The organism is Planococcus sp. RAB007_Raresut, assembly GCF_057369535.1.
The window spans coordinates 285009-341372 of the sequence record NZ_JBXYIF010000005.1 but is presented as its reverse complement, the minus strand read 5'-3'; the positions used below and the strand labels follow the sequence as shown (position 1 = coordinate 341372).

Annotated in this window: 64 protein-coding genes and 2 riboswitches (2 of these 66 running past the window's edge); of the genes, 51 read left to right on the top strand and 13 right to left on the bottom strand. The window is 46.7% G+C overall.

The annotated features are described in order from the left end of the window. Positions 1–511: the 5' portion of a flagellar hook-basal body protein gene (locus AC2Q9J_RS12465; RefSeq protein WP_499040353.1), read on the bottom strand. It extends 329 nt beyond the left edge of the window; 511 of the gene's 840 nt are visible here — the first part of the coding sequence; it begins with the start codon at positions 509–511; the stop codon falls past the left edge of the window. A 16-nt stretch (positions 512–527) separates the two neighbouring features. Beyond that, positions 528–1379, bottom strand: coding sequence for a flagellar hook-basal body protein (locus AC2Q9J_RS12460; protein ID WP_499040351.1), 852 nt, complete (start codon positions 1377–1379; stop codon positions 528–530). Positions 1380–1591: 212 nt separating this feature from the next. Continuing rightward, a riboswitch (cyclic di-GMP riboswitch) is annotated at positions 1592–1676 on the top strand. Between the two features lie 89 nt (positions 1677–1765). Here AC2Q9J_RS12460 and flgB point away from each other — a divergent pair. The 30 genes from flgB to AC2Q9J_RS12310 all read left to right on the top strand — a co-directional run bounded on the left by flgB (position 1766) and on the right by AC2Q9J_RS12310 (position 26676). Further along, positions 1766–2167: a flagellar basal body rod protein FlgB gene (gene flgB / locus AC2Q9J_RS12455; protein ID WP_499040349.1), complete on the top strand. Its 402-nt coding sequence runs from the start codon at positions 1766–1768 to the stop codon at positions 2165–2167. Between the two features lie 5 nt (positions 2168–2172). Further along, positions 2173–2628: a flagellar basal body rod protein FlgC gene (gene flgC, locus AC2Q9J_RS12450; RefSeq protein ID WP_499040347.1), complete on the top strand. Its 456-nt coding sequence runs from the start codon at positions 2173–2175 to the stop codon at positions 2626–2628. Positions 2629–3010: 382 nt separating this feature from the next. Then, on the top strand, positions 3011–3307 hold the full coding sequence (fliE, locus tag AC2Q9J_RS12445) for a flagellar hook-basal body complex protein FliE (RefSeq protein WP_084243338.1): 297 nt from the start codon (positions 3011–3013) through the stop codon (positions 3305–3307). Between the two features lie 25 nt (positions 3308–3332). Next, positions 3333–4970: a flagellar basal-body MS-ring/collar protein FliF gene (gene fliF, locus AC2Q9J_RS12440; RefSeq protein ID WP_499040345.1), complete on the top strand. Its 1638-nt coding sequence runs from the start codon at positions 3333–3335 to the stop codon at positions 4968–4970. Positions 4971–4981: 11 nt separating this feature from the next. Next, positions 4982–5995: a flagellar motor switch protein FliG gene (gene fliG, locus AC2Q9J_RS12435; RefSeq protein ID WP_499040343.1), complete on the top strand. Its 1014-nt coding sequence runs from the start codon at positions 4982–4984 to the stop codon at positions 5993–5995. After that, the gene (locus tag AC2Q9J_RS12430; protein WP_499040341.1) at positions 5988–6785 is read left to right on the top strand and encodes a FliH/SctL family protein; all 798 of its coding nucleotides are present in this window, start codon (positions 5988–5990) and stop codon (positions 6783–6785) included. Before fliG ends, AC2Q9J_RS12430 begins: the two co-directional genes overlap by 8 nt. Then, on the top strand, positions 6766–8088 hold the full coding sequence (fliI, locus tag AC2Q9J_RS12425; RefSeq protein WP_281863859.1) for a flagellar protein export ATPase FliI: 1323 nt from the start codon (positions 6766–6768) through the stop codon (positions 8086–8088). The genes AC2Q9J_RS12430 and fliI overlap by 20 nt, the downstream gene beginning before the upstream one ends. Next, complete coding sequence (fliJ, locus tag AC2Q9J_RS12420) at positions 8085–8552, top strand: flagellar export protein FliJ (RefSeq protein ID WP_499040339.1); 468 nt, start codon at positions 8085–8087, stop codon at positions 8550–8552. The genes fliI and fliJ overlap by 4 nt, the downstream gene beginning before the upstream one ends. A gap of 32 nt (positions 8553–8584) precedes the next feature. After that, positions 8585–9940 (top strand): flagellar hook-length control protein FliK, encoded by a 1356-nt coding sequence (locus tag AC2Q9J_RS12415; RefSeq protein WP_499040337.1) that lies wholly within the window; start codon positions 8585–8587, stop codon positions 9938–9940. A 19-nt stretch (positions 9941–9959) separates the two neighbouring features. Continuing rightward, positions 9960–10430 carry a flagellar hook capping FlgD N-terminal domain-containing protein gene (locus AC2Q9J_RS12410; RefSeq protein ID WP_499040336.1) on the top strand — a complete coding sequence of 157 codons (471 nt, stop codon included), beginning with the start codon at positions 9960–9962 and terminating at the stop codon, positions 10428–10430. Between the two features lie 42 nt (positions 10431–10472). Next, complete coding sequence (locus AC2Q9J_RS12405) at positions 10473–11276, top strand: flagellar basal-body rod protein FlgG (protein ID WP_499040334.1); 804 nt, start codon at positions 10473–10475, stop codon at positions 11274–11276. 52 nt (positions 11277–11328) lie between these two features. Then, positions 11329–11544, top strand: a complete 216-nt coding sequence (locus AC2Q9J_RS12400) for a flagellar FlbD family protein (protein WP_101802435.1) — start codon at positions 11329–11331, stop codon at positions 11542–11544. A 13-nt stretch (positions 11545–11557) separates the two neighbouring features. Then, on the top strand, positions 11558–12550 hold the full coding sequence (fliM, locus tag AC2Q9J_RS12395; protein ID WP_499040331.1) for a flagellar motor switch protein FliM: 993 nt from the start codon (positions 11558–11560) through the stop codon (positions 12548–12550). Next, positions 12537–13604, top strand: a complete 1068-nt coding sequence (gene fliY, locus AC2Q9J_RS12390) for a flagellar motor switch phosphatase FliY (protein ID WP_499040329.1) — start codon at positions 12537–12539, stop codon at positions 13602–13604. Before fliM ends, fliY begins: the two co-directional genes overlap by 14 nt. Before the next feature lie 26 nt (positions 13605–13630). Further along, a complete protein-coding gene (locus tag AC2Q9J_RS12385; RefSeq protein WP_499040327.1) occupies positions 13631–14293 on the top strand; it encodes a flagellar biosynthetic protein FliO in 663 nt (220 codons plus the stop codon). Next, entirely contained in the window at positions 14290–14979 is a 690-nt protein-coding gene (fliP, locus tag AC2Q9J_RS12380) for a flagellar type III secretion system pore protein FliP (protein ID WP_112224317.1), read from the top strand. The genes AC2Q9J_RS12385 and fliP overlap by 4 nt, the downstream gene beginning before the upstream one ends. Positions 14980–15309: 330 nt before the next feature. After that, positions 15310–15579 (top strand): flagellar biosynthesis protein FliQ, encoded by a 270-nt coding sequence (gene fliQ, locus AC2Q9J_RS12375; RefSeq protein WP_033541469.1) that lies wholly within the window; start codon positions 15310–15312, stop codon positions 15577–15579. A gap of 10 nt (positions 15580–15589) precedes the next feature. After that, positions 15590–16369 carry a flagellar biosynthetic protein FliR gene (fliR, locus tag AC2Q9J_RS12370; protein WP_499040325.1) on the top strand — a complete coding sequence of 260 codons (780 nt, stop codon included), beginning with the start codon at positions 15590–15592 and terminating at the stop codon, positions 16367–16369. Further along, a complete protein-coding gene (flhB, locus tag AC2Q9J_RS12365) occupies positions 16370–17458 on the top strand; it encodes a flagellar biosynthesis protein FlhB (RefSeq protein ID WP_499040323.1) in 1089 nt (362 codons plus the stop codon). Positions 17459–17602: 144 nt separating this feature from the next. Next, on the top strand, positions 17603–19660 hold the full coding sequence (gene flhA, locus AC2Q9J_RS12360; protein WP_499040321.1) for a flagellar biosynthesis protein FlhA: 2058 nt from the start codon (positions 17603–17605) through the stop codon (positions 19658–19660). After that, a complete protein-coding gene (gene flhF / locus AC2Q9J_RS12355; RefSeq protein WP_499040319.1) occupies positions 19660–20811 on the top strand; it encodes a flagellar biosynthesis GTPase FlhF in 1152 nt (383 codons plus the stop codon). Before flhA ends, flhF begins: the two co-directional genes overlap by 1 nt. Beyond that, the gene (locus AC2Q9J_RS12350; RefSeq protein ID WP_499040317.1) at positions 20804–21661 is read left to right on the top strand and encodes a MinD/ParA family protein; all 858 of its coding nucleotides are present in this window, start codon (positions 20804–20806) and stop codon (positions 21659–21661) included. The genes flhF and AC2Q9J_RS12350 overlap by 8 nt, the downstream gene beginning before the upstream one ends. A 36-nt stretch (positions 21662–21697) precedes the next feature. Beyond that, positions 21698–22474 carry a FliA/WhiG family RNA polymerase sigma factor gene (locus tag AC2Q9J_RS12345; RefSeq protein WP_499040315.1) on the top strand — a complete coding sequence of 259 codons (777 nt, stop codon included), beginning with the start codon at positions 21698–21700 and terminating at the stop codon, positions 22472–22474. Positions 22475–22507: 33 nt separating this feature from the next. Continuing rightward, on the top strand, positions 22508–23011 hold the full coding sequence (locus tag AC2Q9J_RS12340; protein WP_499040313.1) for a DUF6115 domain-containing protein: 504 nt from the start codon (positions 22508–22510) through the stop codon (positions 23009–23011). A gap of 15 nt (positions 23012–23026) precedes the next feature. Further along, positions 23027–23464, top strand: coding sequence for a YaaR family protein (locus AC2Q9J_RS12335; RefSeq protein ID WP_499040311.1), 438 nt, complete (start codon positions 23027–23029; stop codon positions 23462–23464). An 89-nt stretch (positions 23465–23553) separates the two neighbouring features. After that, positions 23554–23904 carry a PilZ domain-containing protein gene (locus AC2Q9J_RS12330; protein ID WP_499040310.1) on the top strand — a complete coding sequence of 117 codons (351 nt, stop codon included), beginning with the start codon at positions 23554–23556 and terminating at the stop codon, positions 23902–23904. A gap of 135 nt (positions 23905–24039) precedes the next feature. Further along, positions 24040–24543 (top strand): SRPBCC family protein, encoded by a 504-nt coding sequence (locus tag AC2Q9J_RS12325; protein ID WP_499040308.1) that lies wholly within the window; start codon positions 24040–24042, stop codon positions 24541–24543. A 124-nt stretch (positions 24544–24667) separates the two neighbouring features. Next, a complete protein-coding gene (locus AC2Q9J_RS12320) occupies positions 24668–25237 on the top strand; it encodes a hypothetical protein (protein ID WP_499040306.1) in 570 nt (189 codons plus the stop codon). Then, positions 25234–25911 carry a hypothetical protein gene (locus AC2Q9J_RS12315; RefSeq protein WP_499040305.1) on the top strand — a complete coding sequence of 226 codons (678 nt, stop codon included), beginning with the start codon at positions 25234–25236 and terminating at the stop codon, positions 25909–25911. Before AC2Q9J_RS12320 ends, AC2Q9J_RS12315 begins: the two co-directional genes overlap by 4 nt. 135 nt (positions 25912–26046) lie before the next feature. Next, positions 26047–26676, top strand: a complete 630-nt coding sequence (locus AC2Q9J_RS12310) for an NUDIX hydrolase (protein ID WP_499040303.1) — start codon at positions 26047–26049, stop codon at positions 26674–26676. Between the two features lie 70 nt (positions 26677–26746). Here the strand turns inward: AC2Q9J_RS12310 and AC2Q9J_RS12305 are convergent, their stop codons facing one another. Genes AC2Q9J_RS12305 through pxpB form a run of 3 tightly spaced genes read right to left on the bottom strand, consistent with a single transcriptional unit; the run spans position 26747 to position 29161 of the window. Further along, the gene (locus tag AC2Q9J_RS12305) at positions 26747–27517 is read right to left on the bottom strand and encodes a LamB/YcsF family protein (RefSeq protein WP_499040302.1); all 771 of its coding nucleotides are present in this window, start codon (positions 27515–27517) and stop codon (positions 26747–26749) included. Beyond that, positions 27514–28479 (bottom strand): 5-oxoprolinase subunit C family protein, encoded by a 966-nt coding sequence (locus tag AC2Q9J_RS12300; RefSeq protein ID WP_499040301.1) that lies wholly within the window; start codon positions 28477–28479, stop codon positions 27514–27516. The genes AC2Q9J_RS12305 and AC2Q9J_RS12300 overlap by 4 nt, the downstream gene beginning before the upstream one ends. Then, entirely contained in the window at positions 28463–29161 is a 699-nt protein-coding gene (gene pxpB, locus AC2Q9J_RS12295) for a 5-oxoprolinase subunit PxpB (protein WP_499040299.1), read from the bottom strand. The genes AC2Q9J_RS12300 and pxpB overlap by 17 nt, the downstream gene beginning before the upstream one ends. 479 nt (positions 29162–29640) lie before the next feature. On the opposite strand from pxpB, the gene AC2Q9J_RS12290 reads away from it, so the two are divergent. The 4 genes from AC2Q9J_RS12290 (at position 29641) to brnQ (AC2Q9J_RS12275) (ending at position 34442) form a co-directional block, all read left to right on the top strand. Next, on the top strand, positions 29641–30279 hold the full coding sequence (locus AC2Q9J_RS12290) for a TetR/AcrR family transcriptional regulator (protein ID WP_499040297.1): 639 nt from the start codon (positions 29641–29643) through the stop codon (positions 30277–30279). Next, positions 30276–31175, top strand: coding sequence for an ABC transporter ATP-binding protein (locus AC2Q9J_RS12285; protein ID WP_499040295.1), 900 nt, complete (start codon positions 30276–30278; stop codon positions 31173–31175). Before AC2Q9J_RS12290 ends, AC2Q9J_RS12285 begins: the two co-directional genes overlap by 4 nt. Next, complete coding sequence (locus AC2Q9J_RS12280; RefSeq protein WP_499040293.1) at positions 31175–32779, top strand: ABC transporter permease; 1605 nt, start codon at positions 31175–31177, stop codon at positions 32777–32779. Before AC2Q9J_RS12285 ends, AC2Q9J_RS12280 begins: the two co-directional genes overlap by 1 nt. A gap of 298 nt (positions 32780–33077) precedes the next feature. After that, positions 33078–34442, top strand: coding sequence for a branched-chain amino acid transport system II carrier protein (gene brnQ / locus AC2Q9J_RS12275; protein WP_499040291.1), 1365 nt, complete (start codon positions 33078–33080; stop codon positions 34440–34442). 66 nt (positions 34443–34508) lie between these two features. Here brnQ (AC2Q9J_RS12275) and AC2Q9J_RS12270 read toward each other — a convergent pair whose 3' ends face one another. The 3 genes from AC2Q9J_RS12270 to AC2Q9J_RS12260 all read right to left on the bottom strand — a co-directional run bounded on the left by AC2Q9J_RS12270 (position 34509) and on the right by AC2Q9J_RS12260 (position 36336). Next, the gene (locus AC2Q9J_RS12270; RefSeq protein ID WP_499040289.1) at positions 34509–35162 is read right to left on the bottom strand and encodes a GntR family transcriptional regulator; all 654 of its coding nucleotides are present in this window, start codon (positions 35160–35162) and stop codon (positions 34509–34511) included. A 107-nt stretch (positions 35163–35269) separates the two neighbouring features. Next, complete coding sequence (locus AC2Q9J_RS12265; protein WP_499040288.1) at positions 35270–35962, bottom strand: LrgB family protein; 693 nt, start codon at positions 35960–35962, stop codon at positions 35270–35272. Then, a complete protein-coding gene (locus AC2Q9J_RS12260; RefSeq protein ID WP_499040286.1) occupies positions 35962–36336 on the bottom strand; it encodes a CidA/LrgA family protein in 375 nt (124 codons plus the stop codon). Before AC2Q9J_RS12260 ends, AC2Q9J_RS12265 begins: the two co-directional genes overlap by 1 nt. 178 nt (positions 36337–36514) lie before the next feature. Here AC2Q9J_RS12260 and AC2Q9J_RS12255 point away from each other — a divergent pair, with 178 nt between their 5' ends. From AC2Q9J_RS12255 to AC2Q9J_RS12245, 3 genes are all read left to right on the top strand, one after another. After that, the gene (locus AC2Q9J_RS12255; RefSeq protein ID WP_499040285.1) at positions 36515–37213 is read left to right on the top strand and encodes an AIM24 family protein; all 699 of its coding nucleotides are present in this window, start codon (positions 36515–36517) and stop codon (positions 37211–37213) included. A gap of 267 nt (positions 37214–37480) precedes the next feature. Next, positions 37481–38851, top strand: a complete 1371-nt coding sequence (brnQ, locus tag AC2Q9J_RS12250; RefSeq protein ID WP_499040284.1) for a branched-chain amino acid transport system II carrier protein — start codon at positions 37481–37483, stop codon at positions 38849–38851. 152 nt (positions 38852–39003) lie between these two features. Continuing rightward, positions 39004–39360, top strand: a complete 357-nt coding sequence (locus tag AC2Q9J_RS12245) for a SpoIIAA family protein (RefSeq protein WP_499040282.1) — start codon at positions 39004–39006, stop codon at positions 39358–39360. A 332-nt stretch (positions 39361–39692) separates the two neighbouring features. Here the strand turns inward: AC2Q9J_RS12245 and AC2Q9J_RS12240 are convergent, their stop codons facing one another. Continuing rightward, positions 39693–39902: a hypothetical protein gene (locus AC2Q9J_RS12240; protein WP_499040280.1), complete on the bottom strand. Its 210-nt coding sequence runs from the start codon at positions 39900–39902 to the stop codon at positions 39693–39695. Between the two features lie 233 nt (positions 39903–40135). Here AC2Q9J_RS12240 and AC2Q9J_RS12235 point away from each other — a divergent pair, with 233 nt between their 5' ends. The 9 genes from AC2Q9J_RS12235 (at position 40136) to AC2Q9J_RS12195 (ending at position 48797) form a co-directional block, all read left to right on the top strand. Then, positions 40136–41329 carry a class I SAM-dependent rRNA methyltransferase gene (locus tag AC2Q9J_RS12235; protein ID WP_499040278.1) on the top strand — a complete coding sequence of 398 codons (1194 nt, stop codon included), beginning with the start codon at positions 40136–40138 and terminating at the stop codon, positions 41327–41329. 13 nt (positions 41330–41342) lie between these two features. Then, positions 41343–41834: a DUF1648 domain-containing protein gene (locus AC2Q9J_RS12230; protein ID WP_499040276.1), complete on the top strand. Its 492-nt coding sequence runs from the start codon at positions 41343–41345 to the stop codon at positions 41832–41834. 126 nt (positions 41835–41960) lie between these two features. Then, positions 41961–42263, top strand: coding sequence for a DUF3817 domain-containing protein (locus AC2Q9J_RS12225; RefSeq protein ID WP_499040274.1), 303 nt, complete (start codon positions 41961–41963; stop codon positions 42261–42263). A gap of 131 nt (positions 42264–42394) precedes the next feature. Then, positions 42395–43609 (top strand): MFS transporter, encoded by a 1215-nt coding sequence (locus AC2Q9J_RS12220; protein ID WP_499040272.1) that lies wholly within the window; start codon positions 42395–42397, stop codon positions 43607–43609. A gap of 16 nt (positions 43610–43625) precedes the next feature. Continuing rightward, positions 43626–44192 (top strand): GNAT family N-acetyltransferase, encoded by a 567-nt coding sequence (locus tag AC2Q9J_RS12215; RefSeq protein ID WP_499040270.1) that lies wholly within the window; start codon positions 43626–43628, stop codon positions 44190–44192. Positions 44193–44346: 154 nt separating this feature from the next. After that, complete coding sequence (locus tag AC2Q9J_RS12210; protein WP_499040268.1) at positions 44347–46086, top strand: ABC transporter ATP-binding protein; 1740 nt, start codon at positions 44347–44349, stop codon at positions 46084–46086. A gap of 62 nt (positions 46087–46148) precedes the next feature. Further along, positions 46149–46913 (top strand): MerR family transcriptional regulator, encoded by a 765-nt coding sequence (locus AC2Q9J_RS12205; protein ID WP_499040266.1) that lies wholly within the window; start codon positions 46149–46151, stop codon positions 46911–46913. A gap of 170 nt (positions 46914–47083) precedes the next feature. Continuing rightward, on the top strand, positions 47084–47839 hold the full coding sequence (locus AC2Q9J_RS12200) for an endonuclease/exonuclease/phosphatase family protein (protein WP_499040264.1): 756 nt from the start codon (positions 47084–47086) through the stop codon (positions 47837–47839). Between the two features lie 124 nt (positions 47840–47963). Further along, positions 47964–48797 (top strand): endonuclease/exonuclease/phosphatase family protein, encoded by an 834-nt coding sequence (locus AC2Q9J_RS12195; protein ID WP_499040262.1) that lies wholly within the window; start codon positions 47964–47966, stop codon positions 48795–48797. A 324-nt stretch (positions 48798–49121) separates the two neighbouring features. Here the strand turns inward: AC2Q9J_RS12195 and AC2Q9J_RS12190 are convergent, their stop codons facing one another. The 3 genes from AC2Q9J_RS12190 to AC2Q9J_RS12180 all read right to left on the bottom strand — a co-directional run bounded on the left by AC2Q9J_RS12190 (position 49122) and on the right by AC2Q9J_RS12180 (position 51894). Next, a complete protein-coding gene (locus AC2Q9J_RS12190; RefSeq protein ID WP_499040260.1) occupies positions 49122–49751 on the bottom strand; it encodes a queuosine precursor transporter in 630 nt (209 codons plus the stop codon). 12 nt (positions 49752–49763) lie between these two features. Further along, positions 49764–50258, bottom strand: a complete 495-nt coding sequence (queF, locus tag AC2Q9J_RS12185; protein ID WP_112224277.1) for a preQ(1) synthase — start codon at positions 50256–50258, stop codon at positions 49764–49766. A 92-nt stretch (positions 50259–50350) separates the two neighbouring features. After that, positions 50351–50398: riboswitch (PreQ1 riboswitch) on the bottom strand. 188 nt (positions 50399–50586) lie between these two features. Next, entirely contained in the window at positions 50587–51894 is a 1308-nt protein-coding gene (locus AC2Q9J_RS12180; protein ID WP_499040258.1) for a cytochrome P450, read from the bottom strand. 199 nt (positions 51895–52093) lie between these two features. Here AC2Q9J_RS12180 and AC2Q9J_RS12175 point away from each other — a divergent pair, with 199 nt between their 5' ends. The 4 genes from AC2Q9J_RS12175 to AC2Q9J_RS12160 all read left to right on the top strand — a co-directional run bounded on the left by AC2Q9J_RS12175 (position 52094) and on the right by AC2Q9J_RS12160 (position 54579). Then, positions 52094–53035, top strand: a complete 942-nt coding sequence (locus AC2Q9J_RS12175; RefSeq protein WP_499040256.1) for a phosphotransferase family protein — start codon at positions 52094–52096, stop codon at positions 53033–53035. Positions 53036–53102: 67 nt separating this feature from the next. Then, positions 53103–53651 carry a TraR/DksA C4-type zinc finger protein gene (locus AC2Q9J_RS12170; RefSeq protein WP_499040254.1) on the top strand — a complete coding sequence of 183 codons (549 nt, stop codon included), beginning with the start codon at positions 53103–53105 and terminating at the stop codon, positions 53649–53651. A 114-nt stretch (positions 53652–53765) separates the two neighbouring features. After that, entirely contained in the window at positions 53766–54116 is a 351-nt protein-coding gene (locus AC2Q9J_RS12165; protein WP_499040252.1) for a nuclear transport factor 2 family protein, read from the top strand. 64 nt (positions 54117–54180) lie between these two features. Next, positions 54181–54579, top strand: coding sequence for a thiol-disulfide oxidoreductase DCC family protein (locus AC2Q9J_RS12160; protein ID WP_499040250.1), 399 nt, complete (start codon positions 54181–54183; stop codon positions 54577–54579). Between the two features lie 299 nt (positions 54580–54878). Here AC2Q9J_RS12160 and AC2Q9J_RS12155 read toward each other — a convergent pair whose 3' ends face one another. Continuing rightward, positions 54879–56081: a DUF3238 domain-containing protein gene (locus AC2Q9J_RS12155; protein ID WP_499040248.1), complete on the bottom strand. Its 1203-nt coding sequence runs from the start codon at positions 56079–56081 to the stop codon at positions 54879–54881. 159 nt (positions 56082–56240) lie between these two features. Between AC2Q9J_RS12155 and AC2Q9J_RS12150 the strand changes: the two genes are divergently transcribed. Continuing rightward, positions 56241–56364, top strand: the beginning of a protein-coding gene (locus tag AC2Q9J_RS12150; protein WP_499040246.1) for a hypothetical protein. The gene runs 269 nt beyond the window's last position; the window shows 124 of its 393 coding nt (coding positions 1–124); its start codon is at positions 56241–56243; its stop codon lies off the right edge, out of view.

Genomic DNA, 56364 nt, shown 5'->3' with positions numbered 1-56364 from the left:
TGTATGTTACTTCGAGTGTGCCGTTTTCATTCACAGTGATTTTATCGTAATCGTTGTCGATCGTGATTGGCTGGTTGTTCGCGCCGAGGACAGCGTCGCCGCCCGAAGTAACCAGGTTCAGCTGGTTGCCGGCTGCATCCGGTGTTAATTGGAACGAACCGTTTTTGGTGTAGTACGTATTTCCTTCAGACTCGACGCGGAAGTATCCGTTTTCGCCAGTAATCATGAAATCGAGTTCGCGGCCGGTTTGGACAGCTGAACCCTGGTTTGTGCGAAGGGCAATCTGTGAAACGGTTGCGCCAGCGCCGATGCGGATGCCGTTTGGTGTTTGGCGTCCAGCTTCAAGCGGACCGGCTTGTTTTTCGAACGATTGCACAAGGGCGTCTGCAAAATTCGCTTCCTGCCTTTTATAGCCGGTGGTATTGACGTTCGAAATATTATTGGCGATCGTGTCGATTTTCTTCTGCAATTCGCGCATAGAGGAAGCCGCGGAATTCATCTGGATATTCATTTAGCTGTTCCTCCTATTATACGCGGCCGATTTCATTGACCGCTTTTTCCATACTGCGGTCGTAGGCCTGGATTATTTTCTGGTTTGATTCGAATCCACGGTAAGTTTTCATCATATCGGTCATGGTCTGTGTCAAATCGACATTCGATTGTTCGATATATCCTTGCTGAACAAGCGGGCCGGTATTGCCGAGACCGGCAAGGTCAATCGATACGGGAGCCATAGCGGGATCGCCGGCCCAACGCAGAAGGTTCTGGCCTTCTTTGATAAATTGTTGCGGGTTTTCAGTGTAAGATAAAAATAGGGAATTATTTACATTTCCGTCGGCCAATGTGACTTGCCCATCTTCACCTATTGTAAATTCATTGGAACCGACCTGGATAGGCTGTAAGTCTCGATTCAAAACATTGAATCCTTCAGCCGTTGTCAGGAAGCCGGCCTCGTTGACCGTGAATTGTCCGTTTTGGGTATAGCGGATTTCGTTGTTCGGCAGCGACACGGCGAAGCTTACAGCCCCTTGCTGTCCGGTCTCCGGATTGATTGGCAGCGACGAACTGAGCAAAGCCAAGTCCGTAGAATTTCCTGTATTTTTTAAAGCGCCTTGTGCAAAAGAAGGAATTCCTTCCTGTGTATAAACTCCTGTATGAAGTGAACCGATGTGTGTTTGTGATGCTGGAAGTTTTGTTCCTCCAACCGTCGTTCCACCAGATTCCATCGCTTTGATCAATTGGGCTGGAAATGCGCGCATGACGGATTGGTCTTTTTTGAAACCGGGGGTCATGGCATTTGCCAGGTTGTTTGTCAGCACTTGCTGCTGTCTGTTATTCGCCATCATCCCTGATGTGGCGGTGTATAAACCACGAAACATTGTTCGATCTCTTCCTCTCGAGAAAATAAGATTAATATGCGTAAGCATAACATTTTATTGACAATATTGACAAGCTTATTGGAAAATAAAACCATAAAAAATTTTTTAATCAAAAATATACAATTTTTTATTTATGTGATACTATATCTTGGAACTAAATTTTGAAAATAAGATAAAAGTATGAGTTTAAAAGAAGAAAGTAATAAAACCAATCCTGAAAAAGGCAAACTTTTCGAAAGAAAAGGACGCAAAGCCACGGGCCTAAGTATTCATTTATAGGGCAGCCGGGTCACCGGAAGATGGAAGCTGAAAAGCTTGTCCACCTTTATTGAGGGTGGATTTTTATTTGCATCAATGAATACATATTTATAGTAGGAGGAAGGAAATTGAATCTCATTTCACCCACAATCCAGTCGCTGGAAAGGGCTTTATCAACTTCAGCTCTGAAACAGCAGACACATACGGCGAATATCGCGAATGTGGATACACCGGGTTACAAAGCAAAACAAGTCGATTTTGAAACAGCGTTGAAAAATGCTTCCAGCAAGCAGGCGATGTCGAGTTACAAGACTGATGCGAAACATATCGCATTCAGCAATGAATCCTCACAATTTGATCCGAGGGTCACAGTCAATGAAAATTCCGAGTATAAAATTAACGGCAATAATGTCGACATGGACGTCGAAATGGCGGAGTTGGCGAAAAACCAGCTTCTATATAATGCAGTAACCGACAGAATCAGCGGGAAATTCCGCAGCTTGAGCACTGTCATCAGCGGAGGGAGATAATTCAGATGAGCTTATTCAACAGTTTTAATATCAGTGCATCCGGCCTGACAGCGAACCGTCTCCGCATGGATGTGGTATCGGCAAATATTGCAAACGCGGAAACGACGCGGTCGCAGATGGTCAACGGCGAATGGACACCGTACCGCCGGAAAACAGTGGAATTGACGCAAAGCGGCGTTTCACCGTTTGAGCAGAAATTGCAGTCGATGATGGGCAACGGAAACAATGCTGTATCGGGCGTATCGGTTTCACGAATTAAAGAAGATGATGCGCCTTTCACATTGAATTACGACCCAAACCATCCGGATGCTGATGAAAACGGTTATGTGCAGCTGCCGAATGTCGATCCGATCAAAGAAATGGTCGATTTGATGTCGGCAACCCGTTCATATGAAGCGAACGTAACTGCGCTGAATGCATCAAAAAGCATGTTCATGAAAGCCTTGGAAATCGGGAAGTAATTTTGAAAGGTAAGTAGGTGGATGAATTCGCTTCAGGAGGACGCTTTCCGCGGGGAGTGGCCTGAGCCTCCTCATCGCTTTGCTCTTGTGGGGTCTCAGGACTCACTCTGTTTCCCGCAGGAGTCGCCTCCTTCCGCTCATTCATCAGAATTTTTACTTACTTATAAAAATTTGAATTTTCATGACAAATGAGTAGGAACAAAACATTGAGATATGAAGCAAAACAGCGAAGACTCCCAGGTGACTAAGCGAAGTGCTGAGATCCACTCGGACGAAGTGAAACGAGTCCGAGTTAGCTCAGCGCAAGCCACCAGGAAAGCGGAGCTGTTTTGCGGAATATCGTTTACCTACTATAAGAAGAAACAAACCTGGGGGAAATATAATGAATCCAATCAATCAGATACAGACACCATTCATACAAGGTTTGACTAATCCAATCGCAAAACCTGAGAACAAAGTAGAAGGTTTTGGTGAGATTTTCAAACAAGCGATACAGAATGTCAATCAGACACAAAAAGCTTCCGATAAGCTGACGAGTGACCTGGCGACAGGGCAGGTTGAGAATATCCACGAAGTGATGATCGCTTCGGAGAAAGCGAGTCTTTCACTCGAGCTGACGATGCAAGTGCGCAATAAAGTAGTGGAAGCTTACCAAGAAGTAATGAGAATGCAAGTATGATTCTGGCAAATAGGATGAGTGATCGATGAAAGAGAAGTTTAGTGCTTATAGAACAAAAGTCAGTGAGACCTGGGGAAATATTTCTCCGAAGATAAGATGGACGATAATCGGATCGTTTTTTATTACTTTCCTGCTATTGCTTGTTTTCATATTTCTTGGTTCCAAATCGGATATGACGCCGTTGTATTCGAATTTGTCGCCGGCTGAAACCGGTGAAATCCAAGCGGCGATTGAAGCACAGGGAATTTTGACGGAAGTTTCATCAGACGGCAAGACGATCAGTGTGCCTCCCGAAGAAGTGGCGAACTTGAAAGTCAGTTTGGCTGCTGAAGGAATTCCAAAGAACGGCAATGTGAATTACAGCATTTTCAGTGACAATATGGGGCTGGGCATGACTGACCGCCACTTTGATGTTGTTGAACGTGACGCGATGCAAAACGAATTGGCCATGCTGATCCGCCAGATTGACGGCGTGACAGATGCCAATGTCATGATTACGCTGCCGAAGGAAAACGTTTGGCTGACGGATGATGAGCAAGTGGCGACAGCTTCTGTGGTCATCAAAGGCGAGCCGTCATTCCAATTGGATCAAAAACAAGTAAATGGCTTGTATCATTTGATCAGCAAGAGTGTTCCGAGTCTGCCGTCAGATCAGATAGTCATCATGGATCAGAACGGACAGACGTTCACAATGGAAGACGAAAAGGCTGCTGATACGACTTTGTCAGTGTATCAGCAACAGCGCGATATCAAACAGGACATCGAAAAAGATATTCAAAAAGAATTACAGCAAATGCTCGGTTTATTGCTTGGGCGCGATAAAGTCGTCGTGTCGGTGATGGCGAGTGTGGATTTTACGAAAGAAAAACGTGAAGAACAATTGGTTGAGCCGGTTAATGAAGAAACGGGCGAAGGCATTGATATCAGTGTGGAACGAATTGTTGAGACCTATTCCAGTGAAGGCGCGACAGTAGAAGACGCTGCGGGTACTGGAGATAGTGAAATCGCCAATTATCCGGCTGCAGGTGCAGGCGGGAACAGTGAATCGGAACGAACGGAAGAGCGCATCAACCGCGAAGTCAACCGAATTCACCGCCAAATCGAGTTAAGCCCTTATGTGATTGATGATATTACGATCAATGTGGGTGTTGAACCGCCGGTGCCGGGAAATCCTGACAGCCTGACGCTTGAAACGGTCGGCGATATCCGGAATCTGCTGGGCAACACAGTCAGTGCCGCGCTCAGCATGAATGGCGCCGAAGTCAACGAGCTTGAATTGGATGACCGGATTTCAGTCTTTGCGACAGAATTCCAAGGGAAAACGGTCGTAGAAGCTGAAGATCCGATTGATAATTGGTTCGGCACGATTCCGAACAGTCTTTTATTGATTGCCGGAGCAGTTGTCGCATTGATTTTGATCATCGGAAGCCTGATTTTCGTATTGATGAGAAGAAAACGTGAAGTGATCGAAGAGGATTACGGCTTTGATATGTTCGAACAGCCTGTAACGCCGATCGGATCCTTAGAGGAAGAAGAGAAAGAAATCGACCTTTCGGAATTTGACTCGAGATCGAATCCTAAACGGAAGACGATTGAGAAATTGGCTAAAGGCCGTCCGGAAGATTTCACGAAATTATTGCGTACTTGGATGTCGGAAGAGTAGGAGTGTGACTTGTGGTTAAAGGTGCTAAAGAATTGACCGGCGTACAAAAAGTAGCCGTGTTACTGGTGGGATTGGGTCCGGATGTTGCTGTAGAGATATTCAAGCAGCTGACGGAACCGGAAATCGACCAATTGACGATGGAAATTTCCAATGTGCGGCAGTTGAAAAGCAGCCAGACAGAAAAAGTGATAGACGAATTTTATGAAATGATCCTGGGTCAGGACTTTATGGACGAAGGCGGACTGGAATACGCGAGGGATATTTTGGAGAAGGCTTTGGGGAAAGACCGGGCGATGGATACCATCGGGCGGCTTACGAGCAGGCTTCACGTGAAACCGTTCAATTTTGCGAGAAGAGCGGATCCGAATCAGCTTTTCAATATTCTTCAGCACGAACATTCCCAGACCATTGCCCTAGTGCTGTCTTATTTGGATTCAAGGCAGTCATCGCAGGTCATTGCCCAGCTTCCGCCAGCTAAGCAGGCAGAAGTGGCGAAGCGGATCGCTTTGATGGAAAGTACTTCACCGGAAGTCATCCATCAGGTGGAACAAATCATCGAACGCAAGCTGTCAGCTTCCGGAGCGCAGGATTATACGGCTACGGGCGGCGTTGAAGCGATTGTCCAGGTATTGAATAACGTGGACAGAGGAACTGAAAAAGCGATTCTTTCCGAGTTGGAAATCGACAGCCCGGATCTTGTCGCTGAAATCAAAAAACGGATGTTTGTTTTCGAAGACATCGTTACACTCGAAACACGTTCGATTCAGCGTGTCATCCGCGAAGTATCGGATGCAGATTTGACATTTGCATTGAAAGTGGCAAGCGAAGATGTCAAAGAAGGCATATTCTCGAATATGTCTGCACGAAGAGCGGAAGTTATTCGCGATGAAATCGACGTTATGGGTCCTGTGAAACTGAAAGATGTGGAAAATGCGCAAACGAATATTGTCGCATTGGTTCGCAGCCTGGAAGAAAAAGGCGAAATCATGGTGTCCCGCGGAGATGGAGATGAGCTGATTGTCTAATGTCATCCGCTATCATCATGGAAAACCGGTCGAAACAAAAATACTCAAGACAAAAAAGATAGAGTTCCGGAATATCCAGGAACCCGAAGATGAAAAAGATCCTGAACAGCAAATATTGTCTGTAAAGCAGGAAATCGCCGCTTTATTGGCCCAGAAAAATGAGTTGGAAAATGAGCTGCAGGAGAAACAGCAGCAAGCACAGACCGACATTGAATTTTGGTGGGAGCAGGCGCGGACAGAAGCTCAAGCTGAAGCGGAACGCCTTGCGGATATGGCAACGGCGCAAGGATTCGATGCAGGCAAACAGCAGGGTTATCTCCAAGCCGAAGAAGACTTCAGGGAAAAGCGGCTCGAAATGGAGCATCTGATCCGGGAAGCCTATAGCGAAAAGTCGAAAATCGTGCAGGAAGCGGAGACGTTTCTTCTGTCATTAAGTGTCCGCATTGCTGAACGTGTGATTAAAGAAGAGTTAAAGCAGCATGAAGAGCAGCTTTTGAATATCGTTAAGCAAGCTTTAAAGCATATCGAAGAAGCCGAAGATATCATTATGCAAGTGTCTTTGGACGATTACCCGGTTCTATTACCCTTCCTGGAAGAACTTAAAACCTATGTAAGAGCAGATTGTGAATTAAAAATGATTCCAGTAGCAAATGTCGAAGCCGGCGGCTGCATGCTGCATACGCCAAGCGGCTCCTATGACGTGACCATCGACAGCCAATTGGAAGAAATTAAAAAGCATTTACTCGCTTATTGTGAGGAGAAAACAAATGATGAACCAGCGGAAAGATGAATACCTGGCGCTGATTGATGAAGTGGAACCGATTAAAAAGCACGGAAAAGTTGTGCAGGTGATCGGATTGACCATCGAATCTAAAGGGCCGAACGCTAAAATCGGTGAAATCTGTTTGCTGTATCCGAATCATTACGAAAAGCCGATTGAAGCCGAAGTGGTTGGATTCCGTGAAAATAAATTGATGCTGATGCCGTTGAATGATATTTCCCAGATCGGGCCAGGTTGTCTGGTAGTGGCAACAGGTGTGCCGCTGCAGATTAAAATCGGACCATCGATTCTCGGAAAAGTTCTAGATGGTACAGGAAATCCTTTGGATGAAACGCGGTTGCCGAAAGGGCTCAAGAAATACTCGACGAATAACACGCCGCCGAATCCGTTGCAGCGTCCGAGAATCGAAAAGCCGTTGGAAGTCGGTGTCCGCGCAATTGATGGACTCCTCACTGTCGGACAAGGCCAGCGCATCGGCGTATTCGCCGGAAGCGGCGTCGGCAAAAGTACGCTGCTCGGGATGATTGCCCGAAATACGGAAGCGGATGTCAATGTCATTGCGCTGATTGGTGAACGTGGCCGAGAAGTGCGCGACTTTATTGAACGCGATCTTGGTCCGGAAGGATTGAAGAAATCGGTCATCGTGGCGGCGACTTCAGACCAGACCCCGCTGCAGCGCATCAAAGGCGCTATGACGGCAACCACCATCGCGGAATATTTCCGGGATCAAGGGAAAAACGTCATGCTGATGATGGACTCGGTCACACGCTTTGCGATGGCGCAGCGTGAAGTCGGGCTTGCGGTCGGCGAACCGCCGACCAGTAAAGGGTATACGCCGAGTGTCTTTGCTTTATTGCCAAAATTATTGGAGCGCTCGGGAACTTCGGCGAAAGGATCGATCACCGCATTTTATACGGTATTGGTCGACGGCGACGACATGAACGAACCAATTGCGGATGCAGTGCGCGGAATATTGGACGGTCACATTGTGCTGGACCGTAAAATCGCGCAAAAAGGGCAGTTTCCCGCCATCAATGTAATGGCCAGTGTCAGCCGTGTCATGCACGAAGTTGTCAGCAAAGAACACCAGAAAGCGGCTGTCGAATTCAAGAAAATGCTGTCGGCATATGATTCGGCAGAGGACCTGATTAACATAGGGGCCTATAAGGCGGGCGCCAATAAAGAGATAGACCAGGCCATACGCTCTTATCCAATGATCAAAGACTATCTGCAACAGGATATATATGAAAACACTACGCTTGATGCAAGCATCGAAAAATTGACAGAGCAATTTGGGGGGACTAAGAATTGACGCAATTCAATTTCCGATTTCAAAAAATCCTTGAACTGAAAGAGAACGAAAAAGGCTTTGCACAGATACAGATGGCTGACGCGATAAAAAAAGAGCAAGTGGGCTATCAGAAAAGCAGAGCGATTACAGACAAACTGGTGGAAGCGGAACATCTCAAAATAGAAAAGCAGCAAGGCGGCATCAATATCGGCGAGCTGCAGAAGCTTGAAATGTACATAAACCAGCTGCAGGAGCAATCCATGGTAACCAACCGGGAACTGGAATTCCTTCAGGGCAATGTCACCAGAACCCAGAATCAGCTGCAGCAGAAAGCGCAGGAAGAAAAGACCTGGGGCAATCTGAAAGAACAGGAACTCAACAAGTTTCAGGAAGAGAAGAAAGTACAGGAACAAAATTTCTTTGATGAACTGGCGAGCACCCGTTTTTACCGAACATCGAAAGCCATTACAGCTGAAAGAGGGTGAATCCGATAAATATCGCAAGTTCAGTATCTACTATGACTATTAAGCAATCTGGCGAATCAGCGTCAGCCAAAGCTGATGCTCCGGCGGCTGAAGGATCGCAAGCTTTCTCCAGCCTGTTGCAATCATTGGCAGGCGGCGCGAAACAAAGCGACAGTTCCGACCAGGCATTGCCAAAACAATTGCTTAAAAAGATTGAAGACATGCTTGCTGCCTTGCAGGAGCAGCCTGTTGAAGAGCTTTCAGAAGAACAGCAAAAACTTATGTATGAATTGATGCAGTTGGTCAATTTGCAGCCGGCCAGAAAAGAAGGAACGATTCTTGTCGATACGACTGGAAAGAGAAAGTTCACACCGGTTAATCCCGATGCTGAAAAGCAGGTAATTCCGAAAGAAGTTCAGTCGAAATTAATCGAATTGGTTAAAAAGCTAAGCGATATATTGCCGGCAACTGGAGCGGCTGATACTAAAAAGTTCGACGCCAGCACGAGTTTAATGGGGGTCGAAGGAAAAACAATCGCTTTGGATGCTGAAAAAATCGAAAAGATAGCCAATAAAATCCTGGAAATCACAGGTTCACTCGCTGACAGCGGAAAGAAAATTTCAGCAGCGGCCGTTCAACCTGACCAGGCAGCAAAATTCGGTGCAGTTGTTCCGGTTGAATCAGATAAACAAATGAAAGTCGCTGGGGAAACCAAGAGCGTAGACGCGGATGAAGCGCAGGCAGCCAAAGCGCAAGCTTCTGCCGCTGTTGTCACTGCGGGTCGAAGCGACGGAGGACAGCAACAGGAAACTTCACAGCAGGATGACACCAAGCAGAGCCTGACGCAAACTGCGTCTTCCGCAGATGCAGCAAAACCAACTGCCGCGCCTGGGCAAGTAACTTCGCCGGTGCAGGCGAGACCAGAACCGCCCCAGATGCCGGCTCCAGTGGTGCGGATGAATCATCTGACCGAAGAGCTGGGTGAGGTATTTAAGAACTCGATGCGCATGAGCACAAGCGGTGAAAGCACTCAGATCAAAGTTAATATTTCACCGGATCATCTAGGCCATCTGGACATTCGCCTGACTGAAACGAACGGCAGAATTGCCGCACAGATTTTCACGAGCAGCATGGCAGCGAAAGATGCCTTGGATCTACAGCTGAATCAGCTTCGGAGCACGTTGATCCAGCAAGGTTTGACCGTTGAGAAGATTGAAGTTGTGCAAAATAACTCACAGCAATCGCTCGGCCAGCAAAACGCACAGTCCGAGCAGCGGTTCACACAACAGCAGCAGCGACAGAATAACGCCGGCCGCGAAAGCAAAGGCTATCAGCAGATAGAAGAGAAAACTGCAGTGCAGAGAAGCCACCTCGATTCTGGAATGATGAAAGTGGATTACACAGTTTAACAAGAAAAGAGGTGTTCTGATGAACGTTACAAATACATCGACTGCTAATGTGATGACGGGGACAGCAGCTAAATCGTCCGATCCTCAAAATACGCTGGGCCAGGATGCTTTCCTGAAGATTCTCGTCACGCAGATGAAGCATCAGGATCCGATGGAGCCGTTAAAGGATACGGAATTCATCGGACAAATGGCACAGTTCAGCAGCTTGGAGCAATTGACGAATCTGAACAAGACAATGACTAATTTTGTCGGCAGTACTGGCAACAAAGGATCTTTAGCCGATCACGCAAATCTGATCGGCACTTCAGTCGACTGGTCATATGAAGTAAACGGCCAGATGGAAACGGGCCAGGAAGTCGTAAAAGCGTTATCGAGCAAAAACGGCGAAATGACCATCGAACTTCTGGAGGACGGAAAGAAAATTCCACTTACAGCAATCAACCGGATTGAAATGAATACAGAAATTAAAAACGACAACGAGATTGTCTGATTCCGATTGGGATACGGACAATACTTGAAAGGGGAAAACTAAATGTTACGTTCAATGTATGCAGGTGTGTCAGGTATGAAAGGTTTCCAAACGAAACTGGATGTCATCGGTAATAATATTTCCAACGTCAATACAATCGGCTACAAAAAAAGCACAATCAACTTCCAGGATTTATTGAGCCAGAATATGTCCGGTGGAGGAGCAAACCCGATGCAAGTAGGTCTTGGATCTTCAACAGGAGCGATCAATGTAAACCATAATGCTGGATCTTCAATGACGACAGGTGTCGGAACGGACTTGGCAATGATGGGTGATGGTTTCTTCATAGTGCAGGATCCGGAAGCTGCAGGACAAGATGGGCAATACTTGACGCGTGCCGGTAATTTTACGGTAACTGAAGATGGACGTCTTGTTACTTCGCAAGGATACAACGTACTTGGCTTTCCTGCTGCAGGAGGAGCAGCTGCTCCAATTACGATTGATCAGGGAACATATAATTCATTCAGCGTAAACCGGACAGGCGAAGTTATTGGGAAAGAACCTAATGGTGATGAGACAGTACTTTTCAATCTTGCTATTTCAAATCCTGAAAACCCGACGGGCCTCAACAAATTTGGCGGTTCCCTGTATGAAATGACTGGAATGGCCAGTGCAAACGGCATCAACCCTCAAACAGTGGCTGGCGCTAACACGTCCGTCGCATCCGGCATGCTGGAAATGTCCAACGTTGACCTAACGGAAGAGTTTACTGAAATGATCATTGCGCAACGTGGATTCCAGGCAAACTCACGCACCATCACAACTTCTGATGAAATCCTTCAAGAAGTTGTTAACCTGAAACGATAATAAAGGAGGGCGGCCTGAGGGAAGCTGAGCTTCCCTCGATAGGCGCTTTTATATGATCCTATTGACGAAATTAAATCAGACGCCGTTTACCATAAACGCGGTTTATATCGAAAGAGTCGAAGCTACACCGGATACAGTGGTGACACTGGTGTCGGGCAAAAAGATCCACGTTCTGGAGTCGGTAGGAGAAGTCACGGATAAAGTGACAGCCTATTACCAGCAGATCAGCATTTTGCCGACAGTCCAAAAGCCTGACCTGATGGAATAAGGAGGAAACATCCATGGTAGATCATTTATCAGACGAAAATATAGATGCCATTCTTTCTTCCATTAAAAAAGAGAAGCCAGCACCTTATAAGATCGGCAAAGAACGTACAGTGAACAATTATGATTTCAAAAAAGCATTGCGGTTTTCACAGGACCAGATCCGGACATTAACGCGGATCCATGAAAACTTCGCGCGCTTGCTGACTTCTTATTTTTCCACACAGCTGCGTACATATGTCCAGCTTACGGTAACGGGAGTGGAACAATATTCGTACGAAGAGTTCATCCAGAATATCGAGAAAAATTCGCTGCTTGGTGTATTCGAAGCAAGCCCGCTGCCTGGCAGCATGGTGATGGAATTTTCTCCGGATGTGGCGTACGTGATGTTCGACCGGCTGCTTGGCGGGCAAGGGAATGCATTGAATAAAACAAGTGATTTGACGGAAATTGAAACCTCGATCATTGAACGGGTTTTCGTGAAAGCGCTGGATTGTTTCCAGGAAGCCTGGACCTCGGTCATCCGGTTGTCCCCGTCTTTAAAAGAAATTGAAGTGAATCCGCAATTTCTGACGATGTCGCCGCCAAATGAAACAGTCATCATGGTGTCGCTTCACACGAAAATCGGTGAAATTGAAGGTGTCATCAATCTATGCTTGCCGCACCTGGTATTGGAAAAGGTGCTGCCGAAACTGTCAGCGCGGCATTGGCTGGCGAATCAGAAGAAAACCAAAGAAAATCACGAAGTGGCAGCTTTAGAGAAAAAGCTGCAAAACACCAAAATGAGTGTTAAAGCGGTTTTGGGCAATTCCACAATTAATATCGAAGATTTTCTGAATCTGAAAAACGGCGATGTAATCCGTCTGCAGGAATCCTTTTCGGATCCGGTGACGGTGCTCGTTGATGAAAAGCAGAAGTTTTTTGCTCAAGCCGGGGTTTCCAAAGGCCGTTTGGCGGTACAAATTACAGATGTTCAAACGCAGGGGGATGACAGCGATGGTAACTGGTAGTTTGTCTTCGGACGAAATAAACGGCTTGTTGAACCGGGGAGAGAAGGAGGAGAAGAAAATGGCGAATACGTCACTTTCCAAAATCGAAAACGAATCGCTGACGGAATTGTTCAGCGTGGCACTGGGCAGCTCTTCAGCTGTATTATCTTTATTGCTGTCGAACCAGGTGACGGTAAGTTCACCGAATTTGTCGGTAAAGCCGAAAGCGGAAATCATGGCTAAAACGCAGGCCCCTTTCTTCGTCCTGCTCGGTGAATATACGGGCGACGTTTCAGGCATTCAATTTGTTTCCGTGAATAAAGAACAAGTGCAGGCACTGACTGCGATGGCAGATCCGGAAAGCGAGAGCGAAGATACTGAACGCCAATTCGAGATCCTGCAGGAAATCATGCAGCAGATGTACGCATCGGTTTCGCAGACATTCTCAGCTTTATTAGAATCGGAAATCAGCCATTCCTTGTCAGGCATGGACATGGTCGAGGATCGGGAAGATTTTCCGGCAGCGAATTTCACTGCGGAAGAATGGTTTGCTGAAGCCGTGTTCCAATTGAAAGCACAAAACGGGCAGCATGCGGAATTCCATATGTGCATTCCGGTGCGTCTGGCAAAACAAATGGCCGGAATCTTGACCGATTCAGGTGAAGAGGAAGAGCTGGAGGAGACACAGGATATGCAATTTGACTCAAACAATGAAAGCAATTCACAGAATAAAAAAGAACAAGCCGTTACATCCCAAAATATCCAACCGGTGCAATTTTCAAGTTTCGATGATTCGCCCGCAGCGAATACTGAACCGAATAACTTGAATATGCTGATGGATATTCCGCTTCAGGTGACAGTGGAACTTGGACGCACGAAACGGACGGTCAAAGAAATACTGGGCGTTTCCCAAGGGTCGATTATTGAACTCGATAAATTGGCGGGAGAACCAGTCGATATTCTAGTAAACGATAAACTGATTGCCGTGGGTGAAGTTGTAGTCATCGATGAAAACTTCGGGGTCCGCGTTACCGATATCCTGTCAACAGAAGAACGAATCTCGAAGCTTCGCTAATACCTTTATGTAAGGAGTCTACAAGCTTGATCCAAAAAATGTCTTTATACAGTATTATGATGATCCTGCTGCTGACGCTGTCGGCAGTATGGGCACCATCCTTTGCACAAGCCGCCGACCCGAAAGTCAGCGACAGCTATAACACGGACCAGCCGGCAGTCGAACAGCAGGAACCACCTGCAGAAGCGGCGGCTCCGGAAGAAAAAAGCTTTATCGTCGTAATCGGCCAATTGATCTTTTATACCTTATTAATTGTTTTCATGATATACGGCCTGATCAAATTCCTGTCGATGAAGCAGAAAAATCTCCAGCCCAACCAAGCTGTAAAGCTGATGGGCGGAACAGCCTTAGGAAATAATAAATCCCTTCAGCTTGTAAAAGTGGGAGGACAGATTTATCTGATCGGTGTCGGCGATCAAGTGACGTTGATCAAAGAATTCGCCGAAGACGATGAAATCAATGGAATCGAAAAAGACGTGGAAACCCAAGCTTCGCCATTACTGCCGAAGACGGTGACCAGTTTCATAAAAGAAAAGGTCGGCGGCCAATTGGAGAAGAACCCTGCCCAAACGAAAGGGTTTGAGCAATTGTTCAAGCAGAGCCTCGATAAACAGCGTAAAAAGCAGGACAAATTGGAATCGGATCTAAGTGGACAACAATCCGAAGATAAAGAAGGGCGTTCGTTATGATGGACTCTCTTCTCATGCTCGTCAACATTCCCGGAATCGATTTTGGCAACGATAATCCCGAAGACGTTTCAACTACACTGCAATTATTATTCCTGCTGACGATCTTGTCGGTGGCTCCCGGGATTTTAATCCTGATGACCAGTTTTACTCGCATCATCATCGTGCTGTCCTTTGTCCGGACCGGTCTCGGCACGCAATCGATGCCGCCGAACCAGGTGTTGGTGGGACTTGCATTATTCCTTACCTTCTTCATCATGGCTCCGATCTTCTCGGAGATAAATGAAACCGCGCTTCAGCCATACTTGGACGGTGAAATCGGACAGGAAGAAGCGATGGACTCCGCGGCATTGCCGATGAAAGAGTTCATGGCGAAACACACACGCGAAAAAGACTTAGCATTATTTTATAAATACGCTGAAATGGAAAAGCCCGACAGCATTGCGGAAATTCCGCTGACATCGCTGATTCCGGCATTTGCCATCAGCGAGCTCAAGACAGCGTTCCAGATAGGCTTCGTCATTTTCATCCCTTTCCTGATCATCGACATGGTCGTTGCCAGCACCTTGATGGCGATGGGGATGATGATGCTGCCGCCGGTGATGATTTCATTGCCGTTCAAAATCTTGTTATTCGTACTGGTCGACGGCTGGTACCTGATCATCGAATCGCTGCTGCTTAGTTTTTAGATAGGCTTCATATCGGAAGAGATCGCTCCAGGCGGACGCTTTCCTCGGGGAGCTGCCTGAGCCTCCTCAGTCGCTTTGCTCCCTGCGGGGTCTCAGGACTAGCTCTGAATCCCGTAGGAGTCGCCGCCTTCCGCTCACTCTTCTAAATGATATGTAGCAAAACAGCGAAGACGCCATGGTGACCAAGCGAAGTGCTGAGATCCACTCGGGCGAAGTGCAACGAGCCCGAGTTAGCTCAGCGCAAGCCACCAGGCAAGCGAGCTGTTTTGCGGAATATCGGCTACTAAAGATCATTAATTCAATTTGCATCGTTAAGGAAGGAAGAACTCAATGACTCCAGATATGGTAATTAAACTGGCAGAACAATCGATTTATACAATCATCATCATTGCGGCGCCGATGCTGCTGATCGCACTGGGTGTCGGCCTGCTCGTCAGTGTGTTTCAGGCGATGACGCAGATTCAGGAACAGACTTTGGCGTTCATACCGAAAATACTCGCTGTATTCATTTCGCTGGTCGTTTTCGGACCGTGGATGCTGACGACGCTGTTGGATTACACACGCAATCTGTTCCAAAGCCTTCCGCGAATAATCGGATAGGGAGCTTGCAATGAATTCTATTTTAGAAGTTTTGCCATATTTTTTATTAGTACTTATTCGGTTTACGAGTTTCTTTCTCATTGCACCGATTTTCTCGATGAAGGGCATGCCGAACCAATTCAAGATTGGCCTCGGAGTGTTCATTGCGCTGATAGCTGTTTCCACTCTGCCGGCCGAAGAGCCGATTGTGTTGGACGCTTATTATACGTTCATGGTCATAAAGGAAATCGGTGTTGGCCTGGCACTTGGATTTACAGCGGCGCTGCTGTTGTATGCGGTGCAGGTTGCCGGAGCGTTCATCGACTTTCAGATGGGCTTTGCCATCGCCAATGTTATTGACCCGCAAACTGGCGCGCAGGTGCCGATCATCGGTCACTTTAAATACATGATGGCGCTGCTTTTCATGCTGACGGTCAACGGCCATCACATGCTGCTGGACGGTGTGATGCACAGTCTGAGGCTGTTTCCGGTAGAAACGATGACCTTCGCTTTTGAAGCAGGAGACCTTTCATCTTTTATATCGGCATTATTCGTACAAATGTTTACCGTTGCTTTGCAAATTGCTTTGCCGATTGTCGGTGCGCTGTTCCTGGTCGATGTGGCTCTAGGGATTTTGGCGAAAACGGTACCACAATTAAATATTTTCGCAGTCGGTTTTCCAGTTAAGATTTTCACCGGCTTTGTCCTGTTATTGCTGACAATGCCCATCTTCTTTTATCTGCTGCAATTTTTATTTGAAAAAATCATGATGAGCATGGCGCAATTGGTCAAGATAATGGGAGGGACGTAAGTGCAGAAACGATTGGTTCTCGATCTTCAGTTTTTCGCAGGTGAGAAAACAGAAAAAGCGACACCGCAGAAGAGGCAGGAGTCGAAACGCAAAGGGCAGGTCGCAAAAAGCCCGGAAGTCGCCGCGGCGATGATTATGCTCGGCGGCATCCTGTTGCTTTACTTCACTGGCGGCTGGATGCTCGAAGCGATTCTCGCAATGTTCCGCATCAACCTGACACAATTCTTCAGCTGGGATCTGACACCCGCTTCCACGCGGACCCTGCTCGAACAGATGTCATTTGAAGGATTAAAGATCATGGTCCCGATGGCGTTGATCGGCATGATTTTTGGCTTTTTCGGAAACTACATACAAATTGGACCGATTTTCTCTACAGATCCATTGATGGCGAAACTGGAACGAATTGATCCGATCAAAGGCGCTAAGCGCATCTTCTCAGTACGCGCGTTAGTGGAGCTGGCAAAATCGTTATTGAAAATCTCCATCATCGGAACAGCGGCTTTCCTCGTTCTGTGGACGTCGAAAGAAGAATTGTTTTTATTGTCCCAGCAAAGTGTGCCGCATGCCTTGAGTTTTGTCGGCGGCCTGGTGGTTAAAATGGGCCTGACCGCTTCAATCATCCTCTTGTGTCTGGCCGTGCTGGATTATATCTATCAGAAATACGAGTTCGAAAAAGGAATAAAGATGTCGAAACAGGACATTAAAGACGAATATAAGAAATCGGAAGGCGACCCGCTCATCAAGCAAAAGATCAAAGAAAAGCAACGGCAGATGAGTATGAACCGGATGATCCAGGATTTACCGAATGCGGATGTTCTCATTACAAACCCGACGCATTACGCGATCGCGATTAAATACGATGCCGAGACGATGGAAGCCCCGCAAGTCATTGCGATGGGGAAAGATCATCTGGCACTGAAAATTAAAGAAAAAGCGAAAGAACTTGATATTGTGATTATGGAAAATAAACCGCTCGCCCGCGCATTGTACGCACAAGTAGAAGTGGGCGACTACGTGCCGGAAGATCTCTTCATGGCCGTAGCCGAGGTGTTGGCATATATCTACCGTTTGAAAGGCAAGATCAGTTAGATATAAATTAGAATGATGAAATCGCTCCAGAAGGACGCTTTCCGCGGGGAGCTGAGTCCAAAGCGCCGAAGCGACTTATCAATGCATATTTATTGTTTTATTACATAAAAACATTCACGAAAGCAATAGGAGATGGGAAATAACTTGAAACTCAGAGATTATGCAGTCTTAGTATCCGTACTTATGATCGTCGTCATGATGGTCATTCCGTTGCCGCCCTTATTACTCGATATATTGATTCTTATAAATATCAGCCTAGCCATGACAATCCTGCTGGTGGCAATGAATACGAAAGAAGCGCTGCAATTCTCGATTTTCCCGACATTGCTGTTGTTGACGACACTGTTCCGTCTTGGCTTGAACGTATCGACGACACGCTCGATTCTCACCAATCAAACCGGTGGTGAAGTGATCGAGACGTTTGGTTCATTCGTAGTCGGAGGGAGTGCCATTATTGGTATTCTGGTGTTCCTGATTCTTGTCATTATTCAATTCCTTGTTATTACGAAAGGTTCGGAGCGGGTCGCGGAAGTTGCCGCGCGTTTTACGCTCGACTCGATGCCTGGTAAACAGATGAGTATCGACGCCGATCTTGGCGCGGGCATGATTTCCGATCTGGAAGCAAAAAACCGCCGGGAAAAAGTCAGTCAGGAAGCGGATTTCTACGGGGCCATGGATGGTGCCAGTAAATTCGTAAAAGGGGACGCCATTGCCGGAATTATCATTACCATCATCAATATCATCGGCGGATTGCTGATCGGGGTTATGGTCCACGGACTGCCGGTCGGTGAAGCAGCCAGCTTGTTCACGCTCCTGTCCATCGGTGATGGTCTGGTGAGCCAGATACCGGCGCTGTTGATCTCAACTGCCATGGGTATTGTTGTGACACGTGCTGTTTCAGACGGCAACCTTGGATCGGATATCATCAAGCAGCTCTTTGCTTACCCGAAAATGATGTATGTCGTAGCAGGCACATTGATGATGATCGCATTCCTGACACCGATCAATCCATTCTTGATTCTGCCGGTGGCAGCGGTGATCGCATTTGCTGCATATAGAATGCAGAAAGCGTTGAACGAAGAAGAGAAATCCGAAAAAGAAGCCGTTTCCGGAGACGGCAAAGAAATTGAAGCCATGAAGAGTCCGGAAAGCGTCATCGACCTTCTTCATGTCGACGCCATTGAGTTTGAGTTCGGTTATGGATTGATTCCGATAGCGGATAAAAACCAGGGCGGTGATTTGCTCGACCGGGTCATCATGATCCGCCGCCAATTGGCAATGGAGCTTGGGATTGTGGTGCCGGTTATCCGCATACGCGATAATATTCAGCTCCGTCCAAACGAATACATCATCAAGATCAAAGGAAACCGCGTTGCAGCGGGTGAAATTATGCTCGATCATTACCTGGCCATGAGCCCAGGAATTGATGACGACAGCATTGAAGGCATTGAAACGATTGAACCAGCATTTGGCATGCCTGCACTATGGGTTAATGACAGCATGAAAGAAGACGCTGAAATGGCCGGATACGCCATCGTCGACCCGCCATCTGTTGTGTCGACGCATCTGACAGAAGTCATCAAGCGCCACGCGCATGAATTGATCGGGCGCCAGGAAGTGAAGTCGCTGATTGAAAATATGCGTGAAGCAAGTCCGGCTGTTGTAGAAGAATTGATTCCAAACATGATGACGATCGGGGAAGTGCAGAAAGTGCTGATGAAGCTTCTGAAAGAGAAGGTTTCCATCCGCAACTTGCTGATCATTCTCGAAACGCTTGCCGATTATTCATCGCAAACAAAAGATACAGACGTTTTGACTGAATACGTGAGACGTTCACTGTCCCGCCAAATCACATTGCAATATGCGCCGCAGAATGAAGCCTTGAAAGTCATCACAGCAGGAGCAAGCGTCGAGAAGAAATTTGCCGAGTCGGTGCACCGTTCCGATCAGGGCAATTACTTGTCGATCGATCCGGAAACGTCCCAGCTGATTTTCCAGAAAATATCCGAACAGGCTGCGCAATTGCAGCAGACCGGTGTGCAGCCGATTCTGCTGACATCACCGGCCATCCGCATCTATATGCGCCAGTTTATCGAAGGTTTTGCACCGGATCTTCCGGTGCTGTCCTATAACGAACTCGAACCGAACATTGAGATTCAAAGCGTCGGCGTCGTCAATATCAGTGGAGGAGTAAATGTCTGATGAGATTAAAAACATATATCGTCCAGAATGTCAGTGAAGCTTTGCCGATGATCAAACGGGATCTCGGAGCTGACGCATTAATCCTGAATACGAAAAAAGTGAAGACAGGCGGCTTTATCGGGTTTTTCCAGAAAGAAAGACTCGAAGTGACAGCCGCTGTAGAAGCACAGCCGAAGAAGAAGAAAGCAGCGAGCAATGAACCGCAGGAAGCTGCCGCAGTTCAAAAGGCATCCGCGCCGGTCCATGCTACTCCAGTGGCCGCGCCGGAAACTTCAAACCATCACTTAACGGGAGACTTGATCAATGAATTGAAAGGCATCAAGCAATTCATGATGCAATCCATGCAGGAAGATCATTTGCCGGCTTCCTTGAAACCGTTGAATCAGCGTCTAAACAACCAGGAAGTGACGAAGGAAATCCAATCGGAAATACTGGCGAAGATGATGCTGACGATAGGGCAGCAGCCAGATATCTCCACAGCGCAAATCCACAGAATGGCCAAGACGGAAATCGTCCGCCTGATCGGTTTACATCAGCAAAAGCCGGTCGTGAAGGACCCGGAGATCATCTGCTTTATCGGACCGACAGGCGTCGGCAAAACAACGACGATCGCGAAAATCGCTGCTGATCTGCTATTGCGCGAAGGAAAAAAAGTCGGCTTGATTACATCCGATACCTACCGCATCGCTGCCGTAGAGCAATTGAAAACATACGCAGGCATATTGAATATTCCGATCCAAGTGGTCGATACGGCGGAGGATTTGAACCGCGCCATGGCGGAACTGGCTGCTTGCGACATCATCCTGATGGACACGGCCGGTCGCAATTACCAGCAGAAACAATACATCGACGATCTTGAAGCGCTCTTGACTGATAAGAATAAAATCCAGATCAATCTGGTATTGAGCCTGACTTCCAAATACGAAGATATGAAAAAAATCATCGACAATTTCCAAACCATCAAAATGGACCAGCTGCTATTGACCAAACAAGACGAGACCAGCTCATCCGGCGCCATCTTGAATCTGATCTATCATTATTCGATTCCCGTCACTTATATTGCCAACGGCCAAAATGTTCCAGATGATATTTTAACGGCAACTCCTGAGTTGATCGCAAACTTTGTGCTAGGGGAAGATGACAATGATTGATCAGGCAAAACAATTGCGGGAAAAAATGATACAGAAAAAACCGAAAAAAGACCGCAGACAAACGCGCACAATTGCCGTAACCAGCGGAAAAGGCGGCGTCGGCAAGTCTAATTTCGCCTTGAACTTCGCTTTGAGCCTGGTCGAGCAGAACCGGAAAGTCCTTATATTCGACGTCGACTTGGGTTTTGCCAATGTAGACGTATTACTCGGTCGGTCACCTGAAGAATCGATTGCGACGATGGTCGAAAAAGATTTATCGATTTGGGACATCATCGAAGAAGGGCCGAACGGCTTGCTGTTCATTTCCGGAGGGACCGGATTCAACGAAATGTTCAAACTGGATGAAGCGAAGATGAAGAAATTCTTTGACGAGCTCAGCGAAATCCAGGGACATGTCGATTACGTGATCCTCGATACTGGCGCAGGATTATCGGATGAAAACCTCCGCTTTATCCTGGCGGCAGACGACGTGATTCTTGTTACGACGCCTGAACCGACATCAATTACGGATGCTTATTCCATTGTAAAAATGGTCCATGTAAAAGATCCGAATGTCCATATGAAACTGATTGTCAACCAATGCACGACTGAAAAAGAAGGTAAACAGACGGCGGACAATTTCCGCCAGGTGACACAGCAATTTCTTGAAAAAGAAATCGGCACGTTGGGTTATATCCCGAGCGACTCGAATATACCGGCAGCTGTTAAGAAGCAAGTGCCGTTTCTGCTGGCATTTCCGAACACATACGCTTCTCAGGCGATGCGAAAAGTAACAGGTGAATTTCTCGACCTGCCTGTACCTTATAAGCTGGGCATCAAAGGATTCCTGCTGAAAATGCTGTTTAAATAGACGTGTCGCGGTATCAAAAAAATGGTGGTGAAACGCTTGTTGAATGAAAAATTATCAAAAGAGGAATTGGAACACTGGGAAAGCTGGCAGCAGGGACGTGATCCGGAAGCCGGGAATTACCTCGTCGAACGCTACATGCCGCTGGTTGATTATGTGACACAGCGCTTTATGATCAGCCTGCCGAAAACAGTGGACAAAGATGACATACGCAGCCTGGCTTTCGAAGGGCTTCTTGACGCATTTGATAAATTCAACCTGGAGCGGGACCTGAAGTTCGAAACCTATGCGGCATGGAGAATCAAAGGCGCGATCATCGACGGGCTGCGGCATAGTGACTGGCTGCCGCGTTCTGTGCGTGAGAAAGTGAAGAAAATCGAAAAAGCGTATGCGATTCTTGAACAGGAAAACAATCATTCGGTTACTGATGCCGAAGTCAGCAAATATCTCGGCATTTCCAAAGCCGAACTCAATAAAACCGTATCGGAAGCAGCGTTATCGACGATGATTTCCATGGATGAGAATCCTTTCGAAGACAATAATCAGGTAGGCAAATACAATATAGTCGGAAACGGCGATGCGGGTTCACCGGAACGCCGTCTCTACGAACGGACCATTAAGGAAGCGTTAACCGCAGCAATCGGGCGTTTGCCTGAAAAAGAAAAGATCGTCGTTTCCCTGTGCTACTTCGAAGACTTGAAGTTGACGGAAATTGCTGAAGTTCTGGGTGTCAGCGTTTCGCGTGTTTCGCAATTGCATTCAAAAGCAATTTTGCGTCTGCATTCAGCGACTCTCTCGGTCCACGAATATTATTAAGTTGCGCATGTTATAGAAAGACAGGTGATAGCCATGGAATGGCTGCTGATTTTACTTATTTTATTGGCGATAGCCGTGAATATACGATCGTTTATCGCGCTGAATCAATTCCAGAAACAGCGCAAAATCATGCTGGAAGACGCGGAAGCAGTCAATGCCAGCATGGAAGAGTTTGTAGCGAATCTCGAGCAGGAAAATGATGAACTCTATAACCGGCTGGTGGAGCATATTGCCCAAAAAGAAAGCCGCATGGAAGAACGGATGCGTGAACTGGAGCTGAAAATCGGAAGCGGTACCGACGCTCATACAGCGGACGAGGCGCCAGTTGCGCCCAAAACCAAAATAGCGAAACAGAAGAAAACAGCTAAGCCTGCAGAACCGGCAGTCGATCCGGACCTGCCGGAAAATGAAAAAATTGAACAATTGCATAAACAAGGATTCGCCCCTGCGCAAATTGCCAAAGTGGTTGCGGCAGAACGCGGAGAAATCGAATTGATCATTAATATGTATAAAAAGAAACAAAGCTATCAGAAGTAAGATGGGGTGACTGCTATGCGCATTGAAAGCCAAACGAAAATTCCGGGGGACCGGTTTCAGAAAAATACAGTGGAAAACAAGTCAATTGACTCTTTTGCCAACGTCATGAAAAAGTCGCAATCGAAATTGCAGCTGGATGCCTTGCATCAATTGATGAGCCGTGTTGACGCTCAGGGAGAAAAGCTGGGGGAGCAGCGTACCTTCGAAAATCTGCGTGACTATAAAAATCTTGTAAAAGAATTTATGAGAGAAGCCCTAAGTTTTGGTATACAATTAACTGAAAAACAAAGCTTTTCTCCTGGTGGTGGCATGAAAAATCATCAAATAGTGGAAGTCATTGACAAAAAATTGATTGAACTTCAGGACGAAGTGTTAAATAATGAAAAGGAAGGCTTGGATACACTCCAGTCAATTGGAGAAATCAAAGGCTTACTGATTAATTTATACATGTAAAAGTGGTGTCTGAAGTTAAAAAGGGTCTTCCCGCTTAATTTCCTGCTTTTGCATGGTTAAAAAAGAGAGAAGATTGAGGGGAGAAAGAAATGAGCGAAAATCGCCGCGAGTTTTTCCGTGTAATTTTTCATGAATCGGTCAATGGCAAAATCACCCGCCTCGGGGAAGCTCCAATGTCTATAATAGTGGACAATATCAGTGTAAACGGCATGAGATTTACATCGCCGGTCAATATACCGATGGGCGAACGGCTCGAATGCAGTTTCGAAATACTGGAACAGGCGTTTTTGCTTGAAGGAGCCATTGTGAGGAAGTCGACGAGAAATGACAGAGTCGAATACGGTGTAGGTTTTACAATCGATCAGGAAACGTCATCGCAATTATTCAAGCATCTTAATTATTATCAGATCCGCCAAAGAAAAGGTTCATATGCAGATTGAGCATTATTGCAAGGGAAGCTGACGCCGCGAAATTTCGCAGTGTCAGCTTTTTTTATATCAGCAGGGACAGCGCGGAAGTATGCTAGAATAAATTACAAGAACATTCGGTTAATTAAAGAAGAAAGGAGCGAAAAAATGAAAAAGACAGCGACAATTGTGCTGACGATGGCCCGGAGGATCAACGCAAACTCAAATGATGTATTCAAAGCCTGGACAAAGCCGGAGCTGATGAAAAAATGGCTGTTTACGACGGAAGACACGAATGTGGTGGCAAGAAACGATTTCCGGGTGGGCGGAAAATGGGAAATCGTTGACCAGCGGGAAGGGGAGGAATACCGCGCGACAGGCGAGTATTTGGAAATCGACGCGCCTCACCGGCTGGGATTCACTTTTGAAATGCCGCAATTCAACGACTTGCAGGACCAAATAATTGTGTGGGTATCGCCGGTTGGGAAAGCATGTGAAATGACTTTTAAACAGGAGATTGTTGTGCCTCACGAAGAAAGCTGGGGACCTGAAGACATCAAGAACGCGATGAAAGAGTACAGCGAACAGTCAGAAGAAGGCTGGGACAAGATGTTTGAAGGGTTGAAACAATTAGTGGAAACCGGAGAAGTCAGAGCAACGGACAATAAGTGAATAGCTGAATCACAGCAGCTGCCGCCCGGAATTTCATTGCGGCAGCTTTTTAGAGAAACCTTTTCGAAGGAATTGCTACTAATAGAGTAAAGAAGCTGCAATTTGGGCGAGAGGGCGGTCGGCTGTGAAAAATATACTGTTGTTTTTAATGATTGCTGTAATGATTGCTGGGGCAGTCGGTTGGCCTGCAGCAGCCAGTGCCTGTTCCTGTGAACAACCTCCAGGCGTCGAGGAAGAGTTGAGCCGCTCGGATGCAGTGTTCAGCGGAAAAGTGATTTCGATAGAAGAGAAGCCGCCTTTATTGTCCGTACCTTCCAAAATGGTGATTTTCGAAGTCGCCAAGACCTGGAAAGGGATCGAACAAACACAGGTGAAGATCACTACTGGCCAAGGCGGCGGGGATTGCGGCTTCGATTTCAATATGGGGCAGGAATATTTAATCTATGCGGTGAAATCAAATAGCTACGGATTAAATTCATTGTCGACCATTATTTGTGACCGCACAGCTGTTTTAAGCCAGGCGCAAGGAGATTTTGCGGTATTGGGAGAAGGCCAGGAACCGACAGAAGAAGTGGATTTGCTCAGCCGGAACGGATGGCTTTTGCCGCTGGCGGGTTTTATTGTATTCGCGATAATTGCTTTTATGGTTTACCGGAAAAGAAAGACAGTGAAACAAGGCGGGTGGAAGAAATGAAAGCATCTGAGGAGATATTGGCGGTCTGGCGTAAATTCGACGATTTTCCGATGGAAACACTGACGAAGGCGTGGCTCTATTCGACACAGGGGAACCGGAAGCAAAGAGATGTTGAAACGATGAAACAGCATCGTGAACAGTTCGGCGTCACAGGGAATTGCTTTGACTTGGCCATCTGGTTATTGGATGCATTTAAAGAAGCGGGGGTCGAAGCTTATCCAATCGGCAGTGAGCTCGGGACTGGTGATGATCATGCGGCGGTCATGGCAGTTGACCGCGAGGGACGCAGGTTCTTATGTGATCTGGGTGACCAATGGCTGCAGCCGGTTTTGATCGATGGTGACGATGAGGCTTACACAGATGAAAAATTAACAGGCTTTTTTCCGGGCGCTGAAGTGCAGGTGCTGCCGGAAAGTGATAATTTTAAAGTGGTTTATCACCGGCCGAACGGCAAGTTTTCGACACAGGTTTATTCAGCGGTTCCGGTGCCGATGGAGGAATTTATGACGGCGGCGGATTTTTCGCAGAGCCATGTATATCCGAAACCGCTGCTGGAAGTGCGTTTACCATGGGGGAATGAAACGGCGCACTGGGAATTCGATGATTGGAAAAGTTTTTTAAGCACCAGCCAGGGGCTGTTTGAAGATCCGCCGCTTGCATCGATTGAAGAATAGGCGGAGCGGATCCATGAGAAGAGCGGTTATGATAAAACGCTGTTAAAAGAATCGCTGGAATATTTTAAGGGTCTCAGCGAATCTTCTGTATCCTGAGGCCTTTTCTGTTTCATTGAAGAAAAGAGGTTTGAACAAATGAATGAAGAAATGATTATGGCCTGTGAGGAAGATGGCACGCCAATCGGAATTGCTTCGCGTGAAGAAATACATAAAAGGGGCTTGTGGCATGAGACATTCCATTGCTGGATTGTGGAAATCGAGGACGGAACGCCGTATATCCACCTGCAATTGCGCAGCGCAGACAAAAAGGATTTTCCCGGCCTGCTTGACATCAGCGCTGCCGGGCACATCCTTGCGCACGAATCAGTCAGGGATGGAGTCAGAGAAGTCCAAGAAGAACTGGGCATCGATGTGAAGTACGGCGAGTTGTTGCCGCTCGGTGTCATTAAAGACCAGCTCTCGATGGAGGATTTCATAGACAATGAACGATGTCATGTGTTTCTGTATCTAACAACGCAGAATTTGGACGGAGCCTATCGCTTCCAAAAAGAAGAAGTAGCGGGCATGTTCAAATTTGATTTTCAGGACTTTGTGGATTTATGCATCGGTGTTACAGAAAGAATCGAAAGTGCAGGGGAACTTGGCGCGGCGAAAACGCCGTCACAGAAGAGTATTGCATTGACGGATCTCGTGCCGCACGAACAATCTTATCTGGAGCAGATAGTGAGAGGGATTCAAAGCGCATTGGAAAATGAAATGAAATAAGTTAACGAATAAAATGAAAGACATCCTTTATTGTCCCAATGAGAGATAAAGGATGTCTTTTTTTGTTGGGCTAAATAATATTAGAAACTCTATCGGTTTTAATTCCAGCTTCCGCCAGCGATTTAGAGATTTGTTCCGCAAAGCTCAGGGCATTTGCCCCGTCTCCGTGGATGCAAATTGTATCGGCTTTCAATTCGGCATCGGTTCCCTCGACTGTCAGCACTTTGCCTTCACGCACCATCCGCACGACACGTTCAATCGCTTCAGTGGAATCAGTGATTAAGGCATTGGCTTCGGAGCGGGGTGTAAGAGAGCCATCTTTCTGGTATGTGCGGTCGGAGAATACTTCGCTTGCGGTCCGCAGGCCGATTTCATTGCCTGCTGTAATCAGTTCACTGCCGGCAAGTCCATAGAGGATCAATGCGGGATTTACGTCATAGACGGCCTCCGCAATGGCTTCGGCATAAATGGAATCTCTGGCGGCCATATTATAGAGGGCGCCATGGGCTTTGACGTGTTGCAGAATACCGCCTTCCGCATTGACGAAAGCTGACAGGGCGCCAATTTGGTAAACGACGATGTCATAGATTTCCTCCGCTGACAGCTGCAGGTTACGGCGGCCGAATCCCGGCAGATCCTGAAAGCCAGGATGCGCACCGATGACTACATCCTTTTCGAGCGCCAGGCGAACAGTTTTGCGCATTGTAGCTGGATCCCCGGCGTGAAAACCGCAGGCGATGTTAGCCGAATTTACATAATCCAGGATTTCTTCATCCCGGCCAATTTTGTAAACACCGAAACTCTCACCCATATCACAATTCAAATCCACTTTAAAATTCATCCTGTTTCCTCCCTTTTGAATTTAATGGCCTGTTTCAAACAATTTATCGTTTTTTCCTGAAGTCTGAGAAGACGCTGTGCTTCTTCGATACTGACTTCCTTGAACCGCAGACGGTCTCCGGGTTTCAGCTGGCTGATGAGCGGAAGGTCAACGGTGATGACTTCTGCAATTTTTGGATAGCCTCCTGCTGTCTGGCGATCGGCCATCAAAATAATCGGGTTGCCGTCCGCAGGCACCTGGATGGAACCGAAAGCGACAGCTTCCGAAATCATTTCCTGCGTTTCGGCAAGTGCCAGGCGAGGTCCGTCAAGCCGATAGCCCATACGGTCCGATTGGGAATTTACTGAAAAATATCCGGATAAAAAGTGTTTCCGGCTGTCTTCAGAAAACAATTCGAATTGGCGGCCTTTGGTTACTCGGATTACCGGTTCGGAAGTATAAGGAGGCGAGGGTACAAACCAGGAAGCGTCTTGAGCTGCCGATTTCTGAACGGTGCCTGCTTCACCGATTGCCAGTTGGTCGCCGGATTCCAAAGCGCGTCCTTGATAACCGCCCAGCTCCGCCCGCATGTATGTGGAGCGGCTGCCCATCACTTCCGGAACAACGATTCCGCCGGCGATAGCTACGTAGCAACGGCTGCCGGACCGAGGCTTACCAAACGTCAGTGTTTGTCCTTTCGTTGCAATAACTGCCCGCCAGCTTTTTACAGCTTTGCCATCCAATTGAGGAGTGAGGTCGCCTCCGCAAATGGAGATGACGTGTTCTTCGTCGAATTGAATAGAGGGTCCCATCAACGTTATTTCCAATGCTGCAGCGCTTTCTTCATTGCCGACGAGCAGGTTGGCCATGCGCAGCGCATAAGGATCCATCGCGCCGGACGCAACAACGCCATATTTTTGGAAGCCTGTTCGTCCAAGGTCCTGTACGGTTGTCTGCATACCGCTTTTATGTATGGTCAGCATTTTCTTTCTCCTCCAAAATTTGATATTCCTCAGCTGTAATTCGACGAAAAACAATAATGTCTCCCGCCCGCAGCAGGCTCGGAATTTCATGATCCGGCAGAAACAGCCGCGTTGGTGTGCGGCCGATCAATTGCCAGCCTCCTGGTGTTGGAATGGGATAGACGCCGGTCTGGTTCCCAGCGATGCCGACACTGCGCTCCGGAATTGTGACGCGCGGAGATTCCCTGCGCGGCGCTGCGATTTCTTCGGACATGCCACCGAGATATGGAAATCCCGGAGCAAAGCCGATCATATGGACGGTATAGCTGGTTCCAGTATGGATCGCTATTACTTCTTCTGGGCTCAACCCGTTGTGCCCTGCTACAAATTCAAGGTCCGGTCCATGGTCGCCGCCGTAGCAGACAGGGATTTCGATGGTACGGGGCTGCGGCACATCAATGTCCTCAGTTTTCTTTAGAAGAGATGCCAATTCGTTTTTCGCTTCTTCAAAAGTGGCCAGCAGAGGATTATAGACTACGGATATTGTGGTAAATGCAGGAATGCATTCAGTCATCCATTGTGGGGGATTCGCTTCGAGAAATGACGATACCGCAAGTATATTTTTTTGCGTTTCCTCATTTATTGAGGTGCCGACTTCAATAATGATTGCTTGGTCACCGAGCGGAGAAAAAGAATAATCCATGAATACCCTCCTGTTTCTTTATTAATCTGATTATTCTTTAAGTATAGAGCTTTAGGGAGGATGACGAAAGGAAAGCGAGGGTCATATTGACTGAGCATTGCCGAGTTGGGAATAAAACCGGTGAAGTTGGGAGTAAACAGAGCAAAGTTGGGAGTAAATATTAATTCGCCAAAAAGGAGCCGTCGCGGTTCCTCTTTTTGTGACGGGTTTGCTGAGTTGGGCGTATTTGAGTGAAAGTTGGGCGTATTCCGACTGGAGTTGGGCGTATTTCAATCGAAGTTGGGCGTATTTTGCATCAAGTTGGGCATAAACATTAAATCCCAGAGCCGACTAGCATTCACATCAAGAAGTATACAAACAAACTTTCTGCTGCCCCTAAAAATTTTATTATTCTCTGTAAATTATGTATTGACCACCCCGGTCGATAGAATTATACTAGAGTCGACCGAGGTGGTCTAACGAGGAGGCGAAGATGGATAATGGAAAAATTTAAAAGCCTCGATGAAGCGAAGCAACAGAAAATATTGGATGCGGCGTTGATGGAATTTGCGGAGCATGGCTATGAAAAAGCTTCGACGAACCGGATTGTGAAAGAAGCTGGCATCGGCAAGGGAATGCTGTTTTATTATTTTAAAAGCAAAAAGGATCTATACGAGTTTTTGGCGGAATACAGCCTCGATTTTGTCGTTGAGAAGTACTTTTCCAGAATTGATCTGACGGAAACGGATTTTATCGAACGCTTAAAGCATACCTCGCAAGTGAAATTTGAAGCGCAAACAGAAAATAAAAATGTATTCAACTTCCTGGGCACGTTTATGCTGACGGAGGACTTTAAGCTGGCCCCGCATATACAGGGAAAATACGAAGCTATGCAGAAAGCGGGGAATGCGATGATTTATGAGAACGTGGATTTATCGCTGTTCCGCGGTGATGTCGATGTGCAAAAAGCATTCAAGCTGATCCGCTGGTCGATTGAAGGTTACCAGAATGAACTGCTGCAAAAGTTACGAGGGCAAAGCATAGCGTCGATCGACTTTGATCCGTATTGGGAGGAATTTTACGAATACCTGGAGATTTTGAAGAAAAGTTTTTATAAAAAAGGGGAGTGGGAGCAATGACTATTCTTAAAACGACAGGCTTAACGAAAAAATTCGGGGATTTTGCGGCGCTTGATGGTGTGGATATTGAAGTGGGCAAGGGAGAAGTCTATGGATTTATTGGCCCGAACGGTGCAGGGAAGTCGACGACCATTCGTGTATTGCTCGGAATCCTGAAGGCTACGGAAGGGCAGGCGACGATTTTCGGCAAGGATGTCTGGAAAGATGCGGTTGAAATTCACAAGCGTGTTGCTTATGTGCCGGGAGACGTCAATCTTTGGCCAAATTTGACTGGTGGGGAAGTCATCGATTTATTTATCAAACTGCGCGGCGGCAACAATAAATCACGGCGTGAAGAACTGATTCGCAGATTCGATTTGGATCCAAGCAAAAAATGCCGCACCTATTCAAAAGGGAACCGCCAAAAAGTGGCTCTTGTTGCGGCGCTTTCTTCAGACGCGGATCTCTACATTCTCGATGAGCCGACATCAGGACTCGATCCGTTGATGGAACGCGTATTCCAGGAATGTGTCCGGGAAGCAAAAGCGGAAGGCAAAAGCATCTTGCTGTCGAGCCATATCCTGTCGGAAGTTGAACAGCTTTGCGATAAAGTGGCGATCATCCGGCAAGGCAAAATTATAGAAAAGGGTACATTGAAAGAACTTCGGCACTTGACGGGAACGATGCTGCTAGTGGAAACAAAAGAGCCGATTCTGAATTTGGCTGAAGTCAAAGGTGTACAGGGGATCGTGGAGAAAGATGGCGCATTGTCATTTCAGGTGGATCAGGAAGAACTCGACCGGGTGGTTCGTTACGTCAGCGGTTTCGGCATCATCCGCATGGAAAGTGCGCCGCCGACTTTGGAGGAACTGTTCATGCGCCATTATGAAGGGACCGGAACAGGGGGCGCAGTGTAATGAACAATCAATTATTCAGTGGAACCGGCAGCTTAAGCCGCTTTATCCTGCGCCGCGACCGATTTCGGATTCCGATATGGATTCTCAGCTTTGTAATTGCGACAGTGGCGACAGCGGTGGCGTTTATTGGGCTTTATGAAAATGCGCAGGAACGGCAAGCCATAGCGGCAACGATGGAGAATCCTGCCATGACGGCGATGGTCGGTCCTGGGTATGGACTTGCCAATTACACCAGCGGCGCGATGATGGCGCACCAGATGCTTCTGATGACCGCGGTGGTCGTCGGGCTGATGAGTGTGCTGCTGGTGATTCGCCACACCCGCACAGATGAAGAAGAAGGACGCATCGAAATGGTGAGATCGTTGCCGGTCGGACGGCTTTCAAATGTTGCTGCCACGTTGCTGGTGCTGTTTTTGGTGAATATCGTGCTGGCGATTCTTACCGGATTCAGTCTGTATGCGTTAAATATCGAAAGCATGGAGCTGGAAGGCTCGCTTCTTTATGGCGCCGCGCTTGGGGCAACTGGAATGATTTTTGCTTCACTTACGGCTGTTTGCGCCCAACTTTCGCATAATGCTAGAAGTGCGATGGGCTTATCCATCGGTATTCTGCTGCTTGCCTATATTGTGCGCGCGATCGGCGATGTGGGGAGTGAAGCTGTTGCATGGCTGTCGCCGCTTGGCTGGATTGTCCGTTCGGAAGTTTACGTCAATAATATTTGGTGGCCAGTATTGATGACGGTTGGTGCCGCCGTCCTATTCGGCGGTTTGGCGATGTACTTGAATTCAATCCGGGATTTGGGTGCGGGGTTTTTGCCGGCGAGAGCGGGGAAAATCCACGCTTCTCCGTTATTGCTGAGTCCTCTTGGGCTCGCATTCCGGCTGCAGCGCACAGGATTTATTGCCTGGGCGATCTCGATGTATGTGCTGGGTGCCTCCTATGGTTCGGTGATGGGCGATATGGAATCCTTCTTTGCGGATGTCGACCTCATGCAGGATCTGCTTGTGCCGATGGAAGGGTTTTCGCTCGTTGAGCAATTTGTGCCGACGTTGATGGCAGTGATGGCCATCATAGCCACAATCCCGGTGCTTATGGCCATACTGAAGGTAAGGGGCGAAGAGAAGAACGACCGCATCGAGCATGTTTTAGGCAGAGCGGTTTCGCGAAATCGCCTGCTGGGCAGTTATTTGCTGATTTCATTGATTGCCAGCTTTGTGATGATCTCGCTGGCTGGTCTGGGTCTCGGCACAGTTGCGGATGCCGTAATGGAAGAGGGATTTGACGTAGCCATGGCTTATCAGGCGGCGCTCGCTTATTTGCCGGCAGTATGGGCAATGATTGGGGTGGCAGTGCTGCTGATTGGCTGGCTGCCGAAACTGACGGGCTTTATCTGGCTGTATCTCAGCTTTTCTTTCTTTGTCATTTATCTCGGCAGCTTATTCCAGTTGCCGGAATGGGTGGAGAAGACAACGCCTTTCGGTTATGTTTCAGCTATCCCGCTTGAACAGTTCGATTGGCTGCAGGCGGCGGTGCTGACAGCAGTCGCAATTGGGCTGATGGTGATTGGATTCGTTGGATTCAATAAAAGAGATATCGGCAAATAAGTTGTTTAATACTAAAAATTTTTTACTTATATGAAAAGCAGAAAGGGTCTCAGACTTTTTCTGCTTTTTATTTATTGTTATTTCAAGAAAATTACACTTTGATACGAACTTAGTACCTATTTTATCGAAATAGACAGATTTTTAGAAAATTTATGATTTAAGGTGTTGATTTTTAGAAAAAAGGATGTAATATAGCATTATGCAATATATCGCATAATGTATTTTAGGTCTTAAAGTTATATTGAAAATATATAATGGCCATTCAAAGCAAATACAGGAAAAATGAGGAGGAGAAAGTATGGATAGTAAATTATCGTTTAAGTCGTACGCAGTTGTCGGAATGATGTTGTTCGCTTTGTTTTTTGGAGCAGGAAACCTGATTTTTCCCGCGCAATTGGGTCAATATGCGGGAACGGAAGTCGGAATTGCAATACTTGGATTCTTAATAACAGGTGTGGGCTTGCCGCTTCTCGGAATCCTGGCAATTGGCTATTCGAAAAGCAATGATCTTCAGGACCTTTCAAGCCGTGTGCATCCACTTTACGGCATTCTTTTCACTTCTCTGCTTTATTTGACGATCGGGCCGTTCTTCGCATTGCCGAGAACTGGTGCTGTCGCTTATGAAGTCGGCATTGCCCCATTTGTCGGTGACGGTTCAATGGGAACGATGCTGCTCATTTTCTCGATTATCTTTTTCGCCATTGCTCTCTTCATTTCATTGAATCCTTCTAAAATTGTCGACAGTGTCGGTAAATTTCTGTCACCTGCAATTTTAGTGACTTTGGCAGTGCTTTTGATTGCAGCGTTCATCACGCCAATGGGCGAAGCAGGAACTCCGCAGGGAGGCTATCTTGATAATGCCTTCATGACCGGCTTCCTCGAAGGCTATAACACAATGGACGCGTTGGCGTCGTTGGTATTCGGCATCATCGTCATTGCGGCTATCCGAAAAATGGGCGTCAACTCACCAAAAGGCGTTCTTACAGCTACCTTGAAAAGTGGTCTTGTCGCCGCGGCGCTGCTGGTTATCGTTTATACCGGAATCGCGTTGCTTGGTGCAACGAGCACGGGTACATTAGGGCTATTGGAAACGGGCGGACCTGTGCTAAGCGGGGCATCCGCACATTATTTCGGCACGTTCGGCGCTTTACTGATTGCTGTCATCATTTCGCTTGCGTGTCTGACAACGGCAGTTGGCCTGATTGTGGCCAACGCGGAATTTTTCCATAAGCTGGCACCGAAAATCAGTTATAAAGTGTTTGTCGTCATTTTTTCTGTCTTTGCATTGGTGGTTACAAATGCAGGTCTTTCCAACATCATTACGTATTCGATTCCTGTATTGATGTTCCTGTATCCTTTGGCAATCGTTCTGATTCTTCTTGCCTTCACATCGCCGTTGTTCAATCACGCACGTGCTGTCTATGTCGCGACGATAACTGTGACGTTCTTTATCGCAGTGATTGACGGATTCAAGACATTGACCGGCACGCTTGAAGTAAATAACCCGGCCTGGCTTCAAACGGTCATCGATTTCTATGGCACGGTTCTGCCGCTGTACAATGAAGGGCTGGGCTGGTTATTGCCGGCTGTCATCACAATCGTTGTTACCAGTTTGATCGCTTCAAGCAGAAAAGGTGAAAGCGTTGAAGCCGTAAGAAATTAATTGGGAATTATAAAAAGCTGTACGGAAAGCATTTGCTTTCCGTACAGCTTTTTTCAATGGCAATTTTTATTTCGCGTTCATTTCTTCGATAGAGCGAATCCAATTGTTTTTTGTCAGTGAAGAGAGGCGTTCGGCGTCTTTGTCTTTGAAAGCTTGGATAATCTCTTCGTGTTCGTTGCGGGAGGCTTCGGACAACTCCAGCGAATGATGGAAAAATTGCCTTCTGACATGGGATTGCAGCCGGCTGAGCATAATTGTAATATACGGATTCTCAGCAGCTTCAATGATGATCCGGTGGAATTCTTCATCTATTTTGAGCGCGTTGAAACTGTCTTTTTCATTAATGGCTTTTGCAAAACGCCGATTGGTTTCTTCCAGGCGGCTGATCTGTTCGTCGGTGATGTTCGGAACTGCTAGCTCTCCGGCCAATGCTTGCAAAACGGCAAGCGGGGGGAGCAGGTGATTGATATCTTCTTTAAAAACTTCTGTGACAGTTGTGGCTTTTCCGGGATACATCTTCACAAAGCCCACCATCTCAAGCAGTTGAAGCGCTTCGCGAATAGGGGTTCTGCTCAGGTTGAGCGCCTGGGCCAATTCAATATCGGTTAACTTTTCACCAGGCTGCAGCGTACCATCTATAATCCATTGTTCCAGCTGGGAATAGGCACTTTCCTTCGCGCTCATACGGACAGGTTTTGAATGATTAGTTGGAACCGGCATATTCAATCTACCCTCTCTCAAACTCTTATTATTATCCATTATACGCCAATGAAGTGGAAATGGCAGTACTCAATATGCAGTATATCGCTGGTTGGAGCGTATTAATTTCATAGATAGAAAATCCAGACGAACACAGGAGCAAGGAATGAACCGAAGACAGCGCTCAACGACATGGCGACAGAACTGACGGAGGTTTCCTGTGCACCGTATTCCAAAGCTTTAGCGGTGCCGATGCCATGCGCGGATGCACCGAATCCTATGCCGACGCCGATTGGTGTCTCAATATGAAGTATTTTAAGAAATGCCGGACCGATGATGATGCCGGAAAAGCCTGCAATCATGACAAACACTGCCGCTAGGGAAGGGATACCGCCCAATTGCTCAGTGACTTCCATCGCCACTGGAGTTGTAATGGATTTTGGCAGCAAGGAAAGGATTAAAGTCTGTGAAAATCCGAATAATTTTGCCAGACCGATTCCTGTGGTCATGCCGACGACTACACCAACCAGGATACCGGAAAGAACTGGCACCAGGTTATCGGACAGAAGTTTCCGCTGTTTATATAACGGAATGGCCAAGGCGACAACGGCAGGGCCCAAAAGGCTATCGATCCATTGCCCGCCGATCATGTAAGTTTCATAAGGCGTTCCGGTCAATAACAAGAACAGTACAATGATAAAAGTGGCGGTCAAGGCAGGCATTAAATAAGAATAATGGAATCTTATATATAGAAGGTTCATAAAAAAGTAAGAAGCGAACGTAAATACGATGAAAAAAAGTGCAAGCAGTATATTCTCCATTATTTCTGCTCCTTTCCTGCTTTAATCCGGCTGCCAAGATATTGACTGGTCGATCCGGATGCAGCCATCGTCAATAAGGTGCTGATGATGACGACGACAATCAGGAAAAACCCTTTGCCGGCGAAAACGTCGAAGTAATTGATGACGCCAACAGTGGCCGGGATGAAGAAGAGAGGCAAAAAAGACAAGAGTAAAGTTGCGGTGGATTCCACCAAGCGCAGCGGGAATAGCTTCAGCGCTAAAGCGGCGAACATCAGCATGAAACCAATGATGCTTCCGGGCAAGGGAATGCTGAACAGCTCACGCAGCAATTGGCCAAGAAAGAAAAAACCGTATATGAAAATGAATTGAAGCAGGAATACCAAGAATTTCATTGCGTGTGCGCCACCTTTCTTCCCGGAATTTAAAAGTACCTTTTTTCCATAGTATGTTATTTTACAGTATACCAATTGAAAAGCGAAAACATTGCGGAATCGATGAAACGGTTTTATTCGCGATGAAACTTCTTTAATCTGTTAACCGTATAGTATAGAAACGAATGGAGGAATCGGAATGAGCAATTATACAATCAGAGAGTTTATCGAAAAGACTCGGCAGGACGAACGTGAAAACGATTATTTCGAACTGGAGACGGAAAGGATTCTGGAAGTGAATCTCGATGGGTTGGTATGGGCGAAAACCGGATCAATGATTTCCTACACGGGACAGATTAAATTTGCGCGCGAAGGCGTCATGGAGCATGGGCTTGGCACGATGTTCAAAAAAGCGCTGACGGGGGAAGGCACGTCGCTGATGAAAGCGAACGGACAAGGGCGCTTGTATCTCGCTGATCAAGGCAAAAAGATTACGATCTTTGAGTTGAACGACGAAACCATTACGGTAAACGGCAACGATCTTCTCGCTTTCGAACCGGGGATTGAATGGGAAATAAAATTGATGCGGAAAGTAGCGGGAATGATGGCGGGGGGCTTGTTCAACGTTACATTGAAAGGCAAGGGCCGTGTCGCCATCACATCCCATTACGAGCCGTTGACGTTATTGGTGAAACCGGGGCAGCCCGTAATCACCGACCCGAATGCAACAGTGGCCTGGTCCGGCAACCTGACGCCGGAATTCCGCACAGATGTCAGCTTCCGTACCTTTATCGGACGGGGCAGCGGCGAATCGATCCAGATGGAATTCCAAGGCGACGGTTTTGTCATCGTTCAGCCTTTTGAAGAAGTATACACCGTTTCCAATGGAACTTCTTAAACCTGTTTCAGTAGCTTTGAATGAGGGAATAAAATAGATATGACTTAAGTTAGGGGATGGCTGATAGTCCTCTAACTTTTTACATGAAATGATTTTTCTGTAAATTTTAAAACGGATAAAAGAATAAAAGACAGATTTTTTGAAAATTAACGGTTCCATCGGTTGCATTTTGCTTTGAGTATTGTAAGATGGCTAATGTAATGCATAGAATCAAGGTATTTCGGGAACGGTTCAATCCAAATGCTTACGTCCTCAGGAGGAACCTGGATGGATACAAGTCTGAACTTTAAATCTTATCTTATAATCGGCATGATGCTGTTTGCCCTGTTTTTTGGGGCGGGCAACCTAATTTTTCCTGCACAATTGGGGCAATACGCGGGAACTGAAGTGGCGATTGCCATTACCGGCTTTCTGATTACGGGCGTAGGTTTGCCATTGCTCGGAATTTTAGCGCTTGGCTATTCCAAAAGCAATGATTTGCGTGATCTTTCAAGCAGGGTCCATCCGATTTATGGCCTTGTTTTCACATCTTTGCTGTATTTAACGATCGGCCCTTTCTTTGCGCTGCCGCGGACAGCCGCGGTTGCTTATGAAATCGGCATCGCGCCATTTACAGCTGACAGTTCCGGAACGGTCATATTGCTCGTTTTCTCCATTATCTTCTTTGCGATCGCATTGGCGCTGTCATTGAACCCTTTGGAAATCGTCAATAAAATCGGGAAGGTTCTTTCGCCGGCTATTTTGGTGACGTTGGCTGTACTTTTAGTGGCTGCCTTATTCATGCCGATGGGAGTGATCGGAGCACCTCAGGATAATTATGCGGACAGCCCATTTCTGACGGGGTTTCTTGAAGGCTATAACACAATGGATGCATTGGCATCACTTGTTTTTGGTATTATCGTTATCGCTGCTGTGCGGAAACTTGGGGTCAATTCGGCAAAAGGGGTTCTGGCAGCCACGCTGAAGAGCGCTGTAATCGCCGCGATTTTATTAGCCGTCGTTTATACGGGCATCGCTTACCTTGGCGCAACCAGCACAAGCACGCTGGGTCTTCTCGAAACAGGAGGGCCGGTCTTGAGTGGGGCATCCGCCCATTATTTCGGCACATTCGGCCAATTATTGCTGGCACTAATCATCACACTTGCCTGTCTGACTACGGCTGTGGGCCTGATTGTGGCGAATGCAGGATTTTTCAATAAACTCACGCCGTCGATCAATTATAAAATTTATGTTGTCATTTTTTCCGTCTTTTCATTAATCGTCACAAATGCAGGACTCGCGAATATCATCGCTTTTTCCATCCCGGTCCTGATGTTCTTATATCCACTGGCGATTGTACTGATCATGCTCGCTTTTCTGTCGCCTCTGTTTAAGCACCGCCGCCTTGTCTACGCGGCAGCGATCATCGTCACATTTTTCATAGCAGCCATCGATGGAATGAAAACGCTGACAGCTTCGATCAGCGTGGAAAATCCCCAGTGGCTGCAATCGATCATAGATTTTTATAACTCAATACTTCCGCTTTACAGCGAAGGTCTTGGATGGTTGCTGCCGGCACTCGTAACCATTATCATAGCTGGAATCATCGCTCGCTTCAGCAGTGGGGAAGATGTAACTTCAGCCGAAAATCAAAACTGAGAATAACACTTGAAACTGTTTCAAAGCTAAAGGGCTGCGAAACAGTTTTTTATTGTGGGTAAAAATCAGCTTTGAGTACATGGAGCTTTCAGTTTGACCGTCTGAGAATAGGGAATAGAATAATACGATAATTTTATGGAAGGGGCGGAAAAATGCTGACTTTAGTACCGAGTAAAGATATGGAAACAATTGCAGTGGAAATCGAAGGCCATGTAACACAAGATGATTTAACGAAGCTCGATAAAGTTATACAGGAAAAGTTTTCGGAAAAAGGGGAATTCAACCTTTACGCGATTCTTTATCATTTTGAAGGCGCTTCTTTTAAAGCGTTGCTCGAGGAGATGAAAATTGATGTAAAACGCTGGAGCCAATACAATAAATTGGCGGTAATCAGCGATGATGAGAAAGTCGAGAAGCTGGTCGAAACCAGTGACTATCTGCCATCCATCAAAACTAAGCATTTCGATATTAACCAGATGGAAGCGGCGTGGGAATGGATTTCTGAATAAGGATAATGATTGTGTCATTTTATCGGTACAGTCAAAGAAAGAGGCGTTTTGCACCTTTACAGGACAAAACGCCTCTTTTATTTGTCCAGACTCCAGCGGCCCAGCTCTTCGGGTCATAAGTCAGCCCAGCTGCCGTGGCAAAGGACGCCACTCTGCTGTTCTGTCTTATGCCTTTCAGAGCTTAACGGGCGCTGTCGCATTTCTAGTGTCCAGACTCCAGCGGCCCAGCTCTTCGGGTCATAAGCCAGCCCAGCTGCCGTGGCAAAGGACGCCACTCTGCTGTTCTGTCTTATGCCTTTCAGAGCTAAACGGGCGCTTACGCTTTTCCTTTATCATGGACCGATCTCTTCGACAGCCAGGAGCTCGGCTTTGACGATATGGTACATATTCAGCACAATCGTTTTGCCGGCAGCATCTTTGACTGGAAGCAAACTGACCATGACCCCGGAGAAATGGTATTCAATCGGACCTTCAAACCGAATATTCTCCAGCCATTCCCCGTTCGACAGAAGAATGTTATAGATGTGGATCTTTTTCTTCATGGCTCTTCCTCCTCAGCTGTTCTTCCAATGAAATAAGTGTATTGAGAGAGGCTTTGTTATACACTTATTATAAGATAAAGAGAAATTTCATTCAGTAGGGCTTTTGCCCTTACTGAATGTTAGTTGATCCAATCGGGTTTTTAGGGTCAGTTAAACTCCCGCTCGAAGAATTGGGAATTTTACTGACCATTAATACGGGATAAATGGGCAAAATACAGATAGGATGAGACTCGATGAAACAGGAAATCACTATAAAATTGAAAGACCAGTCCAAAACGGAAATTGCCGGAGGCTATCCGCTGATTACAAAAGATTCACTTGAAAACATCAACCAGTTAAAAGAAGAAGGTGTGATACTTAATCTGACAGACAGCAAAGGGCGCTTTGTGGCAAAAGCCTATTATGGCAATCAAAACAAAGGCGTCGGCTGGGTGCTGACCCGCAATGAATCTGAAAATATCGACCAGGCATTCATCGAGCGGAAACTTATCGAAGCACTGCGCCGCCGCCGTGAAATGTTCAATAATCCGGAAACTACCGCTTTCAGGCTGTTCAATGGGGAAGGCGACGGTTTCGGCGGCGTAATCATCGATTATTACGATGGTTATTTCCTGGTGAGCTGGTACAGCGAAGGGGTTTATTCGTTTAAAGAAGAATTTATTGCGGCGCTGAAAAATGTGGCGGAATTCAAAGGGATTTATGAGAAAAAACGCTTTGATACAAAAGGGCAATACATCGAAGATGATGATTTTGTCGCGGGTGAGCGCGGAGAATTCCCGCTGATCGTCAAGGAGAATGGCGTCAATTACGCCGTTTACATGAATGATGGAGCGATGACCGGCATCTTCCTGGATCAGCGGGAAGTCCGCAAAGCGATCAAGGAAAAATATGCGGAAGGAAAAACCGTATTAAATACGTTTTCCTATACCGGCGCATTCTCTGTCGCGGCTGCTCTCGGCGGAGCGGATAAAACGACCAGCGTCGATCTGGCAAAAAGAAGTAATGCCAAGACCATCGAGCAATTCAGCGTCAACGGCATCGATTACGAAAACCAGGACATACTCGTCATGGATGTTTTCAACTACTTCAAATACGCCAAGCGCAAAGAACTGAAATTCGATATCGTGATTTTGGATCCGCCGAGTTTTGCGCGTTCCAAGAAATATACATTCAGTACATCGAAAGACTATACGAATCTCATGAAAGAAGCGATTGCGATTACAGAAGACAAGGGTATCATCGTCGCTTCGACAAACAGCGCCTCTTTCGGGATGAAAAAGTTCAAAGGGTTCATTGACCGGGCATTCAAGGATCTGGGAAGAAAATACACCATTGTGGAAGAGCATTCCTTGCCGCCGGATTTTCGGGTCGATCCGAAATTCAAAGAAGGCGATTATTTGAAGGTATTATTCGTAAGATTGCAATAGGAGTTGAAAGGAATTGAAGAATCCGCCGAAATTAAAAATGGAGAAGACGGTCTTTGAACATTTTTTTGATTGGCTGGGTATTTTATCGTTTGCTTCAATCATAATTTATCTGCTTATCCAGTGGTCATCGATTCCCGGCACAGTGCCGATTCATTTTAACGGGGCAGGTGAAGCGGATGGCTGGGGTTCAAAAGGGAGGCTCTTCCTGCCGCTGTTTATCGGAATCGCTCTATGGACTGCCATGTACTTTCTGGAAAAAGAGCCGCATCTCCATAATTACTTGAATTTGAGGAAAGATAATATAAGAGAACAATATAAGAATTCCCAACTTCTCCTGAATGTAGTGAAAAACGAAATTTTGATTCTCTTTGCCTATTTTACCTGGACTAGTGTCCGGCTTGCCCGTGGCCAGGAAGATTGGCTCGGGGCATGGACAATGCCGTCCTTTTTAATTGTCCTTTTTGGATCAATGGTTTTTTTCATAGTCCGCAGTTTCCGGCTGTAAGGCGGAACATGTGACGGAAGTTTGGAGATGCTTCGGCTTTTTCGTCTGTTTTCCGCACCATCCACTTGTAGTGTTGGAAGCTCCTCTTCTATAATGATGAATAGAATGATTAAGGAGTAGAAGACCTTGAAAAATGCATTGAATCAATTTCGTTTTATGGGCATAGTTGAAGGCGGCTCTTTGCTGCTTCTTTTGTTTATCGCTATGCCGTTGAAATACTTTTTCGGCATGCCGGAAGCTGTCAGTGTCGTGGGCGCGCTTCACGGCGGGCTGTTTACCGTTTATGTATTAATGATCATCTACGCAACTTTTGCAGTGAGATGGCCGTTTCGTTTTACCGTAGGAGCTCTTGCCGTGGCATTTATTCCGTTCGGCAATTTCGTATTGGACAGAAGGCTCGAAAACTGGAAGCAATTGAAAGCAGCCTGAGGCACCTGGGGAGCGAGTCCCCCGGTGTCTTTTTGCGTCCAAACTGTTTTATAATAAAGAAATCAGCCATTGCATGGCATTGGTACTGAAATGATTATTTACATAAATAATATTCAATTGGAGGACCTGTAATGGCGAACGCATTAAAGACTTCTATGTCGGGGAATCCGGTTTATCCGGTCATGTTCGCAATCGGCGCTTGCCATTTGCTGAACGATTCCCTGCAAGCGGTCATTCCCGCAATGTTCCCGATATTGGAAGAAGACATGGGATTGACCTTTACACAATTGGGCCTGATCGCTTTTGCTTTAAATATGGTAGCCTCTGTTTTGCAGCCGGTAGTCGGATATATCAGTGATAAAAAACCCATGCCATATGCTTTGCCAATCGGGATGACGAGCTCTTTCCTGGGTATCGCGGGGCTCGCTTTTGCACCGGAATATTGGATGATTCTTGTGTCCGTTATTTTCCTGGGCTTTGGTTCGGCGGTGTTTCATCCTGAAGGATCACGCGTGTCCTATATGGCCGCGGGTTCGAAAAGAGGGTTGTCACAGTCCATCTATCAGGTCGGCGGCAATTCCGGTCAGGCGCTGGCGCCGCTGATCAGCGCGTTTATACTCGTGCCGCTTGGCCAGACGGGAGCAGCCTTGTTTTTATTCGTTGCGGCGCTCGGGATTTTTATCCTGTCCAAAATTTCACGCTGGTATAAAGATCAGCTGGAACAGGAAAAGCTGCAGAAAGTGAAGAAAGTGCTCTTGTCATCGTTGCCGGAAATGACCCGTAAACAGGTCGGCATCGCTTTGACTTTATTGCTGGTCATCATTTTTGCGCGTTCTTTTTACGTCACGAATATTACAAGCTTTTATATTTTTCATCTCATGGAAGCATATGGTCTGACGATTCAGCAAGGGCAGTTATACATATTCCTGTTCCTGGGTGTGGGTGCGGCGGGCACGTTCTTCGGCGGTCCGCTGGCTGATAAGATCGGGCGGAAAAATGTCATCGTCCTGTCGCTCGTTGTGCCAATTCCACTCGCTTTGCTGCTGCCGTATATGCCGCTGTTCGCGGTTCTGCTGCTGCTCGGCCTAATCGGTTTTTTCATCATGCTGAGCTTTTCAGTAACAGTCGTTTACGCACAGGAATTGGTGCCAAGTAAAATTGGCACAATGGCCGGGCTGACGGTTGGCCTGGCGTTCGGCATGGGCGCAATCGGCGGCGTAGTGATCGGCATCCTGATGGATTCGATCGGTGTTTATGAAACAATGGTGGTTGTGTCGTTTCTGCCGCTTCTGGGATTAGTCGGTCTCGGTTTGCCAAAAGATCGTAAAATCACCGCAGCTAACTAAGGGAGATGGAGTAATTATGGAGAAAAAAGTTGAAATACCTGAAGTTCCGGAAGAATTATTTACAGAGCGGCTGAAACTGCGCATGCCAAAGCCGGGAGATGGCAAAGTGATCAATGCAGCCATCAAAGCTTCTATGGATGAATTAAAGCCTTGGCTCGGATTTGTATTGGACAATCCTTCACCGATTGACACTGAAATCAATGCAATGGAAGCGCACATCCTTTTCTTGAAACGTGAGAATCTCCGCTATTTGATTTTTGATAAAGAAACAGATGAATTTATTGGATCGAGCGGGTTCCACAATATTGAATGGGATATGCCGAAAATGGAAATCGGCTATTGGATCGATACGGCACACAGCGGCAAAGGTTATATGATGGAAGCGGTGAGTACTTTGACGGAGCTGGCTTTGAACAGTTTCGGCTGCCGCCGCGTCGAAATCCTTTGTGACGCGGAGAACCTCAAAAGCCGCGCCGTCCCGGAAAAATTGGGATATGTACTGGAAGGTGTTTTACATAACGACGAATTATCAGTTGATGGAAAAAGGCTGACGGATACGTGCATTTACGCTAAATGGCAATAAAGAGAAACTTCATTCAGTGGGGGTTCTCCACCCCCTGCTGAATATTAGTTGATCCAATCGGGTTTTTACGGTCAGTTGATCTGCCACTTGGAGAAGGGGGAGTTTTACTGACCGTTAATACGGGATAAAATGACCACGACAGGAGTTTGAAAACATGGAAAAAAACCAAGAGAAAGACGGGTTAAAACCTTTCGTTTCTTTAATCCTATCATTGAAAATTCCTAAAGGGGCTTTGATATTCGGCTTGCTGGCAAGTTTGATCACGACACTTGTCGGGTTGGTCGTGCCGCTGCTGACAAGAAACCTGGTCGATGGTTTTTCAGTGGAGTCATTGAGTGTGCCTTTGATCATCGGCATCGTCGTCGCTTTCATCCTTCAGGCAGTCATCAACGGGATATCGATTTACATGCTCAGCAAAGTCGGGCAGCGGATTGTGGCCGGATTGCGCGATAAGATGTGGATTCGCCTGATCCGTTTGCGTGTCGGCTATTTTGACCAGCATTCAAGTGGTGAAACTGTCAGCCGGGTTGTCAGTGATACGGGAGTGGTACGAAACCTCATTACCGACCATTTCCCGAACTTCATCACGGGCATCGTTTCCATTGTCGGCGCTGTAACAATTCTTTTGATACTCGACTGGAAAATGACGCTGATCATGCTGCTTGCTGTGCCCGTCACTGTCTTGATCATGATTCCTCTTGGCCGGCGCATGGCAAAAATTTCACGGACCCTGCAGGATGAGACTGCCGAATTTACTGGACATGTTCAGCAGACAATCAGTGAGATCCGCTTAATGAAATCTTCCACTGCTGAAATGGTGGAAGAGCGTAAAGGCTTGAACGGCATTCAGCAGCTTTTCAGAACAGGTATGAGGGAAGCGAAGATCTATGCAATCATTGCGCCGCTTATGTATGTCGTGATGATGGCGGTAATTGTGACGATTATCGGCTACGGCGGGATACGGGTAGCGGAAGGCACGATGTCGACAGGTTCACTCGTGGCGTTTCTATTGTATTTATTCCAGATCATCATGCCGGTCACCACTTTTGCGATGTTCTTCACGGAACTGCAAAAAGCGAAAGGGGCGACGGAGCGGATCATCGGAATTCTGGAGTTGCCGCTTGAAGAAGGGCAAGAGGGAAAAGACATGGATATTGCCGGCAAGACATTGCGCGTTTCCGGCGTGACGTTTTCGTATGAAACCGGTGAACCAGTGCTGCAGGACGTTAGCTTTGAAGCGCAGCCGGGTGAAATGATCGCGTTCGCCGGACCGAGCGGCGGCGGGAAGACGACTGTGTTCGGTTTGCTTGAACGTTTCTATGAACCGCAACATGGCGAAATCCTTATCGGCGATGTGCCGATCCGGGAGCTTTCCATCAATTCATGGCGTGACCAGATCGGTTACGTGTCACAGGAATCGGCTATGATGGGCGGGACGATCCGTGCCAATCTGACGTATGGTTTGGCAGACGCTGAAGCGATACCGGATGAGCAATTATGGACTGTCGCAAGAATGGCGTATGCGGAAGATTTCATCAAGGAATTTCCGGACGGTTTGGATACACAAGTTGGTGAGCGCGGCGTTAAATTGTCGGGTGGACAAAGACAGCGGATTGCGATTGCCCGTGCTTTCCTGCGTGACCCGAAAATCCTCATGATGGACGAAGCGACGGCCAGTCTTGACAGCCAATCGGAAGGCATCGTCCAGCAGGCGTTGAGCCGTCTGATGGAAGGGCGCACGACTTTGGTCATCGCCCACCGGCTTTCAACCATTGTGGACGCTGATAAAATTGTCTTTATTGAAAAAGGGCGGGTGACCGGTATGGGCAAACACAGTGAATTGACTGGTTCCCATAATCTTTACCGTGAATTTGCGGAACAGCAATTAACCTGACATTAATGCTTGACCTTGACGCAGCGTAAAGGTGTAATGTGGATTCATCAGGAGGTGAGGAGATGGAATATACCGTTCAGAAGTTGGCGCGGATGGCGGGAGTCAGTACGAGGACTCTTCGTTATTACGATGAAATCGGATTATTGGAGCCCGCCAGGAAAAATTCATCCGGTTATCGGATTTACGGCAGGGAAGAAGTCGATAAGCTGCAGCAGATTCTTTTTTACCGTGAACTCGGGCTGGACTTGGACAGCATCCAAAAAATCATTTCGAATCCTTCATTCGACGGACCGTCCGCGCTCCGGATGCACCGGGAAAAACTCCTCGCCCGGCGCCGCCAGCTGGATCTCCTGATCACTAATGTGGAATCCACGATTTCCGCAGCAGAAGGGAAGAGCACAATGGCTGACAATGAAAAATTCAGAGGATTCAAGCAGAAACTGGTTGATGACAACGAGCAGAAGTATGGAGAAGAAGTTCGCGGGAAATACGGCGACGACACGGTCGACAAGTCGAATGCGAAGATGCTCAATATGAGTGAAGAGAAATATGAAGAGTTCAAAAGCTTGGAGCAGGAAGTGCTGGATGCGCTTGCGGAAGCATGCGAAGCTGGAGATCCTTCGGGCGAACTGGCTCAGAAAACGGCTGATCTCCATAAGGAGTGGCTGTCGTTCACATGGCCAACTTACAGCAAAGAAGCGCATGCGGGACTTGCGCAGATGTATGTCGATGACGAGCGTTTTGCCGCTTATTATGACAGGGCATGCGAGGGCGGCGCGAAGTTCTTGCGCGATGCGATCTTGGTGTATACAGGGGTAGAGCCGTAGAGTTCATTTGAATAAGGCAATAAATGATGGATGGCTGCGAATTTTATATTCGTAGCTTTTTTAATTTATCTGCCCCTTCTTTTATTTGCATAAAATTTGAAATATAATTCCACCGCTAGTTTCATATATTGCTGACAGGGAAAAGCTGATAAAAAGAGGAGGCCGCCTAAATGACTGCTGCGGATTCAACACTCGGAATAATGAGTTTTAATATTTCTTCAGGTTTGACGATGGATGGCCGCCTCGATCTTGAGCTTACGGCTACGGTCATTGAAAATGCGGAAGTGGATATTGTGGGGCTGCAGGAAGTGGACCAGAATTTCTCGGAACGGACCGATTTCACCGACCAGGTTAAGTGGCTGTCCGACAGGCTGAATATGCATGTGGCGTTCGGACCCAATTTGACTGCGCATCCGGCTGATGCAAAATGGCCGATGCAAGCTTACGGCAACGCCATATTGAGCCGTTATCCGATCAAGAAATATCAAAATCATTTATTGGAGAAACTGGAAGAAGGACCCGAAAGTGAACAAAGAGGGTTGCTGGAAGCGACTATTGAAATAAATGGCCAATCAATTGCATTTTTCAATACACATTTGGCATTGAATGAAAAACAGCTTGAACGCAATATTGAAGAATTGCTGAGCATCATCAGGAATCAAGACCTGCCGGCAGTTTTGACCGGCGACTTTAACGCGGAACCGAACAGTCCGCATATGAAACGAATTGAAGAAGAACTCGACAATGTCTTTGGAGCGCCCGCTTCCCATCCCGAAACTTATAAAAAAGAAGGTGACCATGGCCAAAAAATCGACTTTATTTTCTACAGCAGGCACTGGCAAGTACTTGAAGCGGAAACCATCGATACGGAAGCGTCCGATCACAGACCAATCCTCGCTGTTTTGGAACTCTACCCTAAAGCTTAATAAACTTTACAAACTTTTACACGGCTGATACAGTAATTTCTCCGGGAGCTTGCTATACTAAACTCGAAATCAAAAGCAGATCTTTTGAGCAAACAAAGTTTGTCCCAAAAAAGGAGAGCGAAGCATGAAAAACAGGAAACCGCCAATTGTCAAAGTCATGTCGTTTAACATCGCCCACGGTTTAGGTATGGATGGAATTACGGATCTTGAGAGGACGGCTACTGTTATTGAAGATTCCTGCGCAACCGTTATCGGCTTGCAGGAAGTCGATCGATTCTTTGGGGAGCGGAGTCAGTTTATGGATCAGGTGGAGTGGCTTGGAAACCGGCTTGGCATGTATACCGCATACGGTGCCAACTTGGATTATCCCCCGGAGCGGGAAGGAATGCCGAATCAGCAGTACGGCAACGCAATTTTAAGTAAATATCCCATCACATACAGTAAGAATCACCATATGACTCCCGTCAAACAATGGTACGGAAACGATGAGCAACGCGGAGTTCTGGAAGCGGTCATCGAAATAGATGATATGGCTATCAATGTTTTTAACGCACATCTTTCATTGAAAGATGAAGAATTAAAACTTAGCGTCAAAGAGATATTGGCTTTGACGGAAAAGAGCAAGTTCCCTTGTATCGTAATGGGCGACTTTAACGCTCCGCCGTTTTATGCGCCAATCCGGAAAATGAACCGCCATTTTACAGATGCCTTTTTGAAGATGAAAAGAGGCGACGCTTATACGTATCCATCACCGCATTCATACCATACAACGGGTGTGGACTTGAAGCCTGTCACCCGCATTGATTATATTTTCTTCAGCCCGGAGATGGAAGTTGCGCAAACCGCGACAATTTCGACCGATGTTTCCGACCATTTGCCAATCGTGGCGGATCTGGTGCTGGCAAGAAAAAAACAGCTTATGCCGCAAAAGGAAAAACTATCAAAAGCGAAAGCTTAGTAAGGAACTAAGAATATATTAGCGATAGAAAAGAGGAGAGCCGGACTGGCTCTCCTCTTTTTATACTATCAACCAATACTATTTGAACTAGAGGTACTGCTTTTTCAATTAATAAAGCTGAAGGATTTTTTTATAGAAAGAGTTTAGAGATATGGAGCAAAACAGCGAAGACTCCCAGGGGAGTAGAAGCGGAGTTGGATTTCCAACTCCGTTTCGAGCGAAGTGCTGAGATCCACTCGGGTGAAGTGAAACGAGCCCGAGTTAGCTCAGCGCAAGCCCCCAGGAAAGCGAAGCTGTTTTGCGGAATATCGGTTCAGTATTTAATTAATTATAAATCGCCTTGCCGGAAACTTGTTCGCGGCGGCATAATTTGACGAGCAGATAGACAAGCGGTGTATCTGCAGTTGCCACGATCCACTTGAACAAGTATTGCGTGACAATCATGCCGATCAATGCGCCGACAGGCATAGTCCCCGCAAATGCAATCGTGATGAAAATAGTTGTGTCGGCAAGCTGGCTCACCATCGTAGAAGCGTTATTGCGGACCCACAATTTGGATTCGCCGTGGCGCTCTTTTAATTTATGGAAAATGGTGACGTCCAGGTTTTGGCTGATGAAATAAGAAACCAGGCTGGCTAAAGTGACGCGGAAACCTGCCGAAAAGATGGATTCAAAAGATGCCTGGTCGCCGAAGAATGGAGCAGCCGGCAAGTGGATAGCGAAAAAGATGAAAGCCAGTGCCGCGAGTTGCGTGATGAAACCTGCGAGGACCGTTTTTCTTGCCGCTTCTTTACCGTAAACTTCCGCAATCGTGTCTGTAATTGGGAAAGTGAAAACATAGACGATGACTGCAGCCGGCAGCACCATCCACTCGCCGATACTGAATAATTTCACCGCCAGGATATTGGAAAGGATCAATAAGCCGACAAACGCGCCGTTCAAATAAAGCAACATGGATATTCCCCCTTATCGATTGGTTATCGTTTCAGGATTCATGTCGTGATTCATCATCCGGTACGATGCCATTTCTTCGTATTTTGTTCCTGGTTTACCGTAATTGGTATAAGGGTCAATCGACAATCCGCCGCGTGGAGTGAATTTGCCCCACACTTCGATGTAGCGGGGATCAAGCAGATCGATCAGGTCATTCATGATGATATTGACCACGTCTTCATGGAAATCACCATGATTGCGGAAACTGAAGAAATACAATTTCAGCGATTTGCTTTCCACCAATTTTTTATCGGGAATAAAGCTCAGATAAATCGTTGCGAAATCCGGCTGGCCAGTCTGTGGACAAAGCGATGTGAACTCCGGATTATTGAACTTCACGAAGTAATCGCGGGTGTGCATATTATCGATCGCTTCCAAAACTTCTGGAGCGTATTCGTATTTATATTTTGTGTCTTGATTGCCGAGCAACGTTAAATGATCCAATGTGTCTTCGTTTCTTCCTGCCATTAAAAAAAGCCTCCTCGAATGCAGTTTCGGGAGAGGCTATAAAAAAGGGAAAAAGAAAAAGCCAAATCGCATGTGGATTTGGCTGAGTTTCAAAATCCATAGTTTTTTATAGAGGGTGAAATGCTATGAACCTCTCCCGTCACCGGGTTATTTAATTTCCTCATTCATCGTATAAGAACCGGAGTTCGCTGTCAATCTTATTTTCTCTGTCTAGACTCCAGCGCCCAACTCTTCGGGTCATAAGTTAACCCAGCTCTGCGGTCAGGACCGCTTCGCTGGGTCGCCTTATGCCTTTAAGAGCTTAACGGGCGCTTCCGCTTTTCTTTATTTACATTACCGTCTGGCTGTGGCGATGCTTGATGATGTTATCAGGCGACTGGCGGATTTTGACGACATCACTGATGATGAACCGGCTTTTCGGCATTGTCGGCATACGCGCCATATCGTAACTTAAATCTTGTTCAGGGACGTTATAGGTGATGTTTTCCGTCAAATATTTAAAGAATGATTGCATAACCATTACCGTCATCCACTCGCCTGCGCAGCGGTGGCCGGCATGATGGTCGCCGCCGCCCTGCGGTACGAAAGCGAAGGGGCTGCCTTTCCAATTTTCAAAGCGTTCCGGGATGAATTCATCGGCATTTTCCCAATGGTCCGGATGCCTGTTCGTTCCGAAAAGATCCAATACGACGAGCATTCCTTCTTTTACATGGTAACCATGCCAGATAAAATCACGGTTCGCTTTTGCTGCCATTGCTGGAGCAAATGGGTAATAACGACGCACTTCCTGTGCGAATAATTTACTGAAATTGTTTTCATCGGCTTGCAATTTCGATTTCATTTCAGGGTACTCATGAATCGCCAAAGCGCCGAAAACAATCAGATAGGCGGCAGCGATGATTGGTCTGTAGGCATTATTCAAATCGACTGCGGCTACATCAAGGTCGAGTAATTTCCCTTCAGGAGATTTTTGCATAGCAACGATATAAGCGGCTGTGTGGGAAGGTGGTGAATAGACCCGTGACCGGATATCGCGGATGATTCCCTTCAGCCATGCTTCGTGGCTCTTGCGGGCTTCAGCCCCTTCTTTGAAACGGGTGAGGGATCCGCCAAAAGAGTCCACCATTGCAACAAGTTCCTGCGTCCGTTGCTTGACTTCACTTTCTTTTAACGGCAGTCCGGCCCAATTCATTACTGAACGCGCCAGAACTTCTTCAATTTCATCGAGCAACAGAACTTCGTCCATAGATTCCCATTGCGCTGCTTTTTTATCCAGTTCTTCTATCGCCAGTCGTTTCATATCTTCTAATCTCTCAGGTGTCATCATGGATAAAAACATGCGCTTCTGGTGATGATGGTCTTCGCCGTCTCGTCCATGCAGCCCGCCTTCTCCAAGTAACGTCTTCTTCAGAGGGGACGGAGCTGCCCCTTCCCGTTTGAAATATTTATTGTCATAAAAAACTGCCGCCGCTTCTTCCCCGGCGATGCAAAGAGATTTTTTACCCAATAAACGCGCTTCGAAGATATCTGACTCCAATTCTTTACGGCGGCTTGGAAGGAAGTTGAAGCCTTCATTGATCAAATACATCGTACTGTCGAACTCTTTGGCTTTTGGAATAGGTTTTTTTACTCTCATCGATTTTTATCCTCCTTATTAAATGAAGCCGAATGGCTGAAAAGGCAGTAAATCCGCAATTTATTATATATAAAAAGCATACCCGTACAGTGTCTGTCTAAACGCTGGTGTAGGCAGCGATGGCTGGAGAGTGAAGTCAGCGATAATGTGTTATAAGATGAAGTGGAGATAAAAATCATGTTCGTACAGTGAGAAAGCGGTGAGATCTATTAACATTCAAAATTATAAGGAACCGACTTCAGAAAGCATTGCCTGGGTTAAAGCGATTATTGGAAAGCCGGTGGAAAGAGCCGGGATAAAAAGACTGCAAGGCGGCACCTCTTCGCTTGTATTTGAAATACCTTTTCAAAATGAAAATTTGCAGGAAAGTTTAATTCTCCGGTTGTTCCATAAAAAAGACTGGTTGGAAATGGAGCCGGACTTAGCCCGGCACGAAGCGGGAAGTCTGCAGGAAGCAGCTTCTTTATTCATACCCTCACCGGGAGTTATCGCATTTGATGAGACCGGGGAGAAATGCGGAATGCCTGCAGTACTGATGACAAAACTTGCCGGGGATACTATTTTACAGCCTTCAGATAGAGCGGACTGGCTCGATAAGATGGCTAAATGTCTGGCGGAGATTCATCAGCATAAAGCCGAGAACTTCGATTTTGAGTATTTTTCCTATAACGATGCGTTAAGGTTGGAAAAACCGTTGTGGTCGAAATTTCAGGATGACTGGATGCGCGCTTTTTATATAGTGGCGGGGGTCCGGCCGCGGACAGAGTATTGCTTTATCCACCGGGACTATCATCCGGCGAATGTTCTTTGGCAGAACGGGGAAATATCGGGAGTAGTGGATTGGGTTAATGCTTGCCGCGGACCCGCGGGAGTTGATATTGGCCATTGCCGGGTGAATTTGACGCAATTATATGGCCTCTCCGCCGCCGATGGTTTTCTCAAAGCGTACATCAAATACGCGGATGATACTTTCCGCTACGATCCTTATTGGGATCTTTTGTCGTTGACGGATACCCTGGACGGTCCGCCGAAAGTCTATGGCGGATGGAGTGAACTTGGCATGACGGGTTTGTCAGATGAACTGATCCGCCACCGCCTGGACGAGTATTTGCTGAGCCTGCTTGACCGCTTTGATGATTGACAGGGCAGGTTTGATTTCTCTCAATTAGGCAATATACAGTACAAGTAGTTTTTGAGGAGGAATCGGCATGACTGACCAGCAAATGAAACAATTGAAGAAACAATTGACTGACCAATTAGAGACTTTGGAAGATCGCGTAGAGCATACAGAGGAGTTTGAAAGAACGGAACTCTCGAATTATGACAACCATCCGGCGGATAATGCGACAGATCTTTTCGATCAGGAAAGAGGGATAGCATTGACGCAATTTAAAGAAGAAGAAATAGAAGATATTAAAGCTGCTTTAGCAGCTATGGAAGATGGGACTTATGGAAAATGCGCAGTCTGCGGCAAGGAAATCCCTTATGAACGTATGGAAGCACTGCCGACGGCATTGACATGCATCGACCATGCAGATGAGGAATTGGATCTGGAAAGCCGTCCTGTTGAAGAAGAAGTGCTGCGTGGTTCAACGGACCAGCCGGTCGAAAAAGAGGATGGAAGAGTCCGCGATTTCAATAATAGCTTTGAAGATGTTGAAGATTTCGGATCTTCTGATGGCCCGCAGGATCAGCCTGGTGATGATGAACAAATGAGAGATTTCTACGACGGTGAAAACGAAGACGATAAAGAATAACTAGTACCCCGGTCAAATATGGCCGGGGTATTTCCTATTCTATTTTTAAAAGGTATTATTTATTTATGAATGGGAAATAGATATTTCCCGGGAAATATAACAGGGGGATTCATGATGAAAGATTTGGAGCGTGAAATCTATGAATTGGAATGCCGGCATATTTCGCCGGATGTGCGTACGTCGATAGTTAAGCTGGCGGAAGTGCTGGATGATGAATTTTACGAGTTCGGCAGCAGCGGCGGGATCATCCTGCGTTCGGAATACGATGGAGATCATCCATTAAGTCCGGATCACATGGAGCTTTCTGAATTCCTAATGCACCAGCTGGGCGAAGAAGCGGTCCTGACGACGTACCGCATTGAAAATAAGACAACCGGCAGAAACACAATCCGCAGTTCTGTATGGAAAAAACGGGAGAATGGATGGAAGTTATTTTTCCATCAAGGGACTGTGGCCGCCAAGTAGGGTTTAGGATGAAACAAGAAAGGTTATTTATAAGCGTAAGACGTTTTGCAGAGGAGGAACAGACATGGACCATGCAATAGTGCTGTTTGACGGCGATTGCAATTTTTGCGATTCAAGTGTCCAATTCATCATCAATCACGATCCGGCAGGCTATTTCCAATTTGCTTCGCTGCAAAGTGAAGTCGGTGGAAAGCTGTCTCGTGAACACAATATTCCGGACGATGTCGATAGTCTTGTGCTTATAGAGAATGGGGAAGCCTATGTTAAATCCGAAGGGGCGCTCCGAATTTCCCATCATTTGACCGGTTTGTGGAAGCTGGCCTATCATCTCCGTCCATTTCCGGCGGCGATTCGGGATGGCGCATACGACATTATTGCCAATAACCGCTACAAAGTATTCGGCAAGCTGGATAGCTGCATGTTGCCCCCGCCACATATTCGTAAACGCTTTTTGGATAAATAAAATAAGAGAGCCTGCACCGGGAAAGCAATTGCTTTTCCGGTGCAGGCTTTTTGTGTCCAGACTCCTGCGGCCCAGCTCTTCGGGTCATAAGCCAGTCCAGCTGCCGTGGCAAAGAGCGCCACTCTGCTGTTCTGTCTTATGCCTTTCAGAGCTTAACGGGCGCAGTCGCTTTTCTATTGTCCAGACTCCAACGGCCAACTCCTCGAGTCGTAAGTCTCTCTGACTAGGCGGCTGAAAACATGCCGCTACGCCAGAGCGCCTTACGCTTGTCGGAGCTGAGCGGCCGTTTCCGCTTTTCTTTACTCAAAATTACTGATCCGCCAATACTGGCTGGCAATGGGTCCTGCCATCCAGGACAAGCCTTTATCTTCTGCTTCGTGGATTTGTCCCCACTCCGCATTTTTGCTGTCCTTTAAGTAAACTTCATGATTGGGTGCCTGGTCGTGGATGCCGATGATATCGTAAGTTCCAATTCTGTAAAAGTTTGCGGCAATCTGATAATCGATGTCCGGCGAGGCAACCAATGGATTGCCGACGGAATGCTTCAGATCGATTGCTATTTTATGGTGATCTTCTTTTACTTCCTTCAATTCAATACCCGCCGAAGAAGCGACATCTGCTTTGCGGAATTTCTTTCGCCAATTGTAGGCGATGGTCGTTCCTACATCTTTTGCACAATCCACCAGCGCTCCTTCTTCAGTGAAACGGACACTCAAATCGACGCGTGTTCTGTAGTCTGTCGATTCCGGGTCAAAACTGCGGCCATCTCCTTTAAAAAAGCGGTTCAAAGACATAAGGTTAGGGTTTGGCAAGATTTCCTCGCCGAGAAAAGTCAAATAACGCAATTGCCATTCCGGTTGCTGGATATGGTCTTTTTGTGTCGGCTGTTCAGCCAATAGCTGCTCTCGGCTGGCTACACGTTTAATAATCCAGAATTCTTCCATCGCGGCCTGCTCCTGCGAAGATCTGACATTGACCATCCCAAAAACTGTCGCCAGCAATGATTTTCTGTGTTTCATATTTTCTTCAGATCTTTCCAGCGGGCGCTTTCCATGTACCCAGTACGTATAGGCTTCTTTGCTGTCTGCTTCCAAATCGGTAAATTGATTTTTGTCAGTCTCGGTTATGAATTCACCGTTGCGGTATATATCAAAACTTGCAATGCCGTCAATCGCACCCCAAGCGATTGCGATTTTTGAATCAGATACAATCGTGCTTACTGTAATCTGCTGGAGGCGATTGATGAAATCATCCAAACAGTTTTCAGTTCCTGTCTGCAATTTGATCCGATCGATTGCTTTTTCGTCAAGATCCAATCTTTCAATAGTATAAATATAAAGCTCTCCAGGAGTTAATCCTTCATCTTTGAAAGAATTATCGGTTCCTTTATAGATGATTTTTCCATCCCGTTCAATCTGGCAAGTTCCTCCGGTATTCGTCCAGATGAAAAAGATAGAGGTATCAGTCTGTTCAAGCAATTCCAGTTCAAGGCGCATTGGCATAATCAACCTCTCCTCACCAGTTTTTCTTTTCAATACCCTGAATTCCGAAATTATGAACCCGAAATTAGTAAAAATGAAACATTTGTAACATAAATAAAACATATAAAAAGGCTATCAGATTGTATAATATAGGTAATTACAATAAACGGAGGCGTTTTTATGGCACATCCGGCTAAAATGCTGAAAGAGTTAAAAGAAAATAAGCCGAACGCTTCGATCGACCATTGGATTTTCGGCATTTTCCATACAAGCCGATCTGATAAAGTGGATGGATTCAAAGGTT

Excerpts from the sequence above, each read along its gene's own strand:
- AC2Q9J_RS12205 (WP_499040266.1), top strand. The coding sequence starts at position 46,149 with ATGGAATATACCGTTCAGAAGTTGGCGCGGATGGCGGGAGTCAGTACG.
- AC2Q9J_RS12325 (WP_499040308.1), top strand. The coding sequence starts at position 24,040 with ATGAAAAAGACAGCGACAATTGTGCTGACGATGGCCCGGAGGATCAAC.
- AC2Q9J_RS12415 (WP_499040337.1), top strand. The coding sequence starts at position 8,585 with ATGACTATTAAGCAATCTGGCGAATCAGCGTCAGCCAAAGCTGATGCT.
- fliF (WP_499040345.1), top strand. The coding sequence starts at position 3,333 with ATGAAAGAGAAGTTTAGTGCTTATAGAACAAAAGTCAGTGAGACCTGG.
- fliQ (WP_033541469.1), top strand. The coding sequence starts at position 15,310 with ATGACTCCAGATATGGTAATTAAACTGGCAGAACAATCGATTTATACA.
- AC2Q9J_RS12290 (WP_499040297.1), top strand. The coding sequence starts at position 29,641 with ATGGAAAAATTTAAAAGCCTCGATGAAGCGAAGCAACAGAAAATATTG.
- AC2Q9J_RS12180 (WP_499040258.1), bottom strand. The coding sequence starts at position 51,894 with ATGAGAGTAAAAAAACCTATTCCAAAAGCCAAAGAGTTCGACAGTACG.
- fliI (WP_281863859.1), top strand. The coding sequence starts at position 6,766 with ATGAACCAGCGGAAAGATGAATACCTGGCGCTGATTGATGAAGTGGAA.
- AC2Q9J_RS12235 (WP_499040278.1), top strand. The coding sequence starts at position 40,136 with ATGAAACAGGAAATCACTATAAAATTGAAAGACCAGTCCAAAACGGAA.
- AC2Q9J_RS12410 (WP_499040336.1), top strand. The coding sequence starts at position 9,960 with ATGAACGTTACAAATACATCGACTGCTAATGTGATGACGGGGACAGCA.
- AC2Q9J_RS12155 (WP_499040248.1), bottom strand. The coding sequence starts at position 56,081 with ATGCCAATGCGCCTTGAACTGGAATTGCTTGAACAGACTGATACCTCT.
- fliY (WP_499040329.1), top strand. The coding sequence starts at position 12,537 with ATGGTAACTGGTAGTTTGTCTTCGGACGAAATAAACGGCTTGTTGAAC.
- pxpB (WP_499040299.1), bottom strand. The coding sequence starts at position 29,161 with ATGGATTATTCTTTTTCTCCGCTCGGTGACCAAGCAATCATTATTGAA.
- AC2Q9J_RS12405 (WP_499040334.1), top strand. The coding sequence starts at position 10,473 with ATGTTACGTTCAATGTATGCAGGTGTGTCAGGTATGAAAGGTTTCCAA.
- fliM (WP_499040331.1), top strand. The coding sequence starts at position 11,558 with ATGGTAGATCATTTATCAGACGAAAATATAGATGCCATTCTTTCTTCC.
- AC2Q9J_RS12160 (WP_499040250.1), top strand. The coding sequence starts at position 54,181 with ATGGACCATGCAATAGTGCTGTTTGACGGCGATTGCAATTTTTGCGAT.
- AC2Q9J_RS12260 (WP_499040286.1), bottom strand. The coding sequence starts at position 36,336 with ATGAAATTCTTGGTATTCCTGCTTCAATTCATTTTCATATACGGTTTT.
- AC2Q9J_RS12220 (WP_499040272.1), top strand. The coding sequence starts at position 42,395 with ATGGCGAACGCATTAAAGACTTCTATGTCGGGGAATCCGGTTTATCCG.
- AC2Q9J_RS12165 (WP_499040252.1), top strand. The coding sequence starts at position 53,766 with ATGAAAGATTTGGAGCGTGAAATCTATGAATTGGAATGCCGGCATATT.
- AC2Q9J_RS12215 (WP_499040270.1), top strand. The coding sequence starts at position 43,626 with ATGGAGAAAAAAGTTGAAATACCTGAAGTTCCGGAAGAATTATTTACA.
- AC2Q9J_RS12200 (WP_499040264.1), top strand. The coding sequence starts at position 47,084 with ATGACTGCTGCGGATTCAACACTCGGAATAATGAGTTTTAATATTTCT.
- AC2Q9J_RS12460 (WP_499040351.1), bottom strand. The coding sequence starts at position 1,379 with ATGTTTCGTGGTTTATACACCGCCACATCAGGGATGATGGCGAATAAC.
- AC2Q9J_RS12190 (WP_499040260.1), bottom strand. The coding sequence starts at position 49,751 with ATGTTGCTTTATTTGAACGGCGCGTTTGTCGGCTTATTGATCCTTTCC.
- fliR (WP_499040325.1), top strand. The coding sequence starts at position 15,590 with ATGAATTCTATTTTAGAAGTTTTGCCATATTTTTTATTAGTACTTATT.
- AC2Q9J_RS12300 (WP_499040301.1), bottom strand. The coding sequence starts at position 28,479 with ATGCTGACCATACATAAAAGCGGTATGCAGACAACCGTACAGGACCTT.
- fliE (WP_084243338.1), top strand. The coding sequence starts at position 3,011 with ATGAATCCAATCAATCAGATACAGACACCATTCATACAAGGTTTGACT.
- brnQ (WP_499040291.1), top strand. The coding sequence starts at position 33,078 with ATGGATAGTAAATTATCGTTTAAGTCGTACGCAGTTGTCGGAATGATG.
- AC2Q9J_RS12210 (WP_499040268.1), top strand. The coding sequence starts at position 44,347 with ATGGAAAAAAACCAAGAGAAAGACGGGTTAAAACCTTTCGTTTCTTTA.
- AC2Q9J_RS12240 (WP_499040280.1), bottom strand. The coding sequence starts at position 39,902 with ATGAAGAAAAAGATCCACATCTATAACATTCTTCTGTCGAACGGGGAA.
- AC2Q9J_RS12170 (WP_499040254.1), top strand. The coding sequence starts at position 53,103 with ATGACTGACCAGCAAATGAAACAATTGAAGAAACAATTGACTGACCAA.
- AC2Q9J_RS12400 (WP_101802435.1), top strand. The coding sequence starts at position 11,329 with ATGATCCTATTGACGAAATTAAATCAGACGCCGTTTACCATAAACGCG.
- AC2Q9J_RS12335 (WP_499040311.1), top strand. The coding sequence starts at position 23,027 with ATGCGCATTGAAAGCCAAACGAAAATTCCGGGGGACCGGTTTCAGAAA.
- brnQ (WP_499040284.1), top strand. The coding sequence starts at position 37,481 with ATGGATACAAGTCTGAACTTTAAATCTTATCTTATAATCGGCATGATG.
- AC2Q9J_RS12245 (WP_499040282.1), top strand. The coding sequence starts at position 39,004 with ATGCTGACTTTAGTACCGAGTAAAGATATGGAAACAATTGCAGTGGAA.
- AC2Q9J_RS12270 (WP_499040289.1), bottom strand. The coding sequence starts at position 35,162 with ATGCCGGTTCCAACTAATCATTCAAAACCTGTCCGTATGAGCGCGAAG.
- AC2Q9J_RS12195 (WP_499040262.1), top strand. The coding sequence starts at position 47,964 with ATGAAAAACAGGAAACCGCCAATTGTCAAAGTCATGTCGTTTAACATC.
- queF (WP_112224277.1), bottom strand. The coding sequence starts at position 50,258 with ATGGCAGGAAGAAACGAAGACACATTGGATCATTTAACGTTGCTCGGC.
- AC2Q9J_RS12350 (WP_499040317.1), top strand. The coding sequence starts at position 20,804 with ATGATTGATCAGGCAAAACAATTGCGGGAAAAAATGATACAGAAAAAA.
- AC2Q9J_RS12265 (WP_499040288.1), bottom strand. The coding sequence starts at position 35,962 with ATGGAGAATATACTGCTTGCACTTTTTTTCATCGTATTTACGTTCGCT.
- AC2Q9J_RS12305 (WP_499040302.1), bottom strand. The coding sequence starts at position 27,517 with ATGAATTTTAAAGTGGATTTGAATTGTGATATGGGTGAGAGTTTCGGT.
- AC2Q9J_RS12330 (WP_499040310.1), top strand. The coding sequence starts at position 23,554 with ATGAGCGAAAATCGCCGCGAGTTTTTCCGTGTAATTTTTCATGAATCG.
- fliP (WP_112224317.1), top strand. The coding sequence starts at position 14,290 with ATGATGGACTCTCTTCTCATGCTCGTCAACATTCCCGGAATCGATTTT.
- flgC (WP_499040347.1), top strand. The coding sequence starts at position 2,173 with ATGAGCTTATTCAACAGTTTTAATATCAGTGCATCCGGCCTGACAGCG.
- flhF (WP_499040319.1), top strand. The coding sequence starts at position 19,660 with ATGAGATTAAAAACATATATCGTCCAGAATGTCAGTGAAGCTTTGCCG.
- AC2Q9J_RS12280 (WP_499040293.1), top strand. The coding sequence starts at position 31,175 with ATGAACAATCAATTATTCAGTGGAACCGGCAGCTTAAGCCGCTTTATC.
- AC2Q9J_RS12285 (WP_499040295.1), top strand. The coding sequence starts at position 30,276 with ATGACTATTCTTAAAACGACAGGCTTAACGAAAAAATTCGGGGATTTT.
- AC2Q9J_RS12340 (WP_499040313.1), top strand. The coding sequence starts at position 22,508 with ATGGAATGGCTGCTGATTTTACTTATTTTATTGGCGATAGCCGTGAAT.
- AC2Q9J_RS12255 (WP_499040285.1), top strand. The coding sequence starts at position 36,515 with ATGAGCAATTATACAATCAGAGAGTTTATCGAAAAGACTCGGCAGGAC.
- AC2Q9J_RS12310 (WP_499040303.1), top strand. The coding sequence starts at position 26,047 with ATGAATGAAGAAATGATTATGGCCTGTGAGGAAGATGGCACGCCAATC.
- AC2Q9J_RS12315 (WP_499040305.1), top strand. The coding sequence starts at position 25,234 with ATGAAAGCATCTGAGGAGATATTGGCGGTCTGGCGTAAATTCGACGAT.